Source organism: Pseudomonas floridensis, assembly GCF_002087235.1.
Taxonomy (GTDB): Bacteria; Pseudomonadota; Gammaproteobacteria; order Pseudomonadales; family Pseudomonadaceae; genus Aquipseudomonas; species Aquipseudomonas floridensis.
The window spans coordinates 1-55225 of the sequence record NZ_MUIO01000007.1 but is presented as its reverse complement, the minus strand read 5'-3'; the positions used below and the strand labels follow the sequence as shown (position 1 = coordinate 55225).

The following is a 55225-nucleotide window of genomic DNA, read 5'->3' as shown; positions in this document are numbered from 1 at the left end:
CGATCTTCAACACTTTATCGCCTGCCAGATGCCCGTAACCGTCATTGATACGCTTGAAATGATCCAGATCCAGTATCCCGACCAGCAGGCTGTCCTGGCGCTGCTGCCAGAGACTCATCTGCTGCTCAAGACGCTCACTCCATGCTGCCCGGTTGGGCAGCCCGGTCAGCGGATCGATCAGCGCTTTCTGCCGTTGCTCTTCCAGATTGGTCCGGAAGCCCAATGCTTCCTGCTCCATGGTCGCCACACGGGCCGCCAGACTTTGCAGGCGTGAGGCGACCTCCTGCTCACGTGCGTCCCGCTTGCGCTGGTAGTCATCCATCGTGCTGAGCAAGCCTTCCAGACGATTGTCCAGCACCAGCTTGAGGCTGGGCAGATCGGACGCATCCTGAACGCTGCTTTGCAGGCCGCCGACTTGTTCGCGCAACTGTTCGTTCAGGTCGCGCGCTGAAGACTGACCTTCGGCATGGTCCTCGCTGGCGGCCTGCAGATGGCTTTGAAAAGACTCGAGACGCTCGTTCAATTGCTTGAGGTAAATGCCGAATTCCTGCTGGCCGCCGTTGTTGATGGCCAGCATCAACACGGCCAGGTCATCGAGAATCGGCAGCAATTCGTACCAGTTCAATCCGTGTCTGAGCCGCAACTGCATGGCTTCGACCTGTGGCCGGTAGTGCTCGGACAGGGTCAGATCGGAAAGCAGCCCCAACAGGGTTTCTTCGATGTGCGCCGCAACCGAGCTGTAGCTGGGCTCCGGCGCGGAGGGCAGGGCATAGCCATCATCTGCGGCCTCTTCAGCCTCTTCAGCTGTTTCGCCGTCGGCCTCGTCTCCGGGCTCGACCGTCGGACTGACCGGCGCAGACCTGTGCTCAAAGGGCACAGTGGGCGTGGGCGTCAGCCAGTTTTCCGTGTCGATCTCCGCTGAAACCTCATGTGACGGCACCGCCTCGACAATCAGCGGGGCGGGCTGCGTGTCGTTCAACGGCGGGACAGGATCGGCATCCGACGCATCGCCGCCAACATCAGCGGGAAGGTGGAGATCGGGCGCGGCAGCTATTTCAGGCGCTGCGACGGGTTGCTCAGTCACAATAACGGATCGCTCAACGGGCAATACCGGTGGAGCCGACTGATCGTGTGCCTGCGATCCGGTCGAGGAGGGCTCAGGTTCGAGAGCAGATTCATGAGCGTCTGCATGATCAAGCTGATCCGGACGTGCAGGCTGCACCGCTGCGTCAGGATGAGGATGACCCTCGCCATGCTCATCGCGCGCGCCGAACAGACGCTCCAGCAAGCCCGGCCGGTGGCCTTCTTCAGGCTTTTCCATCAGGGTCAGCGCCTTGCCCTGCAAGCCACTCAGCTCACTTAACAGCACCGGCAGTTCACGGGTCTGAGAGGCACGCTCTTCAAGGTCTTTGGCAAAACGTTTGAGCGGTTTGCGCACGTCCCGCGGCAGCGGCAAGGCTTGCAGTTGCGTGACCAGAGCGGTCAAGGCGGTGCTGATCTGACCAACCCGCACTTCGCGGCGATGCTCGGAGTCCAGCACCGCTTTTTCCAGACGAGGGATCAGGGCCGCCAGGCCGGCGTCCATGTCGTCCTTGCGCACAATTTCGCGCATTTCCTTCATGCATTCGTCAACGGCGCGGTCGGAGCCTTCCGCCGCCAGACTGCTTCGCACCAGACCCCGGCGTAGCAGGTCGAGCCGCGCATCCCAGCGCTTTTCAAGCTTATCCTGCTGTTCGATGCCCTTGAGGTACTTCTCTTTCCAACGCTCCGCGTCGTCGCTCATGCAAGGCTTCCACCAGAGGGCACAGGCAGCGAGTCCCCACACAGTGAAGCAGGCAGGCGAATCTCGACAGCAACCGGCAGGTGATCGGAAATGGGTTGGGCCAGCACTTGAACGCGTTCAAGCGTCAGCGTCGGGCTGAGCAGAATGTGGTCGAGGCAGCGTTGTGGCCGCCAACTGGGGAACGTCGCTTCGATCTGTGGGGCCAGCAGCCCCAGGTCACGCAACGGCGAATGCTCCAGCAGATCGTTGGCATGGGTGTTCATGTCGCCCATCAGAACCTGATGACGATAGCCGCCGATCAGTTCGCGAATGTAGGCGAGTTGACGCGTGCGGGTACGAGTCCCGAGCGCGAGGTGCATCATGACCACCACCAGCGCGTCGTCGCCTTCGCCAAAACGCACCAGAATCGCACCACGCCCGGCGGGACCTGGCAGCGGGTGATCTTCGATCTTGGCCGGGCGCAGACGGCTCAGCACACCGTTGCTGTGCTGGGCGAGTCGGCCAAGGTTGCGGTTGAGTTGCTGATACCAGTACGGAAAGGCACCCAGCTGAGCGAGGTGCTCGACCTGATTGACGAAGCCGGAGCGCATGCTGCCGCCATCGACTTCCTGCAAGGCAACCAGATCGTAATCGTGGAGCAGATCGCCTATCTTCTTCAGATTGCCCGCACGCCCGACATGCGGCAACAAGTGTTGCCAACTGCGCGTCAGGTAATGCCGATAGCGCTCGGTGCTGATACCGACCTGAATATTGAAACTGAGCAGCCGCAACCTGCCGTCTTCAGGCAGCCCGCTTTTGCTCAGATGATGCTCGTTGACCCGCGGATCATGCAGGCCAACGACGCGTTCTGTGCCCTTACCCCAGCGGCCCATGACAGGCGCTTACTGCTTCGCCTGATTGGCCGCTCGCTCTTTGGCGATCAGCTGGTCAGCCACCTGCAAGGCCTCGTCGGGACCACCGGCAGAACCAATGTCGAAGCGGTACTTACCATTAACGATCATGGTTGGAACACCCTGTACGCCGTACTTTTGGGCCAGCTCTCTGGCCTTCTTCATCTCGCCTGTCACAGCGAACGAATTGAACGTATCGAGAAACTTCTGTCTGTCGATGCCTTGGGTGGCGACGAAATCAGCCATGTCCTCAGGCTTGGTCAGTTGTTTGTGCTCTTTCTGGATCGCGTTGAATACTGCAGCGTGAACCTTGTGCTCTACACCCATGGTGTCCAAGGTGATGAACAGTTGGCCGTGGGCGTCCCACGAGCCACCGATCATGGCGGGAATGCGCACGAAATTGACATCGGACGGCAGCTTTTCAGCCCACGGATTGATTTTTGGCTCGAACGCGTAGCAATGCGGGCAGCCGTACCAGAACAGCTCCACCACTTCGATCTTGCCTGGCTCTTTGACAGGCACAGGGCTGCTGAGCTCGACGTATTGCTTGCCTGCCTGGACCGGCTCGGCAGCTTGAGCGGTCATACCGAACAGACTGGCGGCAACCAGCGCGGCGCTGATGATCAGATTACGCATGCTTTACTCCTGGACAGATTGAATCGCCTTACAGCGACGGTGGTTTCGACCGGTCGCGAAAGCTTGAGTTTCGTTAGTGTAACGCTGGCCACCGGAAAAAAGGGCAGCGGTGATGGCCCTTTTTGCATATGTCGTGAAGCAGGTCATGTCCCGCAGAGCTATAACCCCCGGCTCGGCTCAGTGCAGCCCCTGAATATACTGCGCCAGCGCTTCGATATCCTTGTTACTGAGTTTTGCAGCGATGGCGCGCATCACCATGGTATCGCCATCGTTGGTGCGATCGCCCTCGCGGAAAGCCGTTAGCTGCTTTTTGATGTAATCGGCGTGCTGACCGCTCAAATGCGGGAAACCGGCTTGCGCGTTGCCAGTGCCATCGGGCAAGTGACAGCCTGTGCAGGCGGGCAAACCCTGATCCAGCTTGCCGCCACGGAACAACGCTTCGCCGCGCGCCACAAGGTCCGGGGATGCGGCACCGATACTGCCTTTCTGGCGAGCGTAATAGGCGGAAATGTCCGCAAGATCCTGATCAGAGAGGTTGTTCAGCATGCCGGTCATTTCCACGACCACACGCTTGCCGTCCTTGATCTCGCGCAACTGCTTGAGCAGGTAGCGCTCACCCTGACCGGCCAGTTTGGGGAAGTTGGGCGCCAGGCTGTTGCCGTCGGGACCGTGACACGCGCCGCAGACGGCAGTCTTCGCCTGTCCAGCGGCGGCATCGCCTGCCGGGTCGGCAGCGTGGGAGGAGGCGCAAAGACCCAATGCTAGCAGCAGACTCAGAAATGGTGTTTTCATCAAGTCATCCGATCAGCCAAGAGGGTGAAAAGTCGGGTAGCCCATGACTCGCTCAACCGGAAGAATAGTCGGCAAATCCAGGCCGCTGTTGCCCTTGCACGTTCCACACAGCGCAATGGCATCGCTTTTTGACCCGGTGACAAGCTGCCCTGAAGCCCGATGAATCAGCAAAAACCTTTCAGGTTGAAAGCGGACTGCGTTCTAATGCGCATATTGATCTCGCTTGACTGTGCCTGCTCCCGCCGGGAGACGAAAGCACACACAAAATTTGCGGCATTATATACTCGCGCTACCCAAACGGAAACGACACCTCTTGCCGCACGCCTTGCAGGCAAGGCCTTCACCGGAAATCACATGCAACTCAAAAACCCCATCCTCGGTCTGTGCCAACAGGCCACGTTCATGCTCAGCGCCGCCAAGGTCGACCAATGCCCCGACGACGAGGGTTTTGAAGTCGCGTTCGCCGGTCGCTCCAATGCGGGCAAATCCAGCGCGCTGAACACCCTGACTCACGCCAGCCTGGCCCGCACCTCCAAGACGCCGGGGCGTACCCAGTTGCTGAACTTCTTCGGCCTGGACGAGGATCGCCGTCTGGTCGACCTGCCGGGTTACGGCTACGCCAAAGTGCCCATCCCGCTCAAACAACACTGGCAGCGTCACCTGGAAGCCTATCTGGGCAGTCGCGAAAGTCTGAAAGGTCTGATCCTGATGATGGACATCCGCCATCCGATGACCGATTTCGACCTGCTGATGCTGGACTGGGCCGTGGCGAGCAAGATGCCGATGCATATTCTGCTGACCAAGGCCGACAAGCTGACCTATGGCGCGGCCAAGAACACGCTGCTCAAGGTGCAGTCGGAAATTCGCAAGGGCTGGGGTGAAGCCGTCACCATCCAGCTGTTCTCGGCCCCCAAGCGCATGGGCCTGGAAGAAGCCTACACCGTGCTGGCCGACTGGATGGAACTGGAAGACAAGGCGCCTGCCGAGTAAATCGCAGGCAAAAAAAACCCCGGACTTCGTATGGGGAGGGGGAAGTTCGGGGTTCAAGGTCCAGACCTTAGGGTGGGGTCCGGATATCTGCCAACACTTAACACAACATAGGAGCGTGAGTGGCTTTTCAACCAATCGCGAGTTCTGACTCCTGTCCGGCGGGTTAAGTTCCAGCGATGAAGAAAAGTTCACATTTCCTACAACAATTGGCGAACTTGATGACAAGTTCGCCACTATGCCGTCAGTGTGCTTCGTCCCAGTTGTTGCCCACGCCAACTTCCACCAACAGTGGAACTGCGAGTTCGGCCGCGCCGCTCATGTGCGGGCGGATCTGCTCGCTGATCTGATCGACCAGATCTTCACGTACTTCCAGCACCAGTTCGTCGTGCACCTGAAGGATGACTCGTGCGTCCAGCCCCGACTCGTCCAGCCAGCCGTTCACGGCCACCATCGCTTTCTTGATGATATCGGCTGCGGTGCCCTGCATTGGCGCGTTGATCGCCATGCGTTCGGCGCCCTTGCGCAAGGACTGGTTCTTGGCGTTGATGTCCGGCAGGTACAGACGCCGGCCGAAGATGGTCTCCACGAAACCCTGTTCAGCGGCCTGCGCCCGCGTGCGCTCCATGTAATCGAGCACGCCTGGATAACGCGCGAAGTAACGATCCACGTACGCCTGCGATTGCTTGCGGTCGACGCCGATCTGCTTGGCCAGACCGAAGGCGCTCATGCCGTAGATCAGACCGAAGTTGATTGCCTTGGCACTACGGCGCATGTCGGTGGTTACATTTTCCAGCTCTACGCCGAAGACTTCCGCCGCTGTCGCCCGGTGCACGTCCAGATCGTTACGGAACGCGTGCAGCAGCCCTTCGTCCTGGGCCAGATGCGCCATGATCCGCAGCTCGATCTGCGAATAGTCGGCAGCCAGCAGCTTGTAACCCTTCGGCGCGACGAAAGCCTGACGAATGCGACGGCCTTCAGCGGTACGAATCGGAATGTTCTGCAGATTCGGATCACTGGAAGACAGGCGTCCGGTCACCGCCACCGCCTGATGGTAAGAGGTGTGGATACGCCCGGTGCGCGGGTTGATCTGTTCAGGCAGACGATCGGTGTAGGTGCTCTTGAGCTTGCTCATGGAGCGGTATTGCATCAACACCTTGGGCAGCGGGAAATCCTGCTCGGCCAATTCGGCGAGCACGGCTTCGGCCGTGGATGGCTGACCAGTGGCGGTCTTGCTGATGATCGGCATGCCGAGCTTCTCGTAGAGAATCACGCCCAGTTGCTTGGGCGAGCCCAGATTGAACTCTTCACCGGCGATGGCGAATGCCTCGCGCTCCAGCGCGGTCATCTTGTCACCCAGCTCGACGCTCTGGATGCCCAACAGGTTGGCGTCGACCAGCGCGCCCTGGCGTTCGATGCGCGCCAGCACCGGCACCAGCGGCATCTCGATCTCGTTCAGCACCGGCTGCAGGGACGGAATCGCCGCCAGTCGGGCTTCGAAGACTTCATGCAGACGCAGGGTCAGGTCGGCTTCCTCGGCGGCGTAAATCCCGGCCTGTTCCAGCGCAATCTGATCGAACGTCAGTTGCTTGGCGCCTTTACCGGCAATGTCCTGGAAGTTGATCGGTGTGTGCGTCAGGTACTTGGCCACCAGGCTGTCGCGGTCGTGGCGCGTGGCAGTGGAGTCGAGCACATAGGATTCCAGGATCGTGTCGAAGCTGACGCCTTGCAGGTCAATGCCCTGGCTCTGATCGCCCTCTATCGCGCAATTGGCGAGCAGGTTGATCGCAAACTTGGCGTGTTGACCCACCTTGATCTTGCTCGGGTCTTCCAGCAGCGGCTTGAGCGCCTTGAGCACGGTGTCGCGGTCCAGTTGCTGCGGCACGCCCATGTAGGAGTGAGTCAGTGGGATGTAGGCCGCTTCGTGGGTCTGAATGGCGAACGACAGACCAACCAGCTGCGCACGCTGGGCGTCGGTGCCATTGCTCTGGGTGACGACCGCGAACAGCGGCGCGGCGTGGAGCTTCTTCAGCCATGCATCGAATTGCGCCTGCTCGAGGATGACCTCGTACGCGGCTTCCTTGACTACCACAGACTCTTCGCTGATGACTTCGAGCTCTTGGCCGGCACGCTTGGCGTCGCGCTGCAGGTCTTCGATCCAGCTCTTGAACTCAAGCTCGGCGTACAGCTCCATCAGCGCGTCACGGTCCGGTTCGCCGCAATGCAACTGGTCCAGCTCGATGTCCAGCGGCACGTCGATCTTGATGGTCGCCAGCTCATAGGACAGAAACGCCATGGCGCGGTGCTCTTCGAGCTTGGCAGCCAGTGTCTTGGCGCCACGGATCGGCAGGGTCGCCACGGCCTCCAGGTTGCCATACAGCTCGTTCAGACCGCCGCCCACACCGACCAGCAGGCCAACCGCAGTTTTCTCGCCCACGCCGGGAACGCCCGGAATGTTGTCGACCTTGTCGCCCATCAGCGCCAGATAATCGATGATGTGCTCGGGACCGACCCCGAATTTCTCTTTCACGCCCGCCACGTCCAGCACACTGCCGGTCATGGTGTTGACCAGCGTAATGTGACCGTCGACCAGTTGCGCCATGTCCTTGTCGCCGGTGGAGATGATCACCGGACGGTCCGCCGCCGCGCTGCTGCGTGCCAGGGTGCCGATTACATCATCCGCTTCCACGCCTTCGACGCACAGCAGCGGGTAGCCCAGGCCTTTGACACAGGCGTGCAGCAGATCGACCTGCACGCGCAGGTCATCCGGCATGCTCGGACGATTGGCCTTGTACTCGGTGTACAGCGCGTCGCGAAACGTACCGCCCTTGGCGTCGAACACCACTGCGAACGGGCTGTCCGGGTATTGCCGACGCAGGCTTTTGAGCATGTTCAGCACGCCTTTGACGGCGCCAGTCGGCAACCCCTTGGACGTGGCCAGCGGCGGCAGCGCGTGAAAGGCACGATAGAGGTAAGAAGAACCGTCCACCAGGACGAGGGGTGCTTGGCTCATGAGCAGAATCAACCTTTTCGGCGGGGTCGGCGCTAGAATGCGAGGACCATTGACGACAAAGGGACAAGGTTATCATGCGCACGGCAAATCGACTGTTGTTGGCGGGCTTGTTGGTCATCTGCCCTTTGGCTGCATTCTGCGCCGAGGATTCGCCGTCACCGGCACCGGACGTCACAATCCGCACCGACGGCGACAAGACCATTCAGGAATATCGCCAGAATGGCTTTCTCTATGCGGTGAAGATCACGCCCAAGCATGGCAAACCCTATTTTCTGGTGCGCGCCGATGGTACAAGCCCCAACTTCATTCGTTCGGACCAACCGGACATGCTGATCCCGCAGTGGGAAATATTCAGCTGGTAATACCCTACATTCACTCAATCGCTGGCAGTCCCGATATGTCCGTTTTTACCCCACTGGCTCGGCCCGAGCTGGAAACATTTCTCGCCCCTTACGGGCTCGGCCGTCTGCGCGACTTTCAAGGCATTGCCGCCGGTAGCGAAAACACCAACTACTTCATCAGTCTGGAGCAGGGCGAGTTCGTTCTGACGCTGGTCGAGCGTGGGCCGGTGCAGGAGATGCCGTTCTTCATCGAGCTTCTGGATGTGCTGCACGACGCCGACCTGCCGGTGCCGTACGCCTTGCGCACCACGGACGGCCAGGCACTGCGCGAGCTGGCGGGCAAACCGGCGCTGTTGCAGCCGCGTCTGCCGGGCAAGCACATCAGCCAGCCGAACACCCAGCATTGCGCGCAGATCGGCGAGCTGCTGGCCAACCTGCATCTGGCGACACGCGACCAGGTGCTGGAGCGCAGGACCGACCGTGGCCTGGACTGGATGCTGAGCGAGGGGCGTAATTTCCTGTCGCACCTGGGCGAGCAGCAGAGAGTGTTGCTGGACAAATCGCTACAGGAAATCGAAGACCTCAAGCCGCAGATTCTGGCGCTACCGCGCGCCAACCTGCACGCAGACATGTTTCGCGACAACGTGCTGTTCGAAGGCACGCACCTGACCGGAGTGATCGATTTCTATAATGCCTGTTCGGGGCCGATGCTCTATGACCTGGCGATCGCGCTCAATGACTGGTGTTCGCGCGAGGACGGCCAGATCGATCCGGTGCGCGCCCGCGCCATGCTGGGTGCCTATGCAGCCCTGCGGCCCTTCAACGCCGCCGAGTCGAAGCTGTGGCCGACTATGCTGCGCGTTGGCTGCGTGCGTTTCTGGCTATCACGCCTGATCGCGGCAGAAACCTTTGCCGGACAGGACGTGCTGATTCACGATCCGGTGGAGTTCGAACGGCGCCTGGCCCAACGTCAGGAAACGCACATTGCTTTGCCGTTCGCGTTGTAAATGATCATTCCCGTGTTCCGCGTCACATTCAGCGAATGTGGCGCGGAACATAGGTGCGATCAACCGATGCTCAAACGCCCGCCAAGCACCCGGCCAGATCATCCGCCAGCTTTTGCACCACCTGCTCGTAACCCTGCGCGGTCGCTGGCGTGTAGCCACCCAGCGCGTCCAGCTCGGCAAGCTTTACCGGAAGACCGGCGCTCAGGGTTTCCGCCAGACGCGGCCGCAAGGGCGGTTCGCTGAATACGCACGTCTTGCCGACCGCTTTCAGACGCTCGCGCATCGCCGCCACGTGCTGGGCACCCGGCTGGATTTCCGCAGCAATCGCAAAAACGCCTGCGTGCTTGATGCCATAGGCCTCTTCGAAATAATCGAACGCTTCGTGGAAGACGAAAAACGGCTTGCCCGATACCGCGTTCAGTTGCTTGCCGACGCGCTCATCCAGCGCATCCAGACGCTTGGCGAACGCCGCAGCATTGCTGGCATAACGTGCGGCATTGGCCGGGTCTGCCGCGCTGAGATCCGACGCCATCCTGGCCGCGATCACCCGGGCATTGACCGTCGAAAGCCACAGGTGCGAGTCCAGGCTGCCCGGCATGTGGTCATGATCATGCTCATCGACGTCATGATCGTGATCGTCGTGGTCATGATCATCATGAGAAGCATTGTCCGCGCCGAAATGACGCAAATGCATGCCCGGCAACGATTGCACAGCCACCGAAGGCAGGCTGCGACCCTGGAGCACACGAGGCAGAAACGTCTCCATCCCCGGTCCGATCCAGTAGAACAACTGCGCATCGCGCACGCGCCGTACGTCGGATGGCCGCAGCGCGTAGTTATGCGGCGAGGCACCCGGCGGCAGCAGCACCTGCGGCGTACCCACGCCGTCCTGTACAGCCACAGCAATCAACTGGATCGGCTTGATGCTGGTCAGCACGTTGACCTCGGCCTGGACGACAGGAACAGTCAGCAGACTGATCCACAAAACGACAAAAAGCTTAAGAAGACGGCGCACGTAAAACACTCATAGAGGGCAGGAACAGGTAACATAATAACGTCTCTGGCAAATATCGTCGCTGCTCATGCCCAATACACCACTGGCTAGTCGCCCTCATGATCACTCCCATTGCGTGCATTCGGCCCTCGCCGAAGCCGATGCCCTGTGCGCCAAACAGGGTCTGCGCCTGACGGCTCTGCGCCGTCGCGTTCTGGAGCTGGTCTGGCAAAGTCACAAGCCGCTGGGTGCCTACGACATCCTGGCGGTGCTGAGTGATGAAGACGGTCGCCGCGCTGCACCGCCGACCGTTTACCGCGCCCTGGATTTCCTGCTGGAAAACGGCCTGGTTCATCGAATCGCTTCGCTCAACGCCTTCACCGGCTGCAACCACCCGACCCACGCGCATCAGGGCCAGTTCCTGATCTGCCGTGAATGCCATGCCGCCATCGAACTGCAACACACGGCGATCAGCAATGCCGTGATCAGTGCTGCGGCAGAGGTCGGCTTCGATGTCGAAGGCCAGACGGTCGAAATCGTCGGGATCTGCGCTGGCTGCAAGGCGGCCTGATGAGTGATGCGCTGATTCGCCTGGAGCAGGTGGCCGTCACGCTGTCCGGGCAAAACGTGCTCGACAACATTCACCTGAGCGTCAGGCCGGGTGAGATCGTTACGCTGATCGGCCCCAACGGCGCGGGCAAGACCACGCTGGTGCGTGCGGTGCTGGGCTTGCTCAAGCCCGACGCCGGCAGCGTGTGGCGCAAGCCGAAGCTGCGCATCGGCTACATGCCGCAAAAGCTGCATGTGGACCAGACTCTGCCGTTGTCCGTGCTGCGCTTTCTGCGTCTGGTCCCCGGCGTTGACCGCGCTGCCGCCATGACCGCTTTGGAAGAAGTCGGGGCCGAGAAGGTCATCGACAGTCCGCTTCAGGGGATCTCCGGCGGCGAAATGCAGCGCGTCCTGCTGGCCCGAGCCTTGTTGCGCAAACCCGAACTGCTGGTGCTCGACGAGCCGGTTCAGGGTGTCGATGTAGCCGGACAGGCCGAGCTGTATAGCCTGATTACCCGTCTGCGCGACCGTCATCAGTGCGGGGTGCTGATGGTGTCCCACGATCTGCACCTGGTGATGAGCACCACCGACCAGGTGGTATGCCTCAACCGGCATGTCTGCTGTTCCGGACACCCCGAGCAGGTCAGCCATGACCCGGCGTTCGTCGAGCTGTTCGGCAAGAATGCGCAGAGTCTGGCGATCTATCACCATCACCACGACCACGCCCATGACCTGCATGGCGAGGTGGTCAGCGCGCCTTCGAACGCTGCTGCACATTCCCACACTCATGTTCACGGAGACAGCTGCAAGCATGGCTGATTTTCTACTGTACGCCTTGCTCGCAGGCCTGGCTCTGGCTGTGGTCGCTGGCCCGCTGGGGTCGTTCGTGGTCTGGCGACGCATGGCGTATTTTGGCGACACCCTTTCTCATGCGGCCTTGCTTGGCGTAGCGCTGGGCTTTCTGCTGGATGTCAGTCCGACCATCGCCGTGACCTGCGGCTGCCTGCTGCTGGCGGTGCTGCTGGTTACCCTGCAACAGCGCCAGCCCTTGGCGTCGGATACATTGCTGGGGATTCTCGCGCCGAGCACGCTGTCATTGGGCCTTGTGGTGCTGAGCTTCATGCACGAAGTGCGCATCGACCTGATGGCCTACCTGTTCGGTGATCTGCTGGCGATCAGCCCGACCGATCTGGCCTGGATTCTGGGCGCAAGCGCGTTGGTGCTGGTGATGATCATAGCGCTGTGGCGACCGCTGCTGGCAGTGACCGTGCATGAAGAACTGGCGAAAGTCGAAGGCCTGCCGGTCGCCGCGCTGCGCATGGCGCTGATGCTGTTGATCGCGGTGGTGATCGCCGTGGCGATGAAAATCGTCGGTGTTCTGCTGATCACCTCGCTGCTGATCATTCCGGCGGCTGCGGCACAACGTCACGCTCGCTCGCCGGAGCAGATGGCACTGGGCGCGAGCCTGCTGGGCGTGACTGCGGTGTGTATCGGACTATCGTTATCGTGGTTCAAGGACACCCCCGCCGGACCGTCTATAGTGGTATCCGCTGCGGCGTTGTTCTTGCTCAGCTTTGTTCTCCCCAAGCGAGCGGTGTAGACTTGCTCGTTTTTTGCGCAAATTAGAGAATCGCAGGAATGAAGCCGTTCGCCCCACGCTATCTGCTGCTGATCGCCTTTTCCATCCTGTTGGGTGCGTGTCAGAGTGCGCCCACCGTCGAGACGCCCGTGGCAGAACCTCAGCCAAGCGGGTTCGCACAGCTCGATCAAAGCATCACCAGCAACGAGCTGGCGACCGCCGAAGATCAGCTCGCGGCACTGCAGGCCGCCGCGCCCACCGATATTCGCCTGGAAGCTTTTCAGCGGCGACTGGCCGAGGCTTACCTGAGCCGCAGCCAGATCGGCCTGCAAAAAGGCGATATGAACGCAGCAGCCAATGCCTTGAGCCGCGCACGCGCCTTGATGCCCAAGGCTCCGGCCCTCACCAGCGGCGTGAACGGCGCCATTGCGCATGCACGCAAGGCTGAGCTGGAGAAGGCGGAAGCTGAACTGCGCGAAGCCGAAGCGCGTCGCGTGGCGAAACTGGTCGATCCTTCGGCTCCCAGCACCACCATCGAACTGCAGATCGGCGACATGCCAAAGCTGCGTCGGCAACTGGATGACATCGCGGCAGATACCGTGGCATTCAACTGTGATGTGCTGATGAGCGTGCCGCGTACTGACGATTACCCGTGGCTGGCGACCTTGCTGACCAAACGCGTGGTGAAGATCAATCCGGATTTCGAACTGCAATTGCGTCGTCAGATCGAGCGCAATGAAAAAGCCAGCATCGTCCTGACGCCGGCCAAGTCGTAGTCGAATGCTTTATCTGCCCACGTCGTGGGCAGATAAAGCGACGTTTTTACCTGATCACCGCCCAAAAAACACCGGCCCTTGAGGCCGGTGTTTTCTATTCGACAGTAACGCCTAAGCCGCGGAGTGAACTCCCCTCGTCCTGTGCGGACGAGGGGAGTAGGCGCCTGGGCAACTACGTTTAGGCAGGAACAGCCTTGGCTTTCGGCTCACGAGCCCAGACGCGGTGCTGGGCGATGGCATCGAAGAACGCTTCGAACGAGGCGCTATCCGATACGCAGAGCAGACCGGCATCTTCTTCCAGACGCAGCAGCGTCAGCAGATCCTTGGCTTCTCCGGCGAGGGAGATAGCCTTGAGGTGCTTGTAGGCTTCCAGAATGAAGTGCAGCGCCACACCGTCAGTGCTCAACGCTTTAACCGACGCCGTACCACCCGGCACGAACACCGCATCGAACGCTACGGATGGAAGACCTTCCGCTGAGGCATCGACCGGCAGGCTCTTGCCATCGGCCGTCTTGACGGGAGCCGATGTCGGGCCGAGCACCTTGGCGTGTGCGCCTTTGGCTTCCAGCGCCGCTTTCATCGTTTCCACGGCCTTGCCGTCAACACCATCGGCAACCAGGATCGCGACCTTGCGCGAAACGATGTCGCCCGACAGCAGATTGTCCTGACTCAGCGCTGGCGACGGCTTAACGGATGCCTTGCTGGCTGGAACAGTGCGTGCGGTCGGCGCTGGCAAACCAAGGTTCGCAGCAACACGGCCGGCCAGTTCGAGGTCGATGTTGGCCAGAATCTCGTTGACCTGACGGGCACGGATGTACTCGCGCTCGACCTTGCCCAACTCGAAGCTGTACGCCGCGATGATGTGCTCTTTCTCGTGATGGCTCATGCTGTTGAAGAACAGCGTGGCCTGGGAGAAGTGGTCACCGAACGACTCGCTGCGCTCGCGTACCTTGTGCGCTTCGACGCGCTCCGGATAGGTCTCGAAACCGCCGTCCACGGCGGCTGCCGGGGTTTCCTTCGGCCAGCCGCCATCGATGGAGTTCGGCTCGTAGGAAGCGCGACCCTTGTCGATGGTGGTGCGATGCTGCGCGTCACGCTGACCGTTATGGTTCGGCGACACCGGACGGTTGATCGGGATCTCGTGGAAGTTCGGCCCACCCAGACGGCTGATCTGTGTGTCGGTGTAGGAGAACAGACGACCTTGCAACAGTGGGTCGTTGGAAAAGTCGATACCTGGCACGACGTGGCCCGGGCAGAACGCAACCTGCTCGGTCTCGGCGAAGTAGTTGTCCGGGTTACGGTTGAGGACCATTTTGCCCAGTGGGGTGACTGGCACCAGTTCCTCGGGAATGATTTTGGTTGGGTCCAGCAGGTCGAAGTCGAACTTGTGCTCGTCTTCCTCGGACACGATCTGTACGCCCAGCTCCCATTCCGGGTAGTCGCCCATCTCGATGGACTCCCACAGGTCGCGGCGATGGAAGTCGGTGTCCTTGCCGGCCAGCTTCTGGGCTTCATCCCAGACCAGCGAGCAGACGCCGAACTTCGGCTTCCAGTGGAACTTCACGAAGCTGGATTTGCCTTCGGTGTTGATCATGCGGAAGGTGTGAATACCGAAGCCCTGCATGGTGCGCAGGCTTTTCGGAATCGCACGGTCGGACATGGTCCACAGCACCATGTGCGCCGACTCAGGCACCAGAGACACGAAGTCCCAGAAAGTGTCGTGTGCCGAACCGCCGGTAGGGATTTCATTGTGCGGCTCAGGCTTCACCGCGTGCACGAAGTCCGGAAACTTGATGGCGTCCTGGATGAAGAAGATCGGCATGTTGTTGCCCACCAGATCGAAGTTGCCTTCGTCGGTGTAGAACTTGACCGCAAAGCCGCGCACGTCACGCACGGTGTCGCCCGAACCACGCGGGCCCTGCACGGTGGAGAAACGCACGAACACCGGGGTTTTCTTGCCCGGATCACGCAGGAAACCTGCCTTGCTCAGCGCGCCCTGGTCTTCATAGGTCTGGAAATAACCATGCGCGGCAGTACCCCGGGCGTGGACGATACGCTCCGGGATACGCTCATGGTCAAAGTGCGTGATCTTTTCACGCATGATGAAATCTTCGAGCAGTGACGGGCCGCGGCTGCCCACTTTAAGGGTGTTCTGGTTGTCGGCAATCTTCACGCCCTGATTGGTGCGCAGTGCCTGTTGGGTCGCGTCGGAACGGAACTGCTCAAGGCTGTCCAGTTTAGCGTTGGTGTTGCCACGATCCAGTGTGTCGGTGCCGGCCAATTCGCTCTTGGACGGTTCGGTCACAGGCGGGTTTTTCTCGCTAGCCATCGGAAAAGCTCCTCATTTTCGACCCAATCATTGAGTTGGGTTCGCTGAATACGACTTCCCTGGCGTACGCGGGAAATCACGGTATCCATGAAGTGACCGGGGTAAAAAACAGCCGTTCCGTTTATTTTCCGGCCTTTTGCACCAGCGGTCGCGTTATGTCCGTTAAGCAGCCCTACCTGTAAATAAATGCTAAGCACAGCGGGCCGGACAGGCTAAAATGCGCGCCCGGCTCAATCCGGCCGAGGTAACGAAGCAAGCGGGCCACGTCCGCTGCGCTGATTTTTTAACGCGCCCCCACAAGGTTCGCTCCGTGATCGAGTTTCATAACGTCCACAAAACCTATCGGGTGGCAGGCAAGGAAATTCCGGCCCTGCACCCCACCAGCCTGCGTGTCGAAAACGGTCAGGTGTTCGGCCTGATCGGCCATTCCGGCGCCGGCAAAAGTACGCTGCTGCGCCTGATCAACCGTCTGGAAACGCCGAGTGGCGGACAGATCGTGGTCGATGGCGAAGACGTCACGGCGCTCGATGCCAATGGTCTGCGGCGCTTCCGTCAGCAGGTCGGGATGATTTTCCAGCACTTCAACCTGCTGGCGTCCAGGACTGTGGCCGACAACGTTGCCATGCCACTGACCCTGGCAGGCGACATGCCGCGCAGTGAGATCGACCAGCGCGTAGCGCAGCTGCTGGAGCGGGTCGGCCTGTCCGACCACGCGAAAAAATACCCGGCGCAGCTGTCCGGCGGCCAGAAACAGCGTGTCGGCATCGCCCGCGCCCTGGCGACCAAGCCGAAGATTCTGCTGTGCGACGAAGCCACCAGCGCACTGGACCCGCAGACCACTGCGTCGGTCCTGCAATTGCTGGCCGAGATCAACCGCGAACTGAAACTGACCATTGTCCTGATCACCCACGAGATGGACGTGATCCGTCGCGTCTGTGATCAGGTCGCGGTCATGGACGCCGGCGTGATCGTCGAGCAGGGCAACGTGGCCGATGTGTTTCTGCATCCGCAACACCCGACCACCAAGCGCTTCGTGCAGGAAGACGAGCAGATCGATGAGAACGAGCAACGCGATGACTTCGCCCATGTGCAGGGCCGTATCGTGCGCCTGACCTTCCAGGGCGATGCGACCTATGCGCCGCTGCTGGGCACCGTCGCTCGTGAGACCGGCGTGGATTACAGCATCCTGGCCGGTCGCATCGACCGCATCAAGGACACGCCTTACGGGCAACTGACGCTGGCCATCACCGGCGGCGACATGGACGCTGCCTTCGCCCGCTTCACCGCCGCTGATGTTCATATGGAGGTGCTGCGCTGATGGACGCTTTTCTGAATCTGTTCTCCAACGTCGACTGGTACGAGATCTGGGTTGCCACCGGCGATACCCTGATCATGCTGAGTGTGTCGCTGGGCTTCACCATCCTGCTCGGCCTGCCGCTGGGCGTGCTGATGTTCCTGACTTCACCGCGCCAGCTGCTGGAACACAAACAGCTGTACGCCACGGTCGGGCTGATCGTGAACATGCTGCGCGCCTTGCCGTTCATCATCCTGCTGATCGTGATGATGCCACTGACCGAGATCATCACCGGCACCTCGCTGGGCATTCTGGGTACGCTGCCGCCGCTGATCGCGGGTGCCACGCCGTTCTTCGCACGGCTGGTGGAAACGGCGTTGCGCGAGGTGGATCGCGGCATCATCGAAGCCACGCAAGCGATGGGCGCGACTACCAGGCAGATCATCCTCAAGGCGCTGCTCCCCGAAGCGCGGCCCGGCATTCTGGCGGCGATCACGGTCACGGCTATTGCGCTGGTGTCATTCACGGCCATGGCCGGTGCCGTCGGCGCAGGCGGGCTGGGCGATCTGGCGATTCGTTACGGTTATCAACGCTTCCAGAACGATGTGATGTTCGTGACGGTCGTATTGTTGCTGGTGCTGGTGCAGATTCTGCAGACCGTCGGCGACAGGCTCGTCGCGCACTTCACACACCGTTGATCGAATCAGTTGGCATCGGCCTGTCTCAGGCGGGCCTCAAAGGAGTTGTTGCATGAAAAAGCTATTGGCCATATTTGCCGCTGTCACCGCGCTGTCCGCACAGGCCAACGAAACCCTGACCGTTGCGGCATCGGCTGTGCCGCACGCCGAGATTCTGGAGTTCGTCAAACCAACCCTGGAAAAAGAAGGCGTGGACCTGAACATCAAGGTCTTCAACGATTACATTCAGCCGAACGTGCAGGTCTCGCAGAAGCGCATGGACGCCAACTTCTTCCAGCACCAGCCGTATCTGGATGAGTTCAACAAGGGCAAGGGCACCGATCTGGTGGCCGTGGCCAAGGTTCACGTCGAGCCGTTCGGCGCCTATTCGGACAAATTCAAGAAGCTGGACGAGTTGCCAAACGGTGCCAATGTCGCGCTGCCCAACGACGCCACCAACGAAGGTCGTGCGCTGTTGCTGCTGGCCAAGGCCGGTCTGATCACCTTGAAGGACCCGACCAGCATCCTGTCCAAGCCTTCGGACGTGGTGAATAACCCGAAAGACCTGAAATTCCGCGAACTGGAAGCCGCCACGCTGCCTCGCGTGCTGACTCAGGTCGATCTGGCGCTGATCAACACCAACTACGCGCTGAGCGCCAAGCTTGATCCGACCAAGGACGCGCTGATCATCGAAGGTGCCGAATCGCCTTATGCCAACATTCTGGTTGCCCGCCCGGACAACAAGGATTCGGACGCGATGAAAAAGCTGGTCGCCGCGCTGAACAGCCCTGAAGTCAAAGCCTTCCTGATCGAGAAATACAAAGGCGCCGTGGTTCCGGCGTTCTGATCTGAAGCCGGACCCGAGCATGCCAACGCACCGCGTTGGCATGCAGCCCGGACGCTCTGCGTTCAGGCAACCCCTCTGATAGCACGCCCCTCTAGTCTCTCTCCAGCAACCCCGGCAACTGCGCCACCAGCTTCTGCATGTTCAGCGGTGAGCGGATGAAGCCGCGTTGTCTGCCGTCCGGGCCGATCAGGGCCAGATTGCCGCTGTGGTCAACGGTGTAGCCCGGCTTTCCGGTGTCGGCCGGTATGAACGGGATGCTCAGCGCGCTGGCCAGCTTCTGGATGTCGGGCACTGGCGCGCTCAAGCCGATGTACTGCGGGTCGAAGTAGCCCAGGTATTGCTTGAGCTGCTGCGGTGTGTCGCGATTCGGATCGACGCTGACCAGCACCACGCGCATCCGGTCCACCGCGTCCCTGGGCAACTTGCTTCTGATGTCGCGCAGCTGTGCCAGTGTGGTGGGGCAGATGTCCGGACAGTAGGTGTAGCCGAAGAACACCAGCGTCCATTTGTCCTTGAGTTCATCCAGCTCCAGCGGTGCGCCATTCTGGTCGGTCATGCTCAATGCTGGCAGGCTGCGGCTTTGCGGCAACAGGATCACGCCGGCATCGATCAACGCCGTCTGGTCGCCCGGTCCCTTGCCGGACAGCACGCGGTTGATGGTCAGGCCCATGATCAGGGCAACGATAGCAACGAGGATGAAGACGGTCTTCTGGGTTCGGGTCATGGCATCAACAATAAATAGTGATCGGCGAGCAGCGCGATAAAGAGCAGGAACAAGTACCACACAGAGTACTTGAACGTGTCGATCGCGGCGTGCGGTCGAGTGCCACGGTACAGCACCCAGCTGCAGTGCAGGAAGCGCAGTCCCAGGGCCAGAGCGCACGTCAGGTATAACGGACCGCTCATGTGAATCACGAACGGCAACAGACTGACCGCCAGCAGAATCAGGGTGTACAGCACGATGTGCACCTTGGTGAAGTGCTCGCCGTGGGTCACCGGCAACATCGGGATATCCACACGGGCGTATTCGGTCTTGCGGTGAATGGCCAGCGCCCAGAAGTGCGGCGGTGTCCAGGCGAAGATGATCAGCATCAACAGCAAGGGCTCGGCGCTGATTTGCCCGGTGACGGCGACCCAGCCCAGTAACGGCGGTGCCGCCCCCGCCAGACCGCCAATAACGATGTTCTGCGGCGTGGCCCGTTTGAGAAAGCCGGTGTAGATCACCGCGTAACCCAGCAGCGATGCCAGGGTCAGCCAGGCGGTCAGGGCGTTGATGAACAGGAACAGCAAGGCCTGACCCGTCAGCGCCAGAACCAGCGCGAAGATCAGCGCCGAGCCGGGCGAAATACGCCCTCGGGCAATTGGCCGCTGGTGGGTACGCGCCATGTGCGCGTCAATGCGCCGGTCCACCACATGATTCACCGCAGCGGCCCCCGCCGCACACAGGCCGATGCCCAGATTGCCGATGATCAGCGTGACCCAGGCCACCGACGTGTCGGAGGCGAGCAGCATGCCGATCATCGAGGTGATCAGCATCAGCAGAACAACTTTCGGCTTGGTCAGTTCCAGATAGTCATGCCACACGTTGTAGCGTAAGTGTTGCCGGGTCAGTGAAGGCATATCAACGCATCCTCGGCCTCAGATCGACCAGCCCGGTCGGGTCGTCGCACTCGGCGAAGTGCAATGACCAAGGCCGGGCGACGCGATAGTTGATCAGCGTCAGGCACAGCATCAGCACCGCGCCGCCCGCGCTGTGTGCGACGGCAAGCAGCAGCGGCAAATGAAGCAGCACATTGCCGAGCCCCAGCGCCAACTGCGTGCCCAGCGCCAACAGCAACAGCCAGGCCAGTTTCCTGAAGCCGCAACGCGTGAGCTGCCAGGCCAGGCCGAGCAAGGTCAAGGTCACCAGCGCCGCGCCGATCCGGTGGGTGAGATGAATCGCGGTGCGCGCCTCGCTGTCGAGATGACCACCCTGATAATTGGGGCCGATGTGCTGGGTCAGGTGGAAGGCGTTGCTGAAATCGGCATCCGGCCACCAGCGCCCCTGACAGGTCGGCAGGTCGGTGCAGGCCATCGCGGCATAGTTGGCGCTTACCCAGCCGCCCAGTGCGATCTGGACCATGACCAGCACCAATCCGAGCGCCGCCAGCCGCTTTAGCCGGGCGGGCACGGGCAGCGCAGCCCGGCGGATGCCGCTCAGACGCAGCGTCAGCAGAAACAGCAGGCTCAAGGTCGCGATGCCGCCCAACAGATGCCCGGCCACAACCTGCGGCCAGAGTTGCAGCGTCACGGTCCACATGCCGAATGCCGCTTGCGCGGCCACCACCCCCAACAACATGACCGCCAGTTTGAACGGATACCCGATACGCCGCCGATGCCGCCAGGCCTGTACCGCCAGCCACGAGATGATCAACGTCAGAGCGCCCGCAAAATAGCGGTGGATCATCTCGCGCCAGCCTTTGTCCGCCTGCACCGGTGTATCCGGAAAGCGCAGTTGCGCATGCTCGAGCTGGCGCTCATTGCCGGGCACGCCGATGAAGCCATAACAGCCCGGCCAGTCGGGGCACCCGAGCCCCGCATGGGTCAGGCGCGTGTAGGCACCGAGCATCACCACCACCAGCGCAAGCACAGTGGCCAACAATGCGAGACGATATCCGGGACGGGACATGGCAACCTCCCTTCAGCCGATGTTCGAGAGTTTCAGCAGGCGGCGCAGGTCCTTGAGCAGGTCATTGCCGTTGACGCCCGCGTCGTAACGCAGCACCAGATTGCCGTGAGGATCGATGATCCACAGATAGGCATTCTGTCGATCAGGCGCAATCGTGCCGTAGCGCGAAAGCTCCAGTGGATAACGCAGCAGGTGCGGGTATTCCCTGTCCAGCGTGGCGGCATATTGGGGGTCAAGCGGCTGCGCGCCGGCCAGCGCATGACTGGCGCGAGGCGCATCTCGTCCCAGCCCGATCTGTACCTGCCGGGCCAGGTAGACCAGTTGCCGACACGCCGCCTCGCAGCGATCGGGCGCACTGACCAGCAACTGCCAGCGGCGCTCGACAGCCGAAACCCCAAGGTCGGCACGGCTCTGCCCGGTGCCGATCAGTACGCCGTGATAGCTGCGACTTTCCGGCACCCAGAAGCCGAAGATGTACATGCACGTGGCAAGAATCATGGGTGCCAGGGCAATCGCAACCACCAGCAACAGTTGCAGGCGGCCTTTGCGCTGACGTTGCGGATCAGACAGGTCGACGGGGTTCATGGCGGTTTCCATGTGCATCCTCCTGCGACGCTCTACCGAGGAACCAGCCCCGATACAGGTAGAGGCCGAGCAGCGCAGTGGACAACGCAAACCATTGCACGGCATAGGCCGTGTGCTTTTCCGGGCTGATCGCGACCACCGGCCAGTCGACCCGGTACGCCGCCGGTCCAGGTTCGAGCCGCAACTCGTCGGGATAGCCTTCGCGCCCCAGCTCGTTCCACAACTGATCGGCCGCGACCGCCGTGACCAGCCTCGGCCAGGAGCCTTGCGGTGTATCGGCCTGCAATTGAAACGCGGCACGGGTGGGCAGGTAGACCCAGGCGTCCAGTTCCAACACTCGATCAGGCGTAGTGAAAACGGGGGTGGTGCGGCGATCCTGCCACGGCAGCCAGCCCCGATTGATCAACAGCCAGAGCCCACTGGCGTGATCGACAAACGGCTGGAGCAGCTCGACGCCAACGTGCCCCTCGCGAATGCTGTTGTCCATCAGCACGCTGTGTTCTGCATCGAAACGCCCCCTGACGTGTACCCGACGCCAGGCAGCGTCTTCGACGTATAGCACAGCGCCGATGGCGACCGGTTCGGCAGAGCGGCGCTCGGCATAAAGGTCGAGCATCATGCGTTTCTGCTCACCCCGGTCCAGCTGCCAGAAACCCAGCGATGCCAGAACCGGCAGCAGGAGCAACACGATCAGGGTCGGCCACAGCCCCGGTTTGAAGCGGTTCATCACAGCCTCCGGTCTGCCCTTGGGGCCAGACCTATACTCCATTGCATCATCGCGATTGCTCCTGGAGTCCTCTGATGCTCAAAGCGGCGATTGTTCTAATGCTGGCCGCCACGATTGCCAGCCTGTTTAGCGGGCTGTTCTTTCTGGTCAAGGACGGCAATCACTCGACCCGCTTGCTCAAGGCCCTGGCATTGCGCGTGATTCTGGCGGCCCTGACCCTGGCGCTGATCACCTGGGGGTTCTACAGCGGACAACTGGTGTCACATGCCCCGTGGTGAACGGTGTGCCCACGCCTCGCGCTCATCGTCAAAGCACATAAACGAAAACGAACAGCCCGACCCACACCACGTCCACGAAATGCCAGTACCAGCTCGCCGCTTCGAAGCCGAACGGGTGCTCGGCGTTGAAGTGTCCGCGCAGGATGCGCATCAGCATCACGAACAGAATCAGGGTACCGATGGTCACGTGCGCGCCATGGAAGCCGGTCAACATGAAAAAGGTCGCGCCATAGATACCGGAGCCCAGCGTCAGCCCCAGCTCGTGATACGCGTGCATGTACTCCTCGACCTGGAAGAACAGAAAGGTCCAGCCCAGCAGGATGGTCAATGCCAGCCAGCGTTTCAGGGCAGTCCGATGGCCTTTCTTCAGGGCGTGGTGAGCGAAAGTGATTGTCACGCTGGAACTGACCAGCAGCACGGTGTTGAGCAGCGGCAGTTGCCAGGGATTGATGATGCCCTTGGGGGCCGGGTAGAGTTTCGGATCGGGTGTGTCGAGCATCGGCCAGGTGTATTCGAAGTTCGGCCAGAGCATGTTCGAAATCCCGTTGGCGCCTTCGCCGCCCAACCAAGGCCCGACCCAGATGCGCACGTAGAACAGCACGAAGAAGAACGCCAGAAAGAAGCTCACTTCGGAAAAGATGAACCAGGCCATGCCCCAGCGGAACGAGCGATCCATTTGCGCGCTGTACAGACCGGCCCGGCTTTCCTTGACCACCGCGCTGAACCAGCCGTACATCATGTACACGATCAACAAGGCACCGATGAAGAAGATCAGCGGGCCATTGGACTCGGGCCGGCCCGCTTTCATGTCATTGAACCAGGTGCCCAGACCGAACATCGTGATCAACAGCGCCACGGTGGCAATGATCGGCCATTTGCTCTGTGCCGGAACGTAGTAATGCTCGTGAGGCGTTGCCATTTGCGATCTCCTCTAGCCACCGTTCCTGGCCACCGGCGCAGCGGGTGTCTGGCGAGCGGTGATGTCGAACAGCGTGTAGCCCAGCGTCAGGTTTTTCACGTCTTTGGGCAGGTCGCGATCGACGATGAAACGCACCGGCATTTCAATCCGCTCGCCAGGCTGCAGGACCTGCTGGGTGAAGCAGAAGCACTCGGTCTTGTGAAAGTACGCGGCGGCCTGGCCTGGCGAGATGCTCGGCACCGCCTGGGCGGTCATGGTCCGGTCGGTCGGGTTTTGCGCGATGAAGATCATCTCGTTGACCGCCCCCGGATGAACATCGATCTGCTCGCTTCTGGGGTAGAACGCCCAGACCATGTCGGCCGAGTTGGAGGACAGGAACTGCACCTTCACCTGGCGTGTGTCATCGATGATTTGCGTGCCCTGATACTGATCGCCAGTCTTGCCGTTGATGCCGAAGGCCTTGCACATCACGTCGTACAACGGCACCAGCGCAAAACCGAATGCGAACATAAGCACCACCAACAGCAGCAGGCGGGTAATGAGTCGTCTGAGGGGCAAGCTCTGGTTCATGCGCAACTCACTTCACGTCCGGCGGTGTACTGAAGGTGTGATAAGGCGCAGGCGAGGGCAGGCTCCACTCCAGCCCCTCGGCCCCATCCCAGGGTTTGGCCGGGGCCGGTTGGCCGCCCCGGATGGTCTTGATCACGATAAACAGAAACAGTAGCTGGGTTGCGCCAAAGGTGAAGGCGCCAATGGACGACAGCATGTTGAAATTGGCGAACTGCAGGTTGTAATCCGGAATCCTGCGCGGCATGCCTGCCAGACCGACAAAGTGCATGGGGAAGAACGCCAGGTTCATGCCCACGAAAGACAGCCAGAAATGCAGCTTGGCCAGGGTTTCGTCGTACAGGTGGCCGGTCCATTTCGGCAACCAGTAATACGCTGACGCAAAGATCCCGAAGATCGCACCCGGCACCAGCACGTAGTGGAAATGCGCCACCACGAAGTAGGTGTCCTGATACTGGAAGTCGGCGGGCGCAATCGACAACATCAGCCCGGAAAAGCCCCCGATGCTGAACAGAATCACAAAGGCCACCGCGAACAGCATTGGCGCCTCGAAGGTCAGCGATCCTTTCCACATGGTGCTGACCCAGTTGAACACCTTCACCCCGGTCGGCACGGCAATCAGCATGGTCGCGTACATGAAGAACAGTTCGCCCACCAAGGGCACGCCGACCACGAACATGTGGTGCGCCCAGACAATGAACGACAGGAAGGCGATGGCCGCGACCGCGTAGACCATCGAGGTGTAGCCGAACAATGGCTTGCGCGAGAACGCCGGAATGATCGAGCTGACCGCGCCGAAGGCCGGCAGGATCATGATGTACACCTCGGGATGGCCGAAGAACCAGAACACATGCTGGAACAGCACCGGATCGCCGCCGCCCGCCGCATTGAAGAAGCTGGTGCCGAAATGGATGTCCATCAACATCATGGTCACGCAACCGGCCAGCACCGGCATCACGGCAATCAACAGGAAAGCGGTGATCAGCCAGGTCCAGACGAACAGCGGCATTTTCATCAGCGTCATGCCGGGTGCGCGCAGATTCAGGATAGTCGCCACCACATTGATCGCGCCCATGATTGAGCTGATACCCATCATATGAATGGCAAATATGAAAAAAGTCACGCTTTCGGGTGCATACGTCGTCGAAAGCGGGGCATAGAACGTCCAGCCGAAATTGGGCCCGCCGCCGGGCATGAACAATGTGGAAACCAATAGCAGGAACGCTGCCGGCAACAGCCAGAAGCTGAAGTTATTCATGCGCGGCAGCGCCATGTCCGGCGCGCCGATCATCAACGGGATCATCCAGTTGGCCAGACCGACGAAGGCGGGCATTACCGCGCCAAAGACCATGATCAGGCCGTGCATGGTGGTCATCTGATTGAAGAATTCCGGCTCGACGATCTGCAGGCCCGGCTGGAACAGCTCGGCCCGGATCACCATCGCGAACGAGCCGCCCAACAGGAACATGCTGAAGCTGAACCACAGGTACATCGTGCCGATGTCCTTGTGATTGGTGGTCAGCACCCAGCGCATCAAGCCCTTGGCCGGGCCGTGGGCATGGTCATGGCCGACGTGGCCATGGTCGTCAATCACTGCACTCATGTCGGCCTCCGGTGAGACAGCGTTCTATGAATCTGGAAGTCGCTCCCGTATCGCCGGTACAGCAGCGATGCGCGATGGTGACAGTCCATGTGGGAGCTCGCTCGCGAAAACGGCAATCCATCCGCTGCACGGGTGGCGGTGGGAGAAGCGCGTTGGCGAGCATGCTCGCCCGAATCGTCCCGGCAGCGTCGTTCACGGCTGCACCTGCTTGAGCGTCAACACTTCCTTGGGCGTCACCATGTCGCCCTTGTTGTTGCCCCAGGCATTGCGCTCGTAGGTCACGACGGCGGCGATATCGACTTCCGACAACTGCTTGCCAAACGCCGCCATCGCGGTGCCCGGCTTGCCGTTGACGACGATATTCAGGTGATCGGCCATCGGACCGGTGGCGATTTTCGAACCCTTGAGCGCCGGGAACATCGGTGGCAAGCCTTGCCCTTCGGGCTGATGACAGGCTGCGCAGACGGTGTGATAGACCTTGTCCCCCTGAGCGATGAGTTCTTCGCGGGTCCACTCCTTGCTGGTCAGTTCCTTGAGCCGCGCGGCTTCCTGCTTGCGCTCGGCCAGCCAGCGTTCGTAATCGGCAGGAGAACGAGCGTCGACCACGATGGGCATGAAGCCATGGTCCTTGCCGCACAGCTCGGTGCACTGGCCTCGGTAAATGCCGGGTTTCTCGATGCGGGTCCAGGCTTCATGGATGAATCCCGGCACGGCATCACGTTTGACGGCAAAGGCGGGCACCCACCAGGAGTGGATCACGTCGGCACCGGTTACCAGAAAGCGAATCTTCTCGCCGACCGGCAGCACCAGCGGCTGGTCGACTTCCAGCAGGTAGTGATCGCCCTTGTCGTCGCGGTTATGGATCTGATGCGTGGTGGTGGCCAGATTGCTGAAGAACTCCACGTCCTGGCCCAGGTATTTGTAATGCCATTTCCACTGATAGCCGGTGATCTGGATATCGACGTCCGACTCGCTGGCGTCGTACATGCTGATCAGCGTGCGCGTTGCCGGGATCGCCATCGCGACCAGAATCAGAAACGGGACAATGGTCCAGAGGATCTCGACCGTGGTGTTTTCATGAAAGTGTGCGGCCTGCCGGCCAGTTGACCGCCGATGTGCAAATACCGACCAGAGCATGGCACCGAACACCACCAGCCCGATCACCACGCATATCCAGAAAATGGTCATGTGCAGATCGAACACCGCGCCGCTGACCACTGACGCGCCGGGTGACATGTTGGTCGTCCAGGCTGCGTGAGTCTGCTCGAACGTCGACCACAGCAGCAGGCCCATCCAGACCCTTGGAAGCCGCATTTAGGGTTCCCCCCACACACTCTTGTGCTTGCGCGGACCAGGCCGCGGACAAGGGAGCGGGCTACCGACTGCAGAACAATGATCAACACAGGCTGTTTGCACAGCGGGTGATCACAAGCCGACTTCCTCAGACGTCGAGTATAGACATAGCACCAAGGCACGCAACGCAGCGCCGGATGAGCGCCAGCCCGGCAAATGAGCGGCGATTTCTCGTGCCCAACCCTCGATAAATCCGCAAAAAACGGTTTTTAAGCGCAAATACATATAAATGTGAAACGGTTATGACAAAAACGTCTGAGGTATTTAGTTAATCAAGCTAACGTATGACGTTGATCAATAACCGTCCCCTGGTTATATGCTTTCAGGAGCCCATATCGTCATGAACACGGCCGCATTGCGCGAGCAGATAAAAAAAGCACAACAGCACGAGACCGAGACTGGCCAGTTGCTACAACAGCTGAAAAACCAGCTACCGCACCTTCACCCTGCCATTCATTTACCCGATGTCGATGCACAAGGAGCGCTGACGCGTTTCGTTACGGCCTATATCGATCTGGTGCCTGATCTGCTGGACGCTGCTCACGAAGTGGCTGTCCAGGCGGGTATCGAAGGGCAGATCAAACCGGTGCTAAAGATCGCCGAGCACTTTTTCACCGCACCGCCTGCAATCATGCAGGGCCACGAAGGGCTCGACAGCCTGCTGGATGAAGCCTATCTGGCGCATCGTCTGGTCGAGGAAGTGAACGACCTTTACATCAAGCACTTCGGTCAGCCGCTGATTCCGTCCAACACGACAGTTGCCAGCGTGATTGCTCACCAGTTGATTGGAGAACAATTCGCCAATCAACTCGATGAAGCCGTGCACCACGCCGTCGATCAACTGCTCGATGATGAGGATTTCGCACTGGATTCTGTCGAAGCCTATCGCGAGAAACTGAGCAGCCCTGACACCGAAGCCGCCTGGAAGCGCTGGCCAAGCCTGTCACGTCAACTGGGTATCGGGCTGGAACTGGAACGTTCCGTGGTCTGATCTGCCCGCCGCATCACATGTCTTCGCAAGCAAAGGAAGGAGCCGGATGACGCTCCGCTGCTACGCGAAGACCCATCCGGCTCACGTGGGATCATCCGGTCAGGCAGCGCCTGAACCAATCCCGGTGGTGGTATAGACCCGCCCTTCGAGTCGACGCTTCAAGCCCCGAGGTTCGATCACCAGCCTGGTGCCGTGAGCGGCATTGGCACGTCCCCAGTCCTCGAGCAGCTCCAGACAGGAGTGGTCGATGTAGGTCAGGTTATTCAGCGGCACATGCAGCGTGCTGCCGACCGGAACGGTGCCCAGCACCTGAGTCAGCGCCGGCACCTTGAGGAAGGTCGCCGCACCCACCAGACGCAGTTCGTACTCTTTATTGCCCGGCAGCTCGACCAGGTTGATCTTCAGACGCGACGCTTTGAGCGCCAGCTTGACCAGCGTCAGACCAAAGCCCACCAGCACACCCGTCAACAGGTCGGTGAAGATGATCGCGCCAGCGGTCGCTGCGTAAGTGAACATCGGCATACGGCCATAACGGCCCAGGCCCCGGAAGGTTTTCAGATCGACCAGTTTCAGACCGGTGTAGACCAATACACCCGCCAGACTCGCCACCGGAATGCTCTGCAGCACACTGGACAGCAGCAGGACGAATGCCAGCAGCCACAGGCCGTGGAAGATCGTCGAGAAACGCGTCGTTGCACCGGCCTGAACGTTGGCCGAACTGCGTACGATTACGCCGGTCATCGGCAGCGCGCCCAACAGACCGCACAGCATGTTGCCCACACCCTGGGCGCTGAGTTCTTTATCGAAGTCCGAACGCACACCGCTGTGCATGCGGTCTACCGCCGCCGCAGACAGCAGCGTTTCGGCACTGGCAATGAAGGCCACGGCGATGGCGGCGATCAGAATACCGGGATCGGCCAGATTCAGCAGGTCGCCAGGACGCAGCCAGTCGATAGCATCGGCGAGGTTCTCGGGCACCTGAACACGCTTGACGTCCAGCGCCATGAACAGGCTGATGGCGGTCGCGATACCGACGCCGAGCAGGGCACCCGGAACGAAGCGCAATGACTGGGGACGCAGCTTGTCCCAACCCCACATGATCAGGATCGTACCCAGGCCCAACATGCCTGCCTGCATGCCCGATCCCGGACCGATGGCCTGAACCAGCGTAGCCGGGAAACCGATCAGATTATCCAGGCCGGAGGGTTTCGGTCCGCTGTCGAACATCACATGTGCCTGGGACAGCACGATCAGCACGCCGATACCGGCGAGCATGCCGTAGACCACGGCAGGTGCTGTGACACGGAACCAGCAGCCCAACTTGAAGCGACCGGCCAGCAGTTGCAGCAGACCGGCCAGCAGCAGGATCGGGCCCAGCATCGCCATCCCGTGCTCGCGCACCAGTTCAAACACCAGTACCGCCAGGCCGGCGGCCGGACCACTGACCTGCAACGGCGAACCGGCCAGCCAGCCCACGACAAGACCGCCGATGATGCCGGTGATCAGACCTTTAGCAGGCGGCATGCCTGAAGCAATCGCGATCCCCATGCACAGGGGAAGCGCCACCAAAAACACAACCACGGAAGCCAGTAGCTCCCGTGGTAGAACGGATTTCAATTGTGTAGCGCCCATGACACTTCTCCGGGATTCTTCAGACGAGGCAAAGCTGGCGGCGCGCAACAAGCGCAGCCGCCACCAGCGATAAAGAAGGGCTTGCCGTCAGTCGTGACTGAGATCAGTCAGCTGAAAAGCGTGCTTTCGGGGAAGCCATGGGTACGGGGCCGGTGCCATCGAGCGGCACGAAGCGGTCGCTTTCAGCGTCGTAAGCCAGGATTTCACTGGTTTCGATGCTGTAGACCCAACCGTGGATGAACAGCTGACCGCTGGCCATCTTCGCAGCAACCGAAGGGTGGGTGCGCAAGTGCTGCAACTGGGAAATCACGTTTTCCTGAGTCAGGACCTGCATGGTTTCCAGCTCGCCGGTGCAGTTGCAGTTCTGCTCGACGACCGTACGGGCGACCTCTGCATGACGCAGCCAGGCTTTTACCGTCGGCATTTTGTCCAGGCTGTCCGGGTTGAGCACCGCTCGCATCGCGCCGCAGTCGGAGTGGCCGCAAACGATGATGTGCTGAACGCCCAATGCGACGACCGCGTACTCCAGCGCAGTGGATACACCACCGTTCATCTGGCCATACGGAGGCACGACGTTACCGACGTTACGGGTTACGAAAAGGTCGCCTGGCGAGCTCTGAGTGATCAGCTCGGGGACGATGCGCGAGTCCGCGCAGGTAATGAACATGGCTCGCGGCGATTGCGCGGTAGCCAGTTTCTTGAAGAGTTCTTCCTGCTGAGGGAAGACTTCTTTACGAAAATGTACGAAGCCATCGACGATATGTTTCAACGCTACGTCGGCACTATCCGAGTGGCTATGTGTACTGGACGACGTAGCCGACGGCTGTTTATCCATGTCTCTCATGTCTTCATCCTCTCTGACGGATTGATGTGGATTTCTCATGCGTGCTTAACCAGAGCCGGATGTGATCCCTGTTTATGGCATCGCGTTCGGTTCCCTTGAACGCTACCGCTGGTGTCACTCCGAGTTACAGACTAACGGCCCAAGCTTAAGTGAAACTGAATGCGAACGCTCTGGAATGCGGGTTTGCACGAACGTACCAGGTTCGTCACAACAGCGACATCTGACCGCCTGGCGGGCAAAACGCTTCGCAATCCAGAACGAAGCTCTCACGTTTATTCAATCCCAGCCGTTTGACCGCCATGGCGTAGCGTTGGGCAAGCAGGTCGGCGAAAGGACCTCCCCCGCGCATGCGCGAGCCAAACTGGCTGTCATACAGCGCACCGCCCCGGCTCTGGCGGATAAGACTCAGCACATGATCGGCGCGCTGGGGGTAGTGCGTCTTCAACCACTCGTCGAACAGCGGCGCAACTTCCAGAGGCAGACGCAGCATGACATAGCTGGCACTCAGAGCGCCCGCCGCCTTGGCCTCGGTCAGCAACGCTTCCAGTTCGCTGTCATTGATCATCGGAATCATCGGTGCGCACAACACGCCGACCGGCACACCGGCCTGGCGCAACACCTTGATCGCCCGCAATCGCGCTTTCGGCGCAGCGGCTCTGGGCTCGAGGATGCGCTTGAGTTCGTCGTCCAGCGTCGTCAGGCTGATGAACACCGACACCAGACGAAGCTTCGCCATCTCGGCCAGCAAGTCGAGATCGCGCAGGATCAGTGAGCCTTTGGTGATGATGCTGACAGGGTGACGATAGCGCAGCAGCACCTCAAGCGTGGCGCGGGTGATTTTATGCTCGCGCTCTATGGGTTGATAAGGATCGGTGTTGGCACCCAGCGTGATCGGCGCGCACCGGTAGCCAGGCTTGGACAACTGCTGTTCCAGCAGCGCCGCCGCGTTGGTCTTGGCGATCAGCTTCGTTTCGAAATCCAGCCCGGGCGACATATCCCAGTACGCATGGCTAGGCCTGGCGAAGCAATAGATGCACCCGTGTTCGCAGCCGCGATAGGGATTGATCGAGCGGTCGAACGGAATATCCGGCGAGCTGTTGCGGGTGATGATGCTTTTGGCGGTCTCGAACGTGACCGTCGTGCCTTGAGTCATCGGGACTTCCTGATACCAGCCATCGTCCTCGGCAACGGAACGGCTGGGCGCGAAACGGTTATGCGGATTACTGGCGGTGCCGCGCCCGCGCACGGGAAGGGAGTTGGACATCTGACATGATCCGAATACTGTTTATACATACAGTAAACTAAAATCACAGAATACCCGACCGGCATGGCCCGAAAACCTCGGTCTGCTGACCAGCGGTAAGACCGCCCTGTACGTTCGACCACCTGTCATTTCTGTCAGTAGACGACTTTATCGACCAGGCATAGCTTGATCGAATGCCAGATCGGTTGACCCTGGCAACGTGCCTGACGAAGAGGTGGGTATGGCCAAATACGTGGTTCGGTTGTCAGCAGACGATTTGAATAAAAAGAAGTACCCCGAAATTTCTGCCGAATTGTACGAAAACAAAATCCTCATCAGCTCTGTTTTACTCACGCTGGACACCCGTCAGGAGTGCGAACTCGACATCAGGGGTGATGAAGACATAGCCGAAATACTGATTGAGCTTGCTCGCTCATTCAAAGAAAAAATCGTTGAGTTGTCGGAAGGATAGAGCGCGCTCGCCAGAAGTGCCGTGATACCGCTCCAGACGAAATCAAGAAACAGGAGATCAAGGAAATGGCTACTTATGAGGTCAGATTGTCTATTGCCGAAATTGAGGGCGATGACACCCCTGAAGTAATCGTAGAGTTCTGGAACAGCGAGCTTCCCAATAAGAGGCCAGACAAGAAAAAATCAAACGCGGAACAACCAGGCGAGGAGCAATCAGCCAAAAAGGGCGACACCGAATTTACCGCGTTCGTGACAGCCCCGGCAAAAGGGGCACCTTATGACACGGTTAAAAGTAAGGCGGACGTCGATGGCAATCAAAAAACCGACGCTGCGGACGACGAGATATTGCTTGAACTGGTCAACGCCTTCATGAAAATGGATCTTTCCATAAAAAGCTGAGCATTGAGCTCCAGAGCATCAGGGCTTTGAAAAAGCCCTGATGCATCCTGTGATCGAGGCCGGTCAGCTCGGATCAACCGGCTTTTTCAGTTTCGGATTCGGAAAGAACTGCACACCTTGCACTTTAGGATCGGCAGGCTTTACCACCACCTTGTTGACCCGCGTGCCCAGCTCTTTCGGCACCGACAGCCCCTGCTCGTTGAGCGTGTCGCTGTAGCCGCAGTTGACGCACTCGCGGTGCGGCACGTCGTCCTCGCTCCACATCATCAACTTGTCGGGCTCGCTGCACGCCGGGCAGACAGCCCCGGCGATGAAGCGCTTTTTGGTAACGACCGCAGGTGTATCGGTCATGCTGCCGCGTCCTCACTCAAACCACTGTGGCGCAAGAGTGCGTCAATCGACGGCTCGCGTCCGCGGAAGTCGACGAACAGCACCATCGGTGCCTGCGAACCGCCACGGGCGAGGATGGCTTCGCGGAACGCACGACCGGTTTGGGCATTGAGCACGCCGTCTTCTTCGAACTTCGAAAACGCATCGGCCGATAGCACTTCAGCCCACTTGTAGCTGTAGTAACCCGCCGCGTAACCGCCCGCGAAGATGTGCGCGAAGCTGTTCGGGAAACGGTTGTAGGCCGGTGGACGCGTGACCGACACTTCGTCGCGTACGCCTTCGAGCACCTGCAATACACTGCGCCCGTCGCCGTGAGTGGCATGCAGCTCGAAGTCGAACAACGAGAACTCCAGCTGGCGCACCATCATCAGGCCCGACTGGAAGTTGCGCGCGGCAAGCATCTTCTCCAGCAGGTCTTGCGGCAGCGGTTCGCCGCTTTCGTAGTGACCGGAAATCAGCGCCAGGCCTTCAGGCTCCCAGCACCAGTTTTCCATGAACTGGCTCGGCAGCTCGACCGCATCCCAGGCCACGCCATTGATGCCCGACACGCCAGCGTGTTCAACGCGGGTCAGCAGGTGATGCAGGCCGTGACCGAACTCGTGGAAGAGTGTGGTGACTTCGTCGTGAGTCAGCAGAGCAGGCTTGCCGCCGACTGCCGGGGTGAAATTGCAGACCAGATTGGCAACCGGGCTTTGCAGGGTGCCTTCGGCGGTACGACGACGGTCGCGAGCGCCATCCATCCATGCGCCACCACGCTTGTTGGCGCGGGCGTACAGGTCGAAGAAGAAGCGGCCGACATGCTGGCCGTTTTCTTTGATCTCGAACAGGCGTACGTCTGGATGCCAGGTATCGAAGCCTTTTTGCTCGGCGATTTCGATGCCATACAGACGCTGCACGATGGCGAACAGCCCGCCCAGCACTTTGTCGATAGGGAAGTAGGCACGCAGGGCTTCCTGAGAAACGCTGTAACGCTGTTCACGCAACTTTTCGCCGTAGAAACCGCTGTCCCAGCTCTGCAGATCCGGGCAACCCTGCTCCGCCGCATAGGCCTTGAGCTGTTCAAGGTCCTGAGCGGCGAACGGCTTGCTGCGCTTGGCCAGGTCGCGCAGGAAACTCAGCACCTGATCGCTGGACTCGGCCATCTTGGTCGCCAGACTCAGTTCGGCGAAATTGGCATAACCGAGCAGTTGAGCCAGTTCCTGACGCAGGTCGAGAATCTGCTCCATGATCGGGCCATTGTCGTTCTTGCCTGCATTGGGTCCTTGGTCCGAGGCGCGGGTGCAATAAGCGGCGTAGACTTCTTCGCGCAGCGCACGGTCTTCGGCGTAGGTCATCACTGCGTAATAGCTGGGGAATTCCAGCGTGATCAGGTAGCCGTCCAGATCCTTGGCCTTGGCAGCGGCCGCCATCTGCTGTTTGGCCGAATCGGTCAGGCCGGCAAGGGCGGATTCGTCTGCAACCCTCTTGGTCCAGGCCTGAGTAGCGTCCAGCAACTGGTTGGAGAACTGGCTGCCCAGCTCCGACAGCTTGCTTTGCACTTCGGCGTAACGCTTCTGCTGCTCGGGCGGCAGGTCGATGCCGGACAAACGGAAGTCGCGCAGCGACTGCTCCAGAATGGTCTTCTGGCCGACGTCGAAATTCGCCGCTTCCGGGCTGTTGGCCAACGCTTCATAAGCCTGGAACAAAGCGCGGTTCTGGCCCATTTCCGTGGAATAGGCGCTCAGCGCCGGCAGGCACGACTCGTAGGCTTCACGCAATTCGGCACTGTTGCACACGGCATTCAAGTGGCTGACCGGGCTCCAGGCCGCGCCAAGGCGATCATTCAGTTCGTCCATGGTCAGCACCAGTCCGGCCCAGGTCGGTGCCGATCCCTGTTTGGCGAGAATGTCGGCAATTGCAGCGCGGTTGTCCGCCAGGATCTGGTCGATGGCAGGTTTGACATGCTCGGCACGGATCGCCGAGAAGGGTGGCAGGTCGTACGATTGCAGAAGCGGGTTGTTCGCGCTCACGGTTTTGCACCTTGGCTGGAAGAAACACTCCTGCATCTTAATTACAATCGACGCCGACCGCAGCATCGAAACCCTATCACCGCCAAAGAAGGAGCCTATCGTGGCCATTCGCAAGTTTCAGGACCACACCCCAACACTCGGCGAACGGGCCTTCGTCGATCATTCGGCAATGGTGATCGGCAACGTCGAGATCGGTGCCGACAGCTCGATCTGGCCGCTGACGGTGGTGCGTGGCGACATGCACCGCATCCGCATCGGCGCTCGCACCAGCGTGCAGGACGGCAGCGTTCTACACATCACCCATGCCGGGCCATTCAATCCGGACGGCTTCCCGCTGCTGATCGGCGATGAAGTGACCATCGGCCACAAAGCGATGCTGCACGGTTGCACGATCGGCAATCAGGTCCTGATCGGCATGGGCTCGACCCTCATGGACGGCGCGGTGGTGCAGGATCGGGTGATCATTGGCGCGGGCAGTCTGGTACCACCGGGTAAGGTGCTGGAAAGCGGCTTTCTGTATGTGGGCCGTCCGGTGAAGCAGGTGAGGGCGCTGACCGAAAAAGAGCTCGCCTTTTTCCCTTACAGTGCGACCAACTACGTGAAACTCAAGGACCAACACTTGGCAGAAGGCTTCGACCAACCATGCTGAATGACCTGCAGTTCAAGGCGCCCATGCATTATCAAAACATTCTCTTCGACCTTGACGGCACCCTGACCGACCCGCGTCTGGGAATCACTCGCTCGATCCAGTTCGCCCTGTCGCGTCTGGGTATCGAGGAGCCGGACATTACCCGGTTGGAGCACTTCATCGGCCCGCCACTGCTACAGGCCTTCATGCGGCACTACGACATGGATGAAGCCCGTGCGTGGGAAGCGGTGGGCTTTTACCGCGAGCGCTTTCGTGTAACCGGGCTATATGAGAACCAAGTGTTCGACGGCGTGGCCGAGCTGTTGGAAACCCTGGCCGGACAGGGGCGGCGCCTTTATATCGCGACGTCCAAGCCTTGGGAATTCGCCCGGGAAATTGCCCGTCACTTTGATTTCGCCAGGCACTTCATGGTGATCTACGGCAGCGAACTGGACGGCACCCGCACCGACAAAGTGGAACTGATCGCTCACTTGCTGGCCGAGGAAAAGCTTGATCCCGCACACACTCTGATGATCGGCGACCGCAAGCACGACCTGATTGGCGGACTGCGCAACGGGCTGGCTGTCGCCGCGGTCGGTTATGGGTTTGGCAGTCATGAAGAGCTGACGGCAGAGAACCCGACGTATCACTTTGCGACAGTCGCCGAGTTGCACCAGGCGTTCACTGACTGACGAGCACGGCAGCGATCGACGAACCGGCTCAGGGCATCAGCGCCCGCAAGGCGGCCTTGCGGGCGTCGGTGGGCAGACCGCCGAGCTTTTCGACGGCGCGGAAAAACGCTTCCCAATCGCCATTTTCCTGTTTGAACAGCGTCTCGAATGCCGGCACCCATTGATCGTAAAGCCCGAAGGGCAGCAGCTTGGCGTTGTTCATCGGGCTGTTGATCCAGCCGTCGAAGCGCTTGTCACCACCCCATTGCTCATCACGAACCTTTCGGTAATCACGGCGCAGGCGTTCGAACTCGGCCGCCTTGCGCTCGCGCATGAGCTCAGGCGAAAGCGGCTGGTGATAAAGCATTTTCAGCCGCTCGCGGGTATCGAGCACAAGCTTGATGAACTGATCGCGGCGCGTGGATTGCGACACGCTTTCAGGCGGCAGGCCACGGGCTGCACGCCACTGCCGCGTGCCTTCCTGCTCAACGAAGCTTGCATAGGACTCGTTGAATTCAGTGTCATCCTTCACGTAAAACCGCTGATGCGCCAGCTCATGAAAGATCAGTGTCGCCAGGCGTTCGTCGCCCCAGCCCAGCATGGTGCTGAGGATCGGGTCGTTGAACCAGCCCAGCGTCGAATAGGCTTCCACGCCGCTGAGGTACACGTCCTTGCCCGCCTGACGCTGCAAGGCCGCTTCACCGCGCGCGCCACCGGGCGTGTAATACCCGCGATACGCGACGCAACCGGCAATCGGAAAACAGTGCGTCACCGGATCCAGCGAGAACTCATCCGTCGCGAATACGTTCCATACCACGTAAGGACGACCCAGATCGGCGTACAGGCGATAGCTCTTGTTGTCCGGCAAATGCAGGTGTTCGCTGGCAAAGACGCGCGCTTTCTGCGACTGCGCCAGATGCGCACGCAACGCCGGATCGCGATGCGGATCGGCGATAACGGCCTCGACCGGCTCGCGGGCCTGCAACAGCTGCCATTGCCCCTGCGCCAATTGACCGTAATAGGCCACGCTGGAACAACCGCCGAGCAGCAAAATCGCCAGTACCGGCAAACCCCGCCAGAGGCGTAAAACATTGAGTCGTGGCATACACGGCCTTCACATCTGAATACCGTGTTGTTATGCAGGACAGACAAGACCGGCGCAACTATCATCGCTGTCGGTTCAGAAAGGGAGCACAGCATGCGCGTCATGACACTGATTCTCGCCCTCACAGCCCTGGCCGGTTGCGCCGGTCCCTTGCCCGCTGTGAATCCGGACATGGCCTGGGTCGATTTGCGCACCATCACCGGCAAGGTGGTCATGGCCGACAAACTCGACGGCACGAACACCTACGACGGCCGCTATTTTCAGGTTACGCCGGGCGCGCATTCACTTCAGGTGCGCTACGACTATGAGTACCGGTACGGCAGCCTGGGGCTGATGGGTGACGACTACACGGAAATCACCTGCTTCGTCAGCATCGATTACGCGCATTTCACTGCCGGGCAACGTTATATGTTGGAGGTGCGGTCATTGACCAACGACGTCGACGCCTGGCTATACGACGCGCAGCGCAACGTGGTTGCAGAGGAGGGGAATGTTCACTGCATCTGATCAGCGATCATTGCGCTGATAGATAATCTTCCTGGTGCCGTTTTCGCAGCTGCCGACGACCATATTCTGGTCCTGGACCTCATCGTTGGTGACGATCTCCAGCGTGTAGGACGTGACGTTATTGGCCTGAATGCGGGCCTCGATTTCGTCCTTGAGTTCATCGCAGGACTTCGGGGCCGCAAAGGCATTCATAGCCAGCAGGGAACAGGTCACTGCCAAAGCAAAACGTTTCATGCACGCGCCTCATTGAACGACATAGACCGAAGGAAGACATTCGATGCGGGATTGGTCTTGCCCGCGATGCAAACTATACGGCTTAACGAAACTCGCCGTTCAGCCATTATCGCGGGCAAGCGCATACCGATGCGCTGGATCAGCTCAGCAGGGTAGCGTCCAGCGTAATCTTGGCGTTCAGGACCTTGGACACCGGGCAGCCTTCTTTGGCTTTGGTGGTCAATTCATCGAACTGCTGCTGGTTCGCTCCTGGCACTTTCGCTTTCAGGATCAGGTGCACGGCCGTGATGGAAAAGCCGCCGTCAACCTGGTCAAGTGTGACTTCCGCCTGGGTGTCGATGCTGTCAGCCGTAAAGCCTGCGTCGCCCAGAATCATGGACAGCGCCATGGAGAAACACCCCGCATGGGCAGCGCCGATCAATTCTTCAGGGTTGGTACCCTTGCCGCCTTCGAAACGGGCCTTGAAGCCATATGGATGCTCGCGCAGTGCAGCCGTTTCGGTAGAGATACTGCCGATGCCGGTTTTCAGATCACCTGCCCAATGGGCCGATGCTTTCTTGACGATGCTCATAGTCGCTCCTTGAAGGAATGGGTTGAGTCTTTCATACGTGACAGGATTCTGAGGACGGACCGCCGTGGAAAGTTCAACCCGGATAAAGACCTAGTATTTAAGTAGGTTTTTTATCGCTCATCTATTGAAACGCCAGTCTTGCGCCCGCACTGTTGTTCCATTGTGGGCCGTTCCTTGAGTCGACCCATACCCATTCGAGGAGCTATCGCGGCCTATGAAACGTCTCGCTGATGTAAAGATTTCCACCCTTGATCTGGTGCCTGTGCGCCACGATAAAGGGCCTGCCGATTCCTTGCGCAACTCGCTGAATCTGGCGCAACACGTTGAGAAACTCGGCTACAACCGCTTTTGGGTGGCCGAACACCACAACATGGATGGCATCGCCAGTTCGGCGACATCTGTACTGCTGGCCTATCTGGCGGGCGGCACTTCGACCATTCGCGTGGGCGCGGGCGGCATCATGTTGCCCAACCATGCGCCGCTGGTCGTCGCAGAGCAGTTCGGCACGCTGGCCAGTCTGTATCCCGATCGCATCGATCTGGGCCTTGGTCGTGCGCCAGGCTCCGACCAGATGACGGCCCGTGCCTTGCGCCGTGAACGCTCAGGCAGTGCCGATGACTTTCCGGACGATGTGACGGAACTGATGGAATACCTGGGGCCGCGCACCGCTGATCAAAAAGTGATCGCCGTGCCGGGATCGGGCACCAATGTCCCCATCTGGCTGCTGGGCTCCAGCCTGTTCAGTGCGCAGCTGGCAGGCATGCGTGGATTGCCCTACGCCTTCGCGTCGCATTTCGCACCGCGTTACATGCATGAAGCCATTCGCGTCTACCGCAACCACTTCCAGCCATCGGCAGTACTCGACAAACCGTACGTGATGCTGGGCGTGCCATTGTCGGCGGCGGAAACAGACGAGAAAGCAGAGTACCTGGCGACGTCCGTGTACCAGCGCATTCTGGCACTGATGCGCGGGCACAGCCTGATGCAGCGCCCGCCGGTCGAGTCGATGGACGGCCTGTGGCTGCCGCACGAACGTGAAGCGGTGGCCAGTTTTCTGGGCCTGGCAATGGTCGGCGGCCCGGACAAGATCCGCGCCAAGCTAGACGTGCTGCTGGAGCAGACCGACGCCGATGAATTGATCTTCACCTGCGACATGTACGAGCATGAAGACCGTCTGCGTTCCTACGAGATTCTGGCCGAAGTCGCTCACGGCTGAGCCCGGATCACCTGAACGAAAAAGCCCGCGCCACCGGCTGAAATGGACTTCAGTCGCTGGCGCGGGCTTTATTTTCAGCCTTCACACGGGGTCGAGCTACTGGCCCGGCTTACGTCGGGCCGGCCTGACAATCAACCGCGCTTGTAAACGATTTCCTTGGTGCCGCCTTCGCAGGTGCCAACCACTTGCTGATCAGCCGCACTGCCTTTCTCGACCACTTCAAGCGTGTAGGACGAAACACCCTTGGCTTGGAGTCGTGCGTCTATTTCACTTTTCAGTTCTTCACATGGCTTGCCTGCCGCCAGAGCGGTGCCCGCGATGCTCAACAAGCCTACAGCCAACAGAAACTTCTTCATGGGTATTCCCTCTCGTCCGGCCAAATGCAGACGCCATCGGAACAGGCGCCCAGTCAACATCCCTACGCCCACAGCTGAGCCATCGGGCTCATGTCAGTGTGTAGCGCAGGTTATGGCAATCGGCCAGTCGAAAGGTTCAGGTGTGATCAGCTATGTTCGATGCGAAAGCCGATTTTCAGCGTGACCTGATAATGACCGACCTTGCCGTTTTCGATGTGGCCGCGGGTTTCCGTCACTTCGAACCACTCAAGGTTCTTCACGCTTTTGCTGGCTTCGGCCAACGCATTCTGGATGGCGTCTTCGATGGTGGTGGTGGACGAGCCAACGATTTCGATTTTTTTGTACGTGTGATGATCAGTCATGGCAGTTCTCCTGAAGGTCTTTGAACAAGTCGTTAAAGCAACGCTCCAGACTTCTGTCAGGAAAAAGCGGGTAAAAGTTCAGACTTTGCGAAATGGCATCGCACTTTCCAAAAAGCCCGCAGTCGGAAACTACACACGCCCACTCATCATTGCAGGAGAAACACCATGGCTAGTACTTCACTTCGCAAGGCCTCGTTGCAGAGTATGGAAGCGGAGATCGAGAGTCTCTTGAAGTCCCTTGAGGGCCTGAAAGCCGACGCTACCGACGAGTCGCGCAAGACCCTGAAAAACCTCAAGGCCAATGCTGAAAGTGCTCTGAGCCACTCCCGCAGCCTGCTCAGCGATGTCTACGAAGACGTCAAAGAGAAAACCCGTGAGAATGCGCTGGCCACTCGTGACTACGCTCAGGAACACCCTTGGACCACAGCCGGTGTTGCTGTCGGCGCCATCGGTCTGCTGGCCGCCTATTTGCTGTGCAAGCGCGGCAACTGATCAGGTTTTGATCGGGTCCCCGGCGCGCACCAGCTCATTCTTCAACCACTGAGCCAATTGTTGCGCACGGCCATCGGCTACACGCCTGGGCACCCACAACGCCAGTTGCGCCGGGGTTTCACTGAAACCCCACGGCGCAACCAGGCGTCCGGCCCTAAGGTCATCGACCACCAGCGGTTCCGGCGCAATCGCAATTCCCAAGCCCGCCACGGCGGCTTCCAGCAAATAATACAAATGTTCGAAACCTTGCCCGAAACGCAATGACTGCGGGTCGATGCCGTTGTGCTGCGCCCAGCTTGGCCACGCCTGCGGCCGCGAGGTCGTTTGCAGCAACGGCTCACCCAACAGCGCCTGAACAGGTGCGTCGCGCAAGCCTTCAAAACCATTGAACCGGGGACTCAAGACCGGGCCGATCCGCTCGCTGGCCAGCTCGAATACCTGCATGTCAGCAGGCCACGGCGGTTCGGCAAAGACCAGTAACGCATCCAGGCCAGGCCTGCGCGGATCCAGATCGCCTTCGCCTGCCGACAAGTGCAATCGAAGATCGGGCAGCTCCGCGTTTAAACGGCTCAAGCGCGGAATGAACCAGCGCGCCAGCAGGCTGCCGGAACAGCCGAGCACGAATGGTGCATCGGCGCTGCCGCGGCTCAGTTCGGCGCACACACTGCGCAACCGGTCGAAGGCCTCGCCGCTCACCTCTCGCAGACGAATACCGGCATCTGTGAGTTTAAGGCCGCGCCCGTCTTTAATGAAGAGCGTCACGCCCAGATGCTCCTCCAGCAGTTTCAACTGACGACTGACTGCGCCGTGGGTAACGTGCAGCTGTTCGGCAGCCTGACTGACACTACCCAGCCGGGCGGTGCTTTCAAAGGCACGCAAGGCGTTCAAAGGTGGAAGATCGCGGCTCATGATCTGTGATTTTTCCTGACATGTTGTAGCGATCTTATCGGTTTTCATTCCCGCGTGCGCTGGTTAAAGTGGACTCATTGCCAAACGGCTCACCCCATTCGCTCACACTCGTTACCGGAGCACCTCATGACCCAGACCAATCTGCGCAACGGCCCCGACGCCAACGGCTTGTTCGGCTCATTCGGCGGTCGTTACGTCGCTGAAACCCTGATGCCGCTGGTTCTCGACCTGAACCGCGAGTACGAAGCCGCCAAGGCCGACCCGGAATTCGCCAAAGAAATGGCCTATTTCCAGCGTGACTACGTCGGTCGTCCGAACCCGCTGTACTTCGCCGAGCGCCTGACCGAGTTCTGCGGTGGCGCGAAGATCTACTTCAAGCGCGAAGAGCTCAATCACACCGGCGCGCACAAGATCAACAACTGCATCGGCCAGGTCTTGCTGGCCAAGCGCATGGGTAAAAAGCGTCTGATCGCTGAAACCGGCGCCGGCATGCACGGCGTTGCCACGGCCACCGTGGCTGCACGTTTCGGCCTGCCTTGCGTGATCTACATGGGCGCCACCGACATCGAGCGCCAGCAAGCCAACGTGTTCCGCATGAAGCTGCTGGGCGCTGAGATCGTGCCGGTCACTTCCGGCACCGGCACTCTGAAAGACGCCATGAACGAGGCCCTGCGTGACTGGGTCACCAACGTCGATGACACTTTCTACCTGATCGGCACCGTGGCCGGTCCACACCCTTATCCGGCGATGGTCCGCGATTTCCAGGCCATCATCGGCAAGGAAACCAAAGAGCAGATGATGGAAAAGGAAGGACGCCTGCCGGACAGCCTGATCGCCTGCGTGGGTGGCGGTTCCAACGCCATGGGCTTGTTCCATCCGTTCCTGGATGACGCCAGTGTTGAAATCATCGGCGTGGAAGCGGGCGGTCATGGCGTGGAGACCGACAAGCATGCCGCGAGCCTCAACGGTGGTGTGCCGGGCGTACTGCACGGCAACCGTACCTATCTGCTGCAGGACAATGACGGGCAGATCACCGATGCCCACTCGATTTCTGCAGGTCTGGACTACCCTGGCATCGGCCCGGAACACGCCTTCCTGCACGAAGTGAAGCGTGTCGAATACGTGAGCATCACCGACGACGAAGCACTGGATGCATTTCATCAGTGCTGCCTGCTCGAAGGCATCATCCCGGCGCTGGAAACCGCACACGCACTGGCTGAAGCCATGAAGCGCGCTACCAACCTGCGCGACGATCACTTGATGGTCGTGTGCCTGTCCGGACGCGGCGACAAAGACATGCAAACCGTCATGAATCACATGGCAGCCGCTGAAAAGACTCAGGAGACGCTGGTATGAGCCGCCTTGAACAACGTTTCGCGCAGTTGAAAACCAAAGGTCGTGCAGCACTCGTCACATTCGTGACCGCTGGCGACCCGGGCTACGACACCTCGTTGAAAGTTTTGAAAGGCCTGCCGGCTGCCGGTGCCGACGTGATCGAACTGGGCATGCCGTTCACCGACCCGATGGCCGACGGCGTTGCCATTCAGTTGGCAACCCTGCGTGCGCTGGACGCGGGGCAGACCCTGCCGAAAACCCTGCAAATGGTTCGCGAGTTCCGTGTAGACGATCAGACCACGCCTATCGTGCTGATGGGCTACTACAACCCGATCCATCGTTTTGGTGTCGAGGCATTCGTGGCGCAGGCCAAGGAAGCGGGCGTCGACGGTCTGATCATTGTCGATCTGCCGCCTGAGCACGACGCTGAACTGGCAACACCAGCACAGGCCTCAGGCATCGATTTCATTCGCCTGACCACACCGACCACCGACGATGCGCGTCTGCCACGCGTGCTCGAGCGCAGTTCGGGCTTCGTCTACTACGTTTCGGTCGCTGGCGTGACCGGTGCCGGTTCGGCCACCACTGAACACGTCACAGAGGCCATTGCGCGCCTGCGTCGCCACACCGATCTGCCGATCAGTGTCGGTTTCGGTATCCGCACGCCTGAGCAGGCCGCCGCCATTGCGCGTCTGGCCGATGGCGTGGTGGTGGGTTCGGCGCTGGTCGACAAGATCGCCCATGCCGAGTCGCCGGAACAGGCCGTCGATGGCGTATTGACCCTGTGCGCTGCGCTGGCAGAAGGCGTACGTAACGCCCGCGTCAACTGAGGGTAAAGATTCCGATACAGAGGAATCAAAGCGCCAGCAGCCGCTCTACTATGCAGTAAGACACGAGGGGTTCATGACCGGGTCATGAACCCCTTTTTGCTGCATCGCGAAAAGCTGAGGGACACCCCATGAAACTGCCAAATCGTTTTATCACCGGTCTGGGCATCTTGATGATCAGCGCCAGCCCGCTGCTTCAGGCGGCACCGCCGGACCAGCGCGGCAATGGCCCGGACGATAACCGAGGCGGTCAGCAGCACGGGCCACGCAACGATGACGGACCGGGTAATCGTGGCAATGGCAAAGGTCCGGGGCCCGCTCATCAGGACAATCGTCGCGGCGGCCCACCCCAGGATTTCGGCCCTGTGCGCGAGACGTTCCAGCAACACCGCGACATCATTGGCAGGGGCCAGCCGCTGCCGCCGGGCATTCACATCGCCAAGGGCAAACCGCTGCCGCCCGGCTACGGCAAACGCCTGGACAGCCGCTCCTTGCAATACCTGCCTCACTACGAAGGTTACGAATGGCGCCGCCTGGGTACGGACGTGGTCCTGATCGCCATAGGCTCAGGGATTGTCTATGCGATTCTGGATGGCGTACTGAACTGACACGCGCCTGCCAGACGACACGATCCACTGGAAGGCGAACTTGCCCAAGAAACTTGAGAATGCGTTCCGACGTGGGAGTGGACTTGTTCACGAAAAGGCCCATACATCCAGCCCAGAAGCAGCGCCTGATACAGAGCCTTCGCGGACAAGTCCGCATCCCACATGAAAGCGCGTTCCGACGTGGGAGTGGACTTGTCCACGAAAAGGCCCATACATCCAGCCCAGAGGCAGCGCCTGATACAGAGCCTTCGCGGACAAGTCCGCATCCCACATGAAAGCGCGTTCCGACGTGGGAGTGGACTTGTCCACGAAAAGGCCCATACATCCAGCCCAGAAGCAGCGCCTGATACAGAGCCTTCGCGGACAAGTCCGCATCCCACATGAAAGCGCGTTCCGACGTGGGAGTGGACTTGTCCACGAAAGGGCCCACATATCCAGCCCAGAGGCAGCGCCTGATACAGAGCCTTCGCGGACAAGTCCGCATCCCACGTGGAAGCACATCGCGCGTGGGAGTGGACTTGTCCACGAAAGGGCCCATACATCCAACCGAGAAGCAGCGCCTGACACACAGCCTTCGCGGACAAGTCCGCATCCCACGTGGAAGCACATCGCGCGTGGGAGTGGACTTGTCCACGAAAAGGCCCATACATCCAGCCCAGAGGCAGCGCCTGATACAGAGCCTTCGCGGAGAAGTCCGCATCCCACAGGGAGAATGCATCCCACAGGGAGAATGCATCCCACGTGGAGTGTGCATTCCCACGTGGGAAGTGCGTTACGCGGTCTTCTGATGCAGGCTCGCCAGGAATGTCATCAAAACTCCGGACACAAACTCCGGGTTCTCGAGGTTGGCGATATGCCCTGCTTGCGGCACCAGAACGTAAGGGCAGCCAATCAGGCCGGCCATCTCGCGGGCTTCCGCTGGAGGACGGGGAATATCGGCATCGCCGCAGACCACCAGCGTGGTGTCCGCATCCAGTTGGTTCAGAAGCCGGAGCCGATCCTCGCGACCGAAGATGATGCGTCCCAACGGCACCACGGTCTGACGCAATTGCTCCGGCTTCATCCCAGCCAACGCGGCACGAAATGCCTGATAGACCGGTGATTGCGGATCGATGCCGGGCCGGAAGAATATTGGCACCACCACGTCGAGCAGAGGCTCGGGGAACACGCCGGAAGCGTCCAGTTTGTCGAGCAGGGAAAAATAGTAGGCCTTCTTGGCCTCCGATTCCTTGCCCAGATAAGTGTCCATCAACACCAGCCCATTGATGCGTTCAGGCGCGGACAACGCAGCGATGGCGCCCCACATGCCGCCCACTGAAAGGCCGATGATGGTGCAGCGTTTGACGTTCAGATGATCGAGCAGCGCCAGGGCGTGGCGAGCAAGGTCGTCAAGATTATCGGTGCCTTCAGGAAACGCACCCGACTCCCCATGCCCCCAAAGGTCCGGCACGATGACGCGGTACTGGCTGGCAAGCAGGTCGAGCTGCGGTGCCCACATATTCCGGTCCCACAAGTAACTGTGGCCGAGCAGAAGCACCGGCCCGCTGCCCTGATCGGAGTAATGAAGCGGCTTGCCTTCGATGATTAGATCCGGCATGTCTCATGATCCTCTGTCTTGGTCTTTTCAGCATTCAGTGCGACCCGAAACACGGTCGCGACGTCACCTGATGCCTGGTGCTCAGGCACATACATGATCATTTTTTTTATGGCTGCACTTCGACGGACCGACTGGTCACGTTTTTGGCGGGGGCTATCTTACACCGGACATTTTGCCTGTCGCTCGACATACCACCATGCGCCTGAACACTGGCTATCAGTCACTGAAAACACTCAAATCCAGAGGCCGGATTGCGCCCATCCAAAGCGCGTGGTCGGTGTGATCGAGCAGCTCGTTGCCTGTCAGCGGGTGCATGAACACCACCAGGCCTTTGCGATTCAACGCCAGCCACAGCATGAGGTCGGCCAGTTGGGCATGTTCGAAGGCCAACTGGCAACTCCAATCCGGATGCGGGCCGACGCGCTTCTGGTGAACCCGGCCCATCTTCACGCCAAAGGTTGTGGCGGCGGCTTCGCAGAGTGCGCGGGCCTGCTCAATCGTCTGTGCATCGAAATAAACGTGCGCGTGATAACCCTGAATACCCGACATGGGCAGTGGCTCCTTAACAGAAAATGAAACGTTCAAACGGCAATCGACGGTAACGGCCTGCCCGCCAGCGTCACGCCGCTCAAGGCCTGCTCGCTGGCCAGCCAGTCAACGAACTGCTCGACGATCTGTGCCCGGCGTTTGCGCTGCGGCAGCACCACGTAATAGCCGTAAGCAGAAATCGCCGACGCTGCGACAGGGCGACACAACAGGCCTTGTTCAAGCAGATCGTCCACCAGATGCCGCCAGCCGATGGCCACGCCCTGACCACCGATAGCGGCCTGGATCAGCAGTGTGTAATTGTCGAAACGCAGTTGCCCGGGCGCGGGCGACTGAGGAATGTCGAGAGCGCGAAACACGCCGCCCCAGTCGAACCAGTTGTTGCTGCTTTCGCCACGCAGGTGCAGCAACGGAAACTCGCGCAGCGCGTCGTTGGGCAGTGGCGTTTCCCGACCGGCAATGAGTTGCGGGCTGCACACCGGGAACACTTCCTCGCTGAACAGCCAACGGCTGTCACCCTGCTTGAAGCGTCCATCGCCAAACAGCACCGCGACGTCGATGTCCGGGCGCAGCATGCTGTGGCTGCGCTCACTGGTGACCAGGCTGACGTCCACGTCCGGGTTGAGCGTGTGAAAGCGGTGCAGGCGGGGCATCAGCCAATAGGCGGCGAACGCAAAATCCGTGGCCACCTGCAGCACTTCATGCTGACGCTGGTCGGTGATCGCGACCAGCCCGCTTTCGATGGATTGCAGACCGGTCTGCACATGATTGAACAGCACCTCGCCCGCGTCGGTCAGCTCGATGCCTCGGTAGATCCGGTCGAACAGGCGCGTCGCCAGTTGTTCTTCAAGCCGCTTGATCTGTTGGCTGATCGCCGGCTGTGTAGTCCCCAGCTCGATTGCCGCTGCGGTGAAGCTGCGCAAGCGGGCAGCCGCTTCGAACGAACGCAACAGGTCCAGCGACAGCTCGCCGAGGGTTTTATACATAAGCCTGACTTATCCTAGGTATTTCTGCGAAAGGACTTTACCGCGCTGATTATGGGCTTCATTCTCGTGCTCAGCAATTTCGCATAACCGTTCACTATGGGATGCAGCGATTACATGAAGCGCAAAAACATTCTGTTCATCATGGCCGATCAAATGGCCGCGCCAATGTTGCCGATCTATGCCCCGTCTCCGATTCTGATGCCTAACCTGTCCCGCCTCGCCGCCCAAGGCGTGGTGTTCGATTCGGCGTACTGCAACAGCCCGCTCTGCGCACCCTCAAGGTTCACCCTGGTCAGCGGGCAATTGCCCAGCAAGATCGGTGCGTACGACAACGCCGCCGATTTCCCGGCAGATATCCCGACTTACGCCCACTACCTGCGGGCGCTGGGCTACAAGACCGCGCTGTCCGGCAAGATGCATTTCTGCGGACCGGATCAGTTGCATGGCTATGAAGAGCGCCTGACCAGCGACATCTATCCGGCCGATTACGGCTGGGCTGTGAACTGGGACGAGCCGGACGTACGCCCCAGTTGGTATCACAATATGTCCTCGGTGCTGCAGGCCGGGCCCTGTGTGCGTACCAATCAACTCGACTTCGACGAAGAAGTGCTCTTCAAGGCCCAGCAGTACCTGTACGACCACGTACGCCAGGACGGTGACGCACCGTTCTGTCTGACTGTCTCGATGACTCATCCTCACGATCCGTACACCATTACCCGACCGTTCTGGGATCTGTACGACAACATCGAGATACCGATGCCGCCCCTGCATGCCAATCAGGCCGAGCTGGACCCGCATTCGCAACGCCTGCTCAAGGTCTACGACCTATGGGACAAGCCGATGCCGAGCCACAAGATCCGTGATGCGCGGCGGGCCTACTTCGGTGCATGCAGTTACATCGACCAGAACATCGGCAAGCTGATGCAGACGCTGTCCGACGTCGGGCTGGCCGAGGACACCATCGTGGTGTTCTCCGGCGACCACGGCGACATGCTGGGCGAGAAGGGGCTCTGGTACAAAATGCACTGGTTCGAAATGGCCGCACGTGTGCCGCTGGTGGTGTACGCACCGGGCCAGTTCGCGCCACGCCGGGTCAACGCCTCGGTGTCCACCGCCGACCTGCTGCCAACCTTCGTCGACATGGCCAACGGCACGCTGGACAACGGATTGCCGCTGGATGGGCGCTCGCTGATGCCGCATCTGGAGGGCAGGGCCGGGCACGATGAGGTTATCGGCGAGTACATGGCCGAAGGCACGACCAGTCCGCTGATGATGATCCGTCGCGGTGCCTATAAATTCATTTATTCGGAGCAGGACCCTTGCCTGCTCTATAACGTGAAGAACGATCCGAAAGAACGGCAGGAGCTGAGCCAGTCACCCGATCACCAGCAACTGTTCACCGATTTCCTGGCTGAAGCACGCGCCAGGTGGGACATACCGGCGATACACCACCAGGTGCTCGCCAGCCAGCGCAGGCGGCGCTTCGTCGCTAAATCGCTGGCAACCGGCAAGCTGAAGAGTTGGGATCACCAGCCACTGGTCGACGCCAGTCAGCAATACATGCGCAACCATATTGATCTGGACGATCTGGAGCGCAGGGCGCGTTATCCACAACTTTGATCCTGCCCACACCAAGAAAATCAAAAGGGGTACATCAATGAGAAAGTTATTCACCGCACTGGCGGTCAGCGTCATGGCGTTCGGCAGCGTCGCAGCCCATGCCGCGGACGCCAGTTGCAGCACCGTGAGGATGGCAGATCCCGGCTGGAGCGACATTGCAGCCACCAACGCCATGACCGGCGTTGTGCTCGAAGGTCTGGGTTACAAGACCAAGATCGATACCCTCGCGGTGCCGATTGCCTACGGTGGGCTGAAGGATGGGCAACTGGACGTGTTTCTGGGCAACTGGATGCCGGCACAGCAGGGTTTCTACGATAAATTCGTGGCCACCGGCGACGTGACGCAACTGGCGAAGAACCTGGAAGGCACCGAGTTTACGCTCGCCGTGCCCGACTATGTATGGGATGCCGGAGTCCATGACTTTGCCGACCTGAACAAATTCGCCGACAAGTTCAGCAAGAAGATTTACGGCATCGGTTCCGGCGCGCCGGCCAATCTGTCGATACAGGAAATCATCAAGAAGAACGAGTTCGATCTGGGCGGCTGGAAGCTGGTGGAATCCAGCGAGCAGGCCATGCTGGCCGAGGTCAACCGCAACGTGAAGCGCAAGGCGTTCGTGGTGTTCCTCGGCTGGACGCCGCACCCCATGAACGTGCAGATCAAGGGCATGCATTACCTCAAGGGCGGCGAGAAATACTTCGGTGACACCGGCTCGGTCTACACCCTGACCCGCAAAGGCTACGCCGACGCCTGCCCAAACGTGGGCAAACTGCTGACCAACCTGAGTTTCACGCTGGACATGGAAAACGCCATCATGGCCGAAGTGGCGAACAAGAAGGTCAGCAACAGCGAAGCCGCCAAAGCGTGGCTCAAGGCCAATCCGGCGGTGCTGGAAAAATGGCTTGAGGGCGTGAAGACCATCGACGACAAAGAGGCACTGGCGGCGGTGAAAGCGAAGCTCTGACGCTACTGGCGCGCGCGTTCATACCCTGTGCCGCGCGTCGCGTAATGACGTCTTCGCCGGTGAGTGCCTGGGAGGGCGGCAGATTAAGTTTTCGTAACGTTCGCGGTTGGCGGCGCGGCCCGTGCTAAACACAGTCGTCGCTGCATTCCATGCAAGCGCATGGGCTGTGCAGTACCTACCCGCTGAACTGGAGACTCATTGTGAACAAACTGCTGCTGTCACTCCCGCTTGCCCTGTTGCTCGGCACCTCGCTCGCTTCGGCGGACGGTTGGCCCCCAGAGACAAGCGCCAAGGTACCCGGCAACGCGCTCGAATGGCCGACCAGGCTGGAACCGGTCAACGTGTCTCTGGAAAAGATGCTCAACGCTGGCGCGACCGTGGTTTCTTCCTACGTAGCGCAAGACGGTCCGGTGGTCACGATCGTCAGTAAAAAGCACACCATCATTTGCATGCTCAAGGGCGCCGGAACCGGGTCGGACCAGAACGTCGCGACGTCCAAGTGCTACTCGATGAACTAGCTTTAGCACAGTCGTCTTGCCCGTACTCGTGCGCTGCGTCCGCCCACATTGAGCGGCGGAGCGTGATTACGGGTCAGGCACGACGCAGACAGGATCGGATCAGAGCGCTGGCCGGTGTAACCTTGGCGGCAACCCATTAATCACGAGGGACCGATGCGCTGGCTCAACCGCCACAAATTCCTGCCTTTTCTCGCCTGGCTCCCCCGGCAGACACGCGCCAGCGTCGGACGTGATGCGGTGGTCGGGTTGAGTGGCGCCATTCTGGCCCTGCCGCAATCCATCGCCTACGCGCTGATCGCCGGATTACCTCCCGAATACGGCCTGTATGCCGCCATCGTTCCGGTGTTGATCGCCTGCCTGTGGGGTTCGTCCTGGCATTTGATCTGCGGTCCGACCGCAGCCATTTCCATCGTGCTTTACGCCAGTGTCAGTCCGCTCGCGGTTCCGGCCAGTCAGGATTACATCACCCTGATCCTGCTGATGACCTTCATCGCCGGGGTCTTTCAGCTGTTACTCGGCATGATGCGTTTCGGTGCGCTGGTGAATTTCGTATCGCATTCCGTGGTGATTGGCTTCACCTTCGGCGCCGCGATCGTGATCGCCCTGGGACAGATGCCCAACCTGATGGGCATCGATCTACCGAGCCAGACCACGGCGCTCAACAGCCTGACGGCGATGCTCGATCATCGCGGCGAAGTCGACATGCCGTCGCTGGCGCTGGGCCTGATCACGCTGGTATTGGGCATCGCGCTCAAGTCTCTGGCGCCTCGCTGGCCGACCTTGCTGATCGCGTTGGTGGCGAGCAGTCTGCTGGTGTGGCTGTGGCCTGCAATGTTCGGTCAGGTCAGGGTGGTCAGTGCCTTCGTCGGCCATCTGCCGCCGTTCAGCCCGCTGCCGCTGGATGCCGAACTGATCCTCAAGCTGCTGCCGACAGCCGTGGCTGTAGGCATGCTCGGTCTGGTCAACAGTCTGTCGATTGCCCGCTCGCTGTCTTCACGCTCGCAACAGATGCTCAACGCCAATCAGGAAGTACGTGCGCAGGGCCTGTCGAACATGGTCGGTTCGCTGTTCTCCGGGTACCTGTCGGCAGGCTCGTTCACCCGTGCGGCGCTGAATTACGAAGCGGGTGCGCGGTCACCGCTGGCGGGTGTGTTTTCGGCGCTGTGGGTCGCGTTGTTCGCAGTGGCCGGTGCCTCGTTGATTTCGCATATTCCGATCCCGAGCATGGCAGCTTCTATCCTGCTGATCTGCTGGGGGCTGGTGGACCGTCGCGGTATCGCTGCGCTGTTCCGTGTCAGCCGCTCGGAGTTCTTCGTGATGGCGCTGACCTGTCTGGCCACCTTGCTGCTGGAACTGCAGACCGCGATCTACGCCGGCGTGCTCGCCTCATTGTTCTTCTACCTCAAACGCACCTCGCAGCCTCGTGTGCAGCAATGGCGAGAGGGTGACGAGGACATTCTGTGCGTCGGCGGCTCGATCTTCTTCGGTGCCAGCCACTACCTGCAGACCCGGCTGCAGCGCACTCAGGGCCCGCGTGTGGTGATCGACGCGCAGCAGATCAATTTCATCGATTACTCCGGCGTGGAAATGCTGCATCAGGAAGCGCGCCGGCTGGGCAAGCAAGGCAGAACGCTCGTGTTGCGTCATGCACGACCGCAGGTGATCGAAGAACTGCACAAGCTGGAAGGGGCGCAGCAGTGCCCGATTGTATTCGAGGATTGCTGACCGCGTTACGTCAAGCACCAACGCGGCGTCCCCATGCAGAACGCCGGATCGGCCACGTCAGCCTTTTAGCCCGCCAACTGCCTGCGCAGTTCGGCAAGCACGGGCGCCGAATCCGGACGCACGCCTCGCCATACCCTGAACGCTTCGGCGGCCTGTTCGACCAGCATGCCCAGGCCATCGACTGACCGCGCCGCACCGTGTTCACTGGCCCAGCGGCAGAACGCGGTAGGCTCCTTGCCGTACATCATGTCGTAGCAGAACGTCGCGCCGGGCTGGATCAGGCTGGGCGAGATCGGTGGTAGCTCGCCCGCAAGACTGGCGGAGGTGGCGTTGACGATCACGTCCACCGACTCCTGAAGCCAGTCGTAACTGCTGGCAAACACCGGTCCGAGGTCGGCGAATTCCTGGGCCAGCCTTTCGGCCTTCTCCACTGTGCGATTGGCGATCACCAGCGCCAGCGGCTCTTGCGCCAGCAGCGGCTCCAGCGCGCCACGAACGGCGCCCCCCGCGCCCAGCAACAGGATGCGCTGGCCGTGCAGATTCAGACCGTAATTGACCGTCAGGTCGCGTACCAGACCGGCACCGTCAGTGTTGTCGCCCAGCAGCGTACCGTCGTCGAGTTTATGCAGCGTATTCACCGCTCCCGCGCGCCGACCGCGTTCGGTGAGGCTGTCGGCCAGCCGATAGGCCTCTTCCTTGAACGGCACCGTGACGTTGGCGCCCCGGCCGGTCTGGAAGAACGTGCGGGCAAACGCCGTGAAGTCGTCCAGCGGTGCCAGCGAAGCCTGATAATCCAGCGACTGCCCGGTCTGTTCGGCGAACAGACGATGAATCAGCGGCGATTTGCTGTGGCCGATGGGGTTACCGAAGACGACGTACTGGTCCATTGAGCTTCCTGTTGATGGGTTACAGCGCTGCACGATAGAGCGCTTGTGCGGGTGCGCCAGAGCGCCTGCGATCAATTGTCGGCCAGCCAGTCGCGATCGGTGAGGAAGTACTCGGTCAGGCGAGCCTCTTCGCTGCCCGGCGCGGCTTTCCAGTCATAGCCCCAGCGCACTTGTGGCGGCAGTGACATCAGGATCGACTCGGTGCGGCCACCGGACTGCAGGCCGAACAGCGTGCCACGGTCATACACCAGGTTGAATTCCACATACCGCCCACGGCGAAACTCCTGGAATTCACGCTGCTGCACGGTGTAGGCGTTGGCCTTGCGACGACGCACGATAGGCAGATAGGCGTTGATGAACGCGTCGCCAATCGCCCGGATGAACGCGAAACTGGTGTCGAAATCCCACTGATTCACGTCATCGAAGAACAGCCCACCGATACCACGCGGCTCGTCACGATGCTTGAGGTGGAAGTAGCTGTCGCACCAGGCCTTGTAGCGCGGGTAGACGTCGTCGCCAAAGGGCGCACAGGCGCGTTCGGCGACCCGGTGCCAGTGCACGCAGTCTTCTTCGACGCCGTAGTAAGGCGTCAGGTCGAAACCGCCGCCGAACCACCAGACCGGCTCTTCGCCTTCTTTCTCGGCGATGAAGAACCGTACGTTGGCGTGGGAAGTCGGCACATGCGGGTTGTGCGGATGGATCACCAGCGACACACCCAACGCCTCGAAGCCACGTCCCGCCAGCTCCGGCCGATGCGCGCTCGCCGAAGGCGGCAGGTTGTTGCCGAAGACATGCGAGAAATTCACGCCGCCTTTCTCGATGACCGTGCCGTTCTCGATCACCCGCGTACGACCACCGCCGCCCGCGGGGCGGGTCCAGGCGTCTTCGACGAAGTGTGCGTTGCCATCTTCCTGCTCAAGCGCGGTACAAATGCGATCCTGCAGGTCGAGCAGGTAAGCCTTCACGGCCTCGGTACGGGTACTCATGGCGATCCCTTACGGCTGACTTCAAACGGCTGAGCCCGCAAAACACAAGCGACGCAGGCAAATTGGCGCGTAGCATACCATCGGCGAGCGGGCGTGGCAGTTGACGAGGGTCGGCGAGAAGGGGTTGGATAGGCCCTTTCGCAATCCGTTTAATCATCATGGAGAGAGCAAATGGCAAAGCGTATCCAGTTCAGCACTGTCGGAGGACCCGAGGTACTTGAATACGTCGACTTCGAGCCCGAAGCGCTCGGGCCGCAAGAGGTTCTCGTGCGCAACAAGGCCATCGGCCTGAACTTCATCGATACTTATTACCGCAGCGGTCTGTACCCGGCACCCGAACTGCCTTCGGGGCTGGGCACGGAAGGGGCGGGCGTGGTCGAGGCGGTGGGGGAGGGAGTGACG

General features: G+C 60.3%; 59 protein-coding genes (1 of these 59 cut by a window edge). 27 read left to right on the top strand and 32 right to left on the bottom strand.

The genetic code is table 11. From position 1 onward, the window contains the following. From BZK31_RS02250 to BZK31_RS02235, 4 genes are all read right to left on the bottom strand, one after another. A protein-coding gene (locus tag BZK31_RS02250; protein WP_083181124.1) for a GGDEF domain-containing protein crosses the window boundary here: on the bottom strand, window positions 1-1783 show its 5' portion. 302 nt of this gene lie to the left of the window's left edge; the window shows 1783 of its 2085 coding nt (coding positions 1-1783); its start codon is at window positions 1781-1783; its stop codon lies beyond the left edge, outside the window. Further along, window positions 1780-2655: an endonuclease/exonuclease/phosphatase family protein gene (locus BZK31_RS02245; RefSeq protein ID WP_083181123.1), complete on the bottom strand. Its 876-nt coding sequence runs from the start codon at window positions 2653-2655 to the stop codon at window positions 1780-1782. The genes BZK31_RS02250 and BZK31_RS02245 overlap by 4 nt, the downstream gene beginning before the upstream one ends. A 9-nt stretch (window positions 2656-2664) precedes the next feature. Further along, the gene (locus BZK31_RS02240; protein ID WP_083181122.1) at window positions 2665-3309 is read right to left on the bottom strand and encodes a thiol:disulfide interchange protein DsbA/DsbL; all 645 of its coding nucleotides are present in this window, start codon (window positions 3307-3309) and stop codon (window positions 2665-2667) included. A 177-nt stretch (window positions 3310-3486) separates the two neighbouring features. Further along, window positions 3487-4101 (bottom strand): c-type cytochrome, encoded by a 615-nt coding sequence (locus tag BZK31_RS02235; RefSeq protein ID WP_083181121.1) that lies wholly within the window; start codon window positions 4099-4101, stop codon window positions 3487-3489. Between the two features lie 354 nt (window positions 4102-4455). Between BZK31_RS02235 and yihA the strand changes: the two genes are divergently transcribed. Then, window positions 4456-5091, top strand: coding sequence for a ribosome biogenesis GTP-binding protein YihA/YsxC (gene yihA / locus BZK31_RS02230; protein ID WP_073170442.1), 636 nt, complete (start codon window positions 4456-4458; stop codon window positions 5089-5091). A gap of 241 nt (window positions 5092-5332) precedes the next feature. Here the strand turns inward: yihA and polA are convergent, their stop codons facing one another. Then, entirely contained in the window at window positions 5333-8101 is a 2769-nt protein-coding gene (gene polA / locus BZK31_RS02225) for a DNA polymerase I (RefSeq protein WP_083181120.1), read from the bottom strand. Window positions 8102-8175: 74 nt separating this feature from the next. On the opposite strand from polA, the gene BZK31_RS02220 reads away from it, so the two are divergent. Together BZK31_RS02220 and BZK31_RS02215 are read left to right on the top strand one after the other, a co-directional pair. Further along, complete coding sequence (locus BZK31_RS02220; RefSeq protein ID WP_083181119.1) at window positions 8176-8463, top strand: DUF2782 domain-containing protein; 288 nt, start codon at window positions 8176-8178, stop codon at window positions 8461-8463. Between the two features lie 35 nt (window positions 8464-8498). After that, window positions 8499-9449, top strand: coding sequence for a homoserine kinase (locus BZK31_RS02215; RefSeq protein ID WP_083181118.1), 951 nt, complete (start codon window positions 8499-8501; stop codon window positions 9447-9449). 70 nt (window positions 9450-9519) lie between these two features. Here the strand turns inward: BZK31_RS02215 and znuA are convergent, their stop codons facing one another. Beyond that, a complete protein-coding gene (znuA, locus tag BZK31_RS02210; RefSeq protein WP_083181117.1) occupies window positions 9520-10464 on the bottom strand; it encodes a zinc ABC transporter substrate-binding protein ZnuA in 945 nt (314 codons plus the stop codon). 67 nt (window positions 10465-10531) lie between these two features. On the opposite strand from znuA, the gene BZK31_RS02205 reads away from it, so the two are divergent. Genes BZK31_RS02205 through BZK31_RS02190 form a run of 4 tightly spaced genes read left to right on the top strand, consistent with a single transcriptional unit; the run spans window position 10532 to window position 13347 of the window. Further along, entirely contained in the window at window positions 10532-11014 is a 483-nt protein-coding gene (locus tag BZK31_RS02205) for a Fur family transcriptional regulator (protein WP_083181116.1), read from the top strand. Further along, the gene (gene znuC / locus BZK31_RS02200; RefSeq protein ID WP_083181115.1) at window positions 11014-11811 is read left to right on the top strand and encodes a zinc ABC transporter ATP-binding protein ZnuC; all 798 of its coding nucleotides are present in this window, start codon (window positions 11014-11016) and stop codon (window positions 11809-11811) included. The genes BZK31_RS02205 and znuC overlap by 1 nt, the downstream gene beginning before the upstream one ends. Continuing rightward, complete coding sequence (znuB, locus tag BZK31_RS02195) at window positions 11804-12592, top strand: zinc ABC transporter permease subunit ZnuB (RefSeq protein WP_083181114.1); 789 nt, start codon at window positions 11804-11806, stop codon at window positions 12590-12592. Before znuC ends, znuB begins: the two co-directional genes overlap by 8 nt. A 38-nt stretch (window positions 12593-12630) precedes the next feature. Then, entirely contained in the window at window positions 12631-13347 is a 717-nt protein-coding gene (locus BZK31_RS02190; protein WP_083181113.1) for a PA5502 family lipoprotein, read from the top strand. A gap of 178 nt (window positions 13348-13525) precedes the next feature. Here BZK31_RS02190 and katE read toward each other — a convergent pair whose 3' ends face one another. Then, window positions 13526-15676 (bottom strand): catalase HPII, encoded by a 2151-nt coding sequence (gene katE, locus BZK31_RS02185; protein ID WP_083181112.1) that lies wholly within the window; start codon window positions 15674-15676, stop codon window positions 13526-13528. A 310-nt stretch (window positions 15677-15986) separates the two neighbouring features. Between katE and BZK31_RS02180 the strand changes: the two genes are divergently transcribed. Genes BZK31_RS02180 through BZK31_RS02170 form a run of 3 tightly spaced genes read left to right on the top strand, consistent with a single transcriptional unit; the run spans window position 15987 to window position 18494 of the window. Then, the gene (locus tag BZK31_RS02180; protein ID WP_083181111.1) at window positions 15987-16994 is read left to right on the top strand and encodes a methionine ABC transporter ATP-binding protein; all 1008 of its coding nucleotides are present in this window, start codon (window positions 15987-15989) and stop codon (window positions 16992-16994) included. Then, window positions 16994-17668, top strand: coding sequence for a methionine ABC transporter permease (locus BZK31_RS02175; protein ID WP_083181110.1), 675 nt, complete (start codon window positions 16994-16996; stop codon window positions 17666-17668). Before BZK31_RS02180 ends, BZK31_RS02175 begins: the two co-directional genes overlap by 1 nt. A 52-nt stretch (window positions 17669-17720) precedes the next feature. Then, window positions 17721-18494 (top strand): MetQ/NlpA family ABC transporter substrate-binding protein, encoded by a 774-nt coding sequence (locus tag BZK31_RS02170; RefSeq protein WP_083181109.1) that lies wholly within the window; start codon window positions 17721-17723, stop codon window positions 18492-18494. A gap of 91 nt (window positions 18495-18585) precedes the next feature. On the opposite strand, the gene BZK31_RS02165 is transcribed toward BZK31_RS02170, so the two are convergent. From BZK31_RS02165 to BZK31_RS02145, 5 genes are read right to left on the bottom strand one after another with little or no spacing between them, the layout of a single operon-like run. After that, a complete protein-coding gene (locus BZK31_RS02165; protein ID WP_083181108.1) occupies window positions 18586-19218 on the bottom strand; it encodes an SCO family protein in 633 nt (210 codons plus the stop codon). Continuing rightward, on the bottom strand, window positions 19215-20114 hold the full coding sequence (gene cyoE / locus BZK31_RS02160) for a heme o synthase (RefSeq protein ID WP_083181107.1): 900 nt from the start codon (window positions 20112-20114) through the stop codon (window positions 19215-19217). The genes BZK31_RS02165 and cyoE overlap by 4 nt, the downstream gene beginning before the upstream one ends. Window position 20115: 1 nt before the next feature. Continuing rightward, on the bottom strand, window positions 20116-21162 hold the full coding sequence (locus BZK31_RS02155) for a COX15/CtaA family protein (protein ID WP_083181106.1): 1047 nt from the start codon (window positions 21160-21162) through the stop codon (window positions 20116-20118). A gap of 12 nt (window positions 21163-21174) precedes the next feature. Beyond that, window positions 21175-21759 carry a hypothetical protein gene (locus BZK31_RS02150; RefSeq protein ID WP_083181105.1) on the bottom strand — a complete coding sequence of 195 codons (585 nt, stop codon included), beginning with the start codon at window positions 21757-21759 and terminating at the stop codon, window positions 21175-21177. Then, window positions 21725-22474 carry an SURF1 family protein gene (locus tag BZK31_RS02145; protein ID WP_083181104.1) on the bottom strand — a complete coding sequence of 250 codons (750 nt, stop codon included), beginning with the start codon at window positions 22472-22474 and terminating at the stop codon, window positions 21725-21727. Before BZK31_RS02145 ends, BZK31_RS02150 begins: the two co-directional genes overlap by 35 nt. 74 nt (window positions 22475-22548) lie before the next feature. On the opposite strand from BZK31_RS02145, the gene BZK31_RS02140 reads away from it, so the two are divergent. Then, the gene (locus BZK31_RS02140; protein ID WP_083181103.1) at window positions 22549-22752 is read left to right on the top strand and encodes a twin transmembrane helix small protein; all 204 of its coding nucleotides are present in this window, start codon (window positions 22549-22551) and stop codon (window positions 22750-22752) included. Window positions 22753-22780: 28 nt separating this feature from the next. Here BZK31_RS02140 and BZK31_RS02135 read toward each other — a convergent pair whose 3' ends face one another. From BZK31_RS02135 to coxB, 4 genes are all read right to left on the bottom strand, one after another. Then, window positions 22781-23671 carry a cytochrome c oxidase subunit 3 gene (locus BZK31_RS02135; protein ID WP_083181102.1) on the bottom strand — a complete coding sequence of 297 codons (891 nt, stop codon included), beginning with the start codon at window positions 23669-23671 and terminating at the stop codon, window positions 22781-22783. Between the two features lie 12 nt (window positions 23672-23683). Then, entirely contained in the window at window positions 23684-24241 is a 558-nt protein-coding gene (locus BZK31_RS02130; RefSeq protein WP_083181101.1) for a cytochrome c oxidase assembly protein, read from the bottom strand. Between the two features lie 7 nt (window positions 24242-24248). Beyond that, window positions 24249-25841: a cytochrome c oxidase subunit I gene (gene ctaD, locus BZK31_RS02125; protein WP_083181100.1), complete on the bottom strand. Its 1593-nt coding sequence runs from the start codon at window positions 25839-25841 to the stop codon at window positions 24249-24251. Window positions 25842-26033: 192 nt separating this feature from the next. Next, window positions 26034-27155, bottom strand: a complete 1122-nt coding sequence (gene coxB, locus BZK31_RS02120; RefSeq protein WP_083181099.1) for a cytochrome c oxidase subunit II — start codon at window positions 27153-27155, stop codon at window positions 26034-26036. A 379-nt stretch (window positions 27156-27534) separates the two neighbouring features. On the opposite strand from coxB, the gene BZK31_RS02115 reads away from it, so the two are divergent. After that, entirely contained in the window at window positions 27535-28185 is a 651-nt protein-coding gene (locus tag BZK31_RS02115; protein WP_083181098.1) for a hypothetical protein, read from the top strand. 99 nt (window positions 28186-28284) lie between these two features. Here the strand turns inward: BZK31_RS02115 and BZK31_RS02110 are convergent, their stop codons facing one another. The 3 genes from BZK31_RS02110 to BZK31_RS02100 all read right to left on the bottom strand — a co-directional run bounded on the left by BZK31_RS02110 (window position 28285) and on the right by BZK31_RS02100 (window position 31925). Next, window positions 28285-29817 (bottom strand): SulP family inorganic anion transporter, encoded by a 1533-nt coding sequence (locus BZK31_RS02110; RefSeq protein WP_083181097.1) that lies wholly within the window; start codon window positions 29815-29817, stop codon window positions 28285-28287. A 103-nt stretch (window positions 29818-29920) separates the two neighbouring features. Next, window positions 29921-30661 carry a carbonic anhydrase gene (locus tag BZK31_RS02105; protein ID WP_083181096.1) on the bottom strand — a complete coding sequence of 247 codons (741 nt, stop codon included), beginning with the start codon at window positions 30659-30661 and terminating at the stop codon, window positions 29921-29923. 205 nt (window positions 30662-30866) lie between these two features. Next, on the bottom strand, window positions 30867-31925 hold the full coding sequence (locus BZK31_RS02100) for a PA0069 family radical SAM protein (protein ID WP_083181095.1): 1059 nt from the start codon (window positions 31923-31925) through the stop codon (window positions 30867-30869). Window positions 31926-32145: 220 nt separating this feature from the next. On the opposite strand from BZK31_RS02100, the gene BZK31_RS02095 reads away from it, so the two are divergent. Together BZK31_RS02095 and BZK31_RS02090 are read left to right on the top strand one after the other, a co-directional pair. Beyond that, complete coding sequence (locus BZK31_RS02095) at window positions 32146-32376, top strand: hypothetical protein (protein WP_083181094.1); 231 nt, start codon at window positions 32146-32148, stop codon at window positions 32374-32376. A 65-nt stretch (window positions 32377-32441) separates the two neighbouring features. Beyond that, window positions 32442-32774 carry a hypothetical protein gene (locus tag BZK31_RS02090; protein ID WP_083181093.1) on the top strand — a complete coding sequence of 111 codons (333 nt, stop codon included), beginning with the start codon at window positions 32442-32444 and terminating at the stop codon, window positions 32772-32774. 63 nt (window positions 32775-32837) lie between these two features. Here the strand turns inward: BZK31_RS02090 and BZK31_RS02085 are convergent, their stop codons facing one another. Both BZK31_RS02085 and prlC read right to left on the bottom strand, forming a co-directional pair. After that, a complete protein-coding gene (locus BZK31_RS02085) occupies window positions 32838-33125 on the bottom strand; it encodes a YheV family putative zinc ribbon protein (protein WP_024685329.1) in 288 nt (95 codons plus the stop codon). Further along, on the bottom strand, window positions 33122-35209 hold the full coding sequence (gene prlC, locus BZK31_RS02080) for an oligopeptidase A (protein WP_167377825.1): 2088 nt from the start codon (window positions 35207-35209) through the stop codon (window positions 33122-33124). Before prlC ends, BZK31_RS02085 begins: the two co-directional genes overlap by 4 nt. A gap of 64 nt (window positions 35210-35273) precedes the next feature. Between prlC and BZK31_RS02075 the strand changes: the two genes are divergently transcribed. Both BZK31_RS02075 and BZK31_RS02070 read left to right on the top strand, forming a co-directional pair. Continuing rightward, complete coding sequence (locus tag BZK31_RS02075; RefSeq protein WP_083181091.1) at window positions 35274-35822, top strand: gamma carbonic anhydrase family protein; 549 nt, start codon at window positions 35274-35276, stop codon at window positions 35820-35822. Window positions 35823-35845: 23 nt separating this feature from the next. Next, window positions 35846-36493 carry an HAD family hydrolase gene (locus tag BZK31_RS02070; RefSeq protein WP_083181132.1) on the top strand — a complete coding sequence of 216 codons (648 nt, stop codon included), beginning with the start codon at window positions 35846-35848 and terminating at the stop codon, window positions 36491-36493. Between the two features lie 28 nt (window positions 36494-36521). Here BZK31_RS02070 and BZK31_RS02065 read toward each other — a convergent pair whose 3' ends face one another. Further along, a complete protein-coding gene (locus BZK31_RS02065) occupies window positions 36522-37577 on the bottom strand; it encodes an aminopeptidase (RefSeq protein WP_083181090.1) in 1056 nt (351 codons plus the stop codon). A gap of 93 nt (window positions 37578-37670) precedes the next feature. Between BZK31_RS02065 and BZK31_RS02060 the strand changes: the two genes are divergently transcribed. Further along, complete coding sequence (locus tag BZK31_RS02060; protein ID WP_083181089.1) at window positions 37671-38084, top strand: PA0061/PA0062 family lipoprotein; 414 nt, start codon at window positions 37671-37673, stop codon at window positions 38082-38084. Here the strand turns inward: BZK31_RS02060 and BZK31_RS02055 are convergent, their stop codons facing one another. Beyond that, window positions 38085-38318, bottom strand: coding sequence for a DUF1161 domain-containing protein (locus BZK31_RS02055; protein WP_083181088.1), 234 nt, complete (start codon window positions 38316-38318; stop codon window positions 38085-38087). It abuts the gene before it with no gap. Between the two features lie 139 nt (window positions 38319-38457). Then, complete coding sequence (locus BZK31_RS02050; protein ID WP_083181087.1) at window positions 38458-38889, bottom strand: OsmC family protein; 432 nt, start codon at window positions 38887-38889, stop codon at window positions 38458-38460. 214 nt (window positions 38890-39103) lie between these two features. On the opposite strand from BZK31_RS02050, the gene BZK31_RS02045 reads away from it, so the two are divergent. Next, a complete protein-coding gene (locus BZK31_RS02045) occupies window positions 39104-40105 on the top strand; it encodes an LLM class flavin-dependent oxidoreductase (RefSeq protein ID WP_083181086.1) in 1002 nt (333 codons plus the stop codon). Between the two features lie 131 nt (window positions 40106-40236). Here BZK31_RS02045 and BZK31_RS02040 read toward each other — a convergent pair whose 3' ends face one another. Both BZK31_RS02040 and BZK31_RS02035 read right to left on the bottom strand, forming a co-directional pair. Beyond that, window positions 40237-40461, bottom strand: a complete 225-nt coding sequence (locus BZK31_RS02040) for a DUF1161 domain-containing protein (RefSeq protein WP_083181085.1) — start codon at window positions 40459-40461, stop codon at window positions 40237-40239. A gap of 146 nt (window positions 40462-40607) precedes the next feature. Next, entirely contained in the window at window positions 40608-40823 is a 216-nt protein-coding gene (locus BZK31_RS02035; RefSeq protein ID WP_083181084.1) for a dodecin, read from the bottom strand. Window positions 40824-40988: 165 nt separating this feature from the next. Between BZK31_RS02035 and BZK31_RS02030 the strand changes: the two genes are divergently transcribed. Then, on the top strand, window positions 40989-41315 hold the full coding sequence (locus BZK31_RS02030; protein ID WP_083181083.1) for an ElaB/YgaM/YqjD family protein: 327 nt from the start codon (window positions 40989-40991) through the stop codon (window positions 41313-41315). Here the strand turns inward: BZK31_RS02030 and BZK31_RS02025 are convergent, their stop codons facing one another. Beyond that, on the bottom strand, window positions 41316-42272 hold the full coding sequence (locus BZK31_RS02025) for a LysR family transcriptional regulator (protein WP_083181082.1): 957 nt from the start codon (window positions 42270-42272) through the stop codon (window positions 41316-41318). A gap of 78 nt (window positions 42273-42350) precedes the next feature. Between BZK31_RS02025 and trpB the strand changes: the two genes are divergently transcribed. The 3 genes from trpB (at window position 42351) to BZK31_RS02010 (ending at window position 44994) form a co-directional block, all read left to right on the top strand. Beyond that, the gene (gene trpB, locus BZK31_RS02020; RefSeq protein WP_083181081.1) at window positions 42351-43580 is read left to right on the top strand and encodes a tryptophan synthase subunit beta; all 1230 of its coding nucleotides are present in this window, start codon (window positions 42351-42353) and stop codon (window positions 43578-43580) included. Next, a complete protein-coding gene (gene trpA, locus BZK31_RS02015; protein ID WP_083181080.1) occupies window positions 43577-44389 on the top strand; it encodes a tryptophan synthase subunit alpha in 813 nt (270 codons plus the stop codon). The genes trpB and trpA overlap by 4 nt, the downstream gene beginning before the upstream one ends. Window positions 44390-44517: 128 nt before the next feature. Beyond that, the gene (locus tag BZK31_RS02010; RefSeq protein WP_083181079.1) at window positions 44518-44994 is read left to right on the top strand and encodes an anti-virulence regulator CigR family protein; all 477 of its coding nucleotides are present in this window, start codon (window positions 44518-44520) and stop codon (window positions 44992-44994) included. A 772-nt stretch (window positions 44995-45766) separates the two neighbouring features. Here the strand turns inward: BZK31_RS02010 and BZK31_RS02005 are convergent. From BZK31_RS02005 to BZK31_RS01995, 3 genes are all read right to left on the bottom strand, one after another. Next, window positions 45767-46591, bottom strand: coding sequence for an alpha/beta fold hydrolase (locus BZK31_RS02005; protein ID WP_083181078.1), 825 nt, complete (start codon window positions 46589-46591; stop codon window positions 45767-45769). 216 nt (window positions 46592-46807) lie between these two features. Then, window positions 46808-47140 carry a DOPA 4,5-dioxygenase family protein gene (locus tag BZK31_RS02000; RefSeq protein WP_083181077.1) on the bottom strand — a complete coding sequence of 111 codons (333 nt, stop codon included), beginning with the start codon at window positions 47138-47140 and terminating at the stop codon, window positions 46808-46810. 32 nt (window positions 47141-47172) lie between these two features. Then, window positions 47173-48123 carry a choline sulfate utilization transcriptional regulator gene (locus tag BZK31_RS01995; RefSeq protein WP_083181076.1) on the bottom strand — a complete coding sequence of 317 codons (951 nt, stop codon included), beginning with the start codon at window positions 48121-48123 and terminating at the stop codon, window positions 47173-47175. A 114-nt stretch (window positions 48124-48237) separates the two neighbouring features. Between BZK31_RS01995 and betC the strand changes: the two genes are divergently transcribed. The 4 genes from betC to BZK31_RS01975 all read left to right on the top strand — a co-directional run bounded on the left by betC (window position 48238) and on the right by BZK31_RS01975 (window position 52950). Next, window positions 48238-49743, top strand: a complete 1506-nt coding sequence (gene betC / locus BZK31_RS01990) for a choline-sulfatase (RefSeq protein ID WP_083181075.1) — start codon at window positions 48238-48240, stop codon at window positions 49741-49743. A 37-nt stretch (window positions 49744-49780) separates the two neighbouring features. Continuing rightward, window positions 49781-50707, top strand: a complete 927-nt coding sequence (locus tag BZK31_RS01985) for a choline ABC transporter substrate-binding protein (protein ID WP_083181074.1) — start codon at window positions 49781-49783, stop codon at window positions 50705-50707. A gap of 200 nt (window positions 50708-50907) precedes the next feature. After that, window positions 50908-51225 (top strand): hypothetical protein, encoded by a 318-nt coding sequence (locus BZK31_RS01980; protein WP_083181073.1) that lies wholly within the window; start codon window positions 50908-50910, stop codon window positions 51223-51225. Window positions 51226-51378: 153 nt separating this feature from the next. After that, complete coding sequence (locus BZK31_RS01975; protein WP_083181072.1) at window positions 51379-52950, top strand: SulP family inorganic anion transporter; 1572 nt, start codon at window positions 51379-51381, stop codon at window positions 52948-52950. A gap of 65 nt (window positions 52951-53015) precedes the next feature. On the opposite strand, the gene aroE is transcribed toward BZK31_RS01975, so the two are convergent. Both aroE and hemF read right to left on the bottom strand, forming a co-directional pair. Continuing rightward, the gene (aroE, locus tag BZK31_RS01970) at window positions 53016-53837 is read right to left on the bottom strand and encodes a shikimate dehydrogenase (RefSeq protein WP_083181071.1); all 822 of its coding nucleotides are present in this window, start codon (window positions 53835-53837) and stop codon (window positions 53016-53018) included. Window positions 53838-53908: 71 nt separating this feature from the next. Continuing rightward, a complete protein-coding gene (hemF, locus tag BZK31_RS01965; protein ID WP_083181070.1) occupies window positions 53909-54823 on the bottom strand; it encodes an oxygen-dependent coproporphyrinogen oxidase in 915 nt (304 codons plus the stop codon). 171 nt (window positions 54824-54994) lie between these two features. Between hemF and BZK31_RS01960 the strand changes: the two genes are divergently transcribed. Continuing rightward, a partial coding sequence (locus BZK31_RS01960; RefSeq protein ID WP_157900692.1) for an alcohol dehydrogenase catalytic domain-containing protein occupies window positions 54995-55225 on the top strand: 231 nt, incomplete at its 3' end.

Coding starts and splice junctions, on each gene's coding strand:
- BZK31_RS02245 (WP_083181123.1), bottom strand. CDS start 2,655: ATGGGCCGCTGGGGTAAGGGCACAGAACGCGTCGTTGGCCTGCATGAT.
- BZK31_RS02240 (WP_083181122.1), bottom strand. CDS start 3,309: ATGCGTAATCTGATCATCAGCGCCGCGCTGGTTGCCGCCAGTCTGTTC.
- BZK31_RS02235 (WP_083181121.1), bottom strand. CDS start 4,101: ATGAAAACACCATTTCTGAGTCTGCTGCTAGCATTGGGTCTTTGCGCC.
- yihA (WP_073170442.1), top strand. CDS start 4,456: ATGCAACTCAAAAACCCCATCCTCGGTCTGTGCCAACAGGCCACGTTC.
- polA (WP_083181120.1), bottom strand. CDS start 8,101: ATGAGCCAAGCACCCCTCGTCCTGGTGGACGGTTCTTCTTACCTCTAT.
- BZK31_RS02220 (WP_083181119.1), top strand. CDS start 8,176: ATGCGCACGGCAAATCGACTGTTGTTGGCGGGCTTGTTGGTCATCTGC.
- BZK31_RS02215 (WP_083181118.1), top strand. CDS start 8,499: ATGTCCGTTTTTACCCCACTGGCTCGGCCCGAGCTGGAAACATTTCTC.
- BZK31_RS02205 (WP_083181116.1), top strand. CDS start 10,532: ATGCCCAATACACCACTGGCTAGTCGCCCTCATGATCACTCCCATTGC.
- znuC (WP_083181115.1), top strand. CDS start 11,014: ATGAGTGATGCGCTGATTCGCCTGGAGCAGGTGGCCGTCACGCTGTCC.
- znuB (WP_083181114.1), top strand. CDS start 11,804: ATGGCTGATTTTCTACTGTACGCCTTGCTCGCAGGCCTGGCTCTGGCT.
- BZK31_RS02190 (WP_083181113.1), top strand. CDS start 12,631: ATGAAGCCGTTCGCCCCACGCTATCTGCTGCTGATCGCCTTTTCCATC.
- katE (WP_083181112.1), bottom strand. CDS start 15,676: ATGGCTAGCGAGAAAAACCCGCCTGTGACCGAACCGTCCAAGAGCGAA.
- BZK31_RS02175 (WP_083181110.1), top strand. CDS start 16,994: ATGGACGCTTTTCTGAATCTGTTCTCCAACGTCGACTGGTACGAGATC.
- BZK31_RS02170 (WP_083181109.1), top strand. CDS start 17,721: ATGAAAAAGCTATTGGCCATATTTGCCGCTGTCACCGCGCTGTCCGCA.
- BZK31_RS02165 (WP_083181108.1), bottom strand. CDS start 19,218: ATGACCCGAACCCAGAAGACCGTCTTCATCCTCGTTGCTATCGTTGCC.
- cyoE (WP_083181107.1), bottom strand. CDS start 20,114: ATGCCTTCACTGACCCGGCAACACTTACGCTACAACGTGTGGCATGAC.
- BZK31_RS02155 (WP_083181106.1), bottom strand. CDS start 21,162: ATGTCCCGTCCCGGATATCGTCTCGCATTGTTGGCCACTGTGCTTGCG.
- BZK31_RS02150 (WP_083181105.1), bottom strand. CDS start 21,759: ATGGAAACCGCCATGAACCCCGTCGACCTGTCTGATCCGCAACGTCAG.
- BZK31_RS02145 (WP_083181104.1), bottom strand. CDS start 22,474: ATGAACCGCTTCAAACCGGGGCTGTGGCCGACCCTGATCGTGTTGCTC.
- BZK31_RS02140 (WP_083181103.1), top strand. CDS start 22,549: ATGCTCAAAGCGGCGATTGTTCTAATGCTGGCCGCCACGATTGCCAGC.
- BZK31_RS02135 (WP_083181102.1), bottom strand. CDS start 23,671: ATGGCAACGCCTCACGAGCATTACTACGTTCCGGCACAGAGCAAATGG.
- BZK31_RS02130 (WP_083181101.1), bottom strand. CDS start 24,241: ATGAACCAGAGCTTGCCCCTCAGACGACTCATTACCCGCCTGCTGCTG.
- ctaD (WP_083181100.1), bottom strand. CDS start 25,841: ATGAGTGCAGTGATTGACGACCATGGCCACGTCGGCCATGACCATGCC.
- coxB (WP_083181099.1), bottom strand. CDS start 27,155: ATGCGGCTTCCAAGGGTCTGGATGGGCCTGCTGCTGTGGTCGACGTTC.
- BZK31_RS02115 (WP_083181098.1), top strand. CDS start 27,535: ATGAACACGGCCGCATTGCGCGAGCAGATAAAAAAAGCACAACAGCAC.
- BZK31_RS02110 (WP_083181097.1), bottom strand. CDS start 29,817: ATGGGCGCTACACAATTGAAATCCGTTCTACCACGGGAGCTACTGGCT.
- BZK31_RS02105 (WP_083181096.1), bottom strand. CDS start 30,661: ATGAGAGACATGGATAAACAGCCGTCGGCTACGTCGTCCAGTACACAT.
- BZK31_RS02100 (WP_083181095.1), bottom strand. CDS start 31,925: ATGTCCAACTCCCTTCCCGTGCGCGGGCGCGGCACCGCCAGTAATCCG.
- BZK31_RS02095 (WP_083181094.1), top strand. CDS start 32,146: ATGGCCAAATACGTGGTTCGGTTGTCAGCAGACGATTTGAATAAAAAG.
- BZK31_RS02090 (WP_083181093.1), top strand. CDS start 32,442: ATGGCTACTTATGAGGTCAGATTGTCTATTGCCGAAATTGAGGGCGAT.
- BZK31_RS02085 (WP_024685329.1), bottom strand. CDS start 33,125: ATGACCGATACACCTGCGGTCGTTACCAAAAAGCGCTTCATCGCCGGG.
- prlC (WP_167377825.1), bottom strand. CDS start 35,209: ATGCAGGAGTGTTTCTTCCAGCCAAGGTGCAAAACCGTGAGCGCGAAC.
- BZK31_RS02070 (WP_083181132.1), top strand. CDS start 35,846: ATGCATTATCAAAACATTCTCTTCGACCTTGACGGCACCCTGACCGAC.
- BZK31_RS02065 (WP_083181090.1), bottom strand. CDS start 37,577: ATGCCACGACTCAATGTTTTACGCCTCTGGCGGGGTTTGCCGGTACTG.
- BZK31_RS02060 (WP_083181089.1), top strand. CDS start 37,671: ATGCGCGTCATGACACTGATTCTCGCCCTCACAGCCCTGGCCGGTTGC.
- BZK31_RS02055 (WP_083181088.1), bottom strand. CDS start 38,318: ATGAAACGTTTTGCTTTGGCAGTGACCTGTTCCCTGCTGGCTATGAAT.
- BZK31_RS02050 (WP_083181087.1), bottom strand. CDS start 38,889: ATGAGCATCGTCAAGAAAGCATCGGCCCATTGGGCAGGTGATCTGAAA.
- BZK31_RS02045 (WP_083181086.1), top strand. CDS start 39,104: ATGAAACGTCTCGCTGATGTAAAGATTTCCACCCTTGATCTGGTGCCT.
- BZK31_RS02040 (WP_083181085.1), bottom strand. CDS start 40,461: ATGAAGAAGTTTCTGTTGGCTGTAGGCTTGTTGAGCATCGCGGGCACC.
- BZK31_RS02035 (WP_083181084.1), bottom strand. CDS start 40,823: ATGACTGATCATCACACGTACAAAAAAATCGAAATCGTTGGCTCGTCC.
- BZK31_RS02030 (WP_083181083.1), top strand. CDS start 40,989: ATGGCTAGTACTTCACTTCGCAAGGCCTCGTTGCAGAGTATGGAAGCG.
- BZK31_RS02025 (WP_083181082.1), bottom strand. CDS start 42,272: ATGAAAACCGATAAGATCGCTACAACATGTCAGGAAAAATCACAGATC.
- trpB (WP_083181081.1), top strand. CDS start 42,351: ATGACCCAGACCAATCTGCGCAACGGCCCCGACGCCAACGGCTTGTTC.
- trpA (WP_083181080.1), top strand. CDS start 43,577: ATGAGCCGCCTTGAACAACGTTTCGCGCAGTTGAAAACCAAAGGTCGT.
- BZK31_RS02010 (WP_083181079.1), top strand. CDS start 44,518: ATGAAACTGCCAAATCGTTTTATCACCGGTCTGGGCATCTTGATGATC.
- BZK31_RS02005 (WP_083181078.1), bottom strand. CDS start 46,591: ATGCCGGATCTAATCATCGAAGGCAAGCCGCTTCATTACTCCGATCAG.
- BZK31_RS02000 (WP_083181077.1), bottom strand. CDS start 47,140: ATGTCGGGTATTCAGGGTTATCACGCGCACGTTTATTTCGATGCACAG.
- BZK31_RS01995 (WP_083181076.1), bottom strand. CDS start 48,123: ATGTATAAAACCCTCGGCGAGCTGTCGCTGGACCTGTTGCGTTCGTTC.
- betC (WP_083181075.1), top strand. CDS start 48,238: ATGAAGCGCAAAAACATTCTGTTCATCATGGCCGATCAAATGGCCGCG.
- BZK31_RS01985 (WP_083181074.1), top strand. CDS start 49,781: ATGAGAAAGTTATTCACCGCACTGGCGGTCAGCGTCATGGCGTTCGGC.
- BZK31_RS01975 (WP_083181072.1), top strand. CDS start 51,379: ATGCGCTGGCTCAACCGCCACAAATTCCTGCCTTTTCTCGCCTGGCTC.
- aroE (WP_083181071.1), bottom strand. CDS start 53,837: ATGGACCAGTACGTCGTCTTCGGTAACCCCATCGGCCACAGCAAATCG.
- hemF (WP_083181070.1), bottom strand. CDS start 54,823: ATGAGTACCCGTACCGAGGCCGTGAAGGCTTACCTGCTCGACCTGCAG.